We start from the raw sequence: 53,986 nt of genomic DNA on the forward strand, positions 1-53,986 counted from the left end.
GGTCTTTCTTGGACCACCCCCGCGACAACCGGAACAACTGCACCATCACCCGATTTGCCTCAGCGACCGGACTCAGCGTTGTCGTCACTGCTCGCCTCCCTCGTCAACTAAGGCCCTTGAATGCATTCCAGCGCCACCCGAAGCTTCCATCATCCAGGTACTAAATACTAGTATCTAGTTTCTAGTACCTGATCAGCGGGAGGCGCGCCGTGGACGCGAGCGAGGTGAGTGAGCATCTGTTCGGCAGACGCTGCCGCCTACCCGTGTTTGCCTGGGTTGCCCAGAACCCGAAGGATCGCTTCTTCCAAAGCGAAGTCGGGCTCTACGGCAGCGTGTCCCGCAGCAACGCCAACGACGAACTCAAACGCCTCCTTGCCCTCGGCATGCTGCGCGAAGATCGGCCGGACGACAACCGGCGCGTCTACTACGACCGGCTGGACTCACCGCTGTGGGACATCGTCACCTCAGCCTCCGACACGGTTGGACTGCGATGGGCTGACGGCATAGTCGATCTCGGCCATCTCCGCTGACGGCCTGTTGCCCCACGCTCCTTGACGAAAGTGTTCGCCTCGGCCTCCGAGGACGACACCGCAACTGCACCCGCTACAAATGTGCGGCGATCATTATCCGGCGGGCTCGATCAGGCGCGCAGTCCGTTGTCGCCTCCGAGATCCTCTGACTGGTTTCAGCGCAGTCGGTTACGACGACACACATGGTCATGGCGTGCGCGAAGCCTCCGGTACCGCGTCGCACCCGACCGATACCCTGAAGGCGTTCGGGCCGATCCCGGACCGGACGAACGAGGGAGTGTCGCGATGCGTGTGGAGTCAGCCACGGTCAGCAACTTTCGCTGCGTGATCGACAGCGGTCGATTTCAGGTAGAGCCAGACAAGACGATCCTCGTTGGCATCAATGAGGCAGGCAAGACCGCACTACTGAAGGCACTCCAGCACGCGAGCCCCACCGATGACACCGCCGCCATTGATTGGCTGTTCGACGCACCAGCGTCGATGGTTGACGACATCCGCAGAAAGAACTTGGACCCCGCTGCACTTGCTGTGGCTCGTGTGGTTATGCGACCGGAGGAAAAGGACCTAGCTGGTTTGAGCTTGCCCGACGGTTCCGATGACATCCGGTTCGTCATGACTGTGTGGATGAGCAACAAACGGACCTACACGGTGACTGGGCTCCCGGCCGCGCCGACCATTGGCGGGTCCGAGAAGACGATTCTCCGGCTCACCAGCGCGATGGCCAAGCAATCTGACGAGGAGGCCAAGCAGGTCGCCAAGGCCATTTTGGACTGGAAGGACGCACAATCGTCAGACTCAGTGATCAGTGGCGATGTCGCGGCCGAACTCAAAAAGCACCTTGACGCCGCTCTGCCGTTATTTGCTGAGGGTTCCGCAGCCGAAACTCATTGGGATTCTCTGAGCGAAACTCTCAAGAAAGCGCTTGCACTCGACAAGATCGGCAAACACCTGCTGACCCAGGTACCACCTTTCGTCTACTACTCCTCCTACTTCGCTGTCCGTCCGCGTATCCACCTCAACCGCCTTGCAGAACGCGAGGCCTCCGGCGAGCTAGACATTGAGTACGACTTCGGCAACCTCCAACTCCTGAAGTTCCTAGGATTCACCGCCCGAGAGCTCTCGGACATGGCCTCGGAGGCGCCGGAGAAGGGCCACAACTACGAAAATGACGTCAACGTCCAGAATCAGTACAGGGATGAACTGGCCGCTCACGAACGCCGCGTCACAGAACGCAAGAGAGCGCTTCAAACAGCCGGAGCCCGGCTGACTGAAGAGATTCGGCGAGTGTGGAACGACGACTCGCTGACTATCCGTCTGGATGTTGATGGTCAATATCTCCAAACCTTGGTCGAAGACGAGCTCGGCATCCCAGTCGAACTGGACCAACGGAGCGAAGGATTCCGATGGCTCGTTTCCTTTTTTGTCGTGTTCCACGCACAGGCGAGAGATGATCTGCGAGACGCGATTCTTCTGCTGGATGAGCCCGGGTTGAGTCTCCATGCGTTGAAACAGCAGGAGTTCCGCAAGACGGTCTCTCGACTCGCCGAGGGCAATCAAATCATCTACACGACCCACTCCCCGTTCATGGTTGGGTCGGATGAACTCGATCTGGTACGAATCGTCGAAATGACCGAGCGAAAGACTGGAACGAAGGTTCACACTCGTCTCGCCGTCGATGATCCCAAGTCAATCTACCCACTCCAGGCGGCATTGGGCTACGACCTCGCGCAGAGCATGTTCACACATCGGAAGAACCTTGTTGTAGAAGGCGTGACAGACCTGCTCTATATCGAAGCGATGAACTCGGCACTAAAAGGACAGGAAGGAGCGACACTGGACGATGGAGTGGCGGTAGTGCCAGCAAGGTCGTGTACTACAGTACGATCCTGACCAGCCAGAACTTGACAGTGGCTGCCTTGTTGGACTCGGACGCCGCCGGCGATCGCGCAGCACAACAGGAAGCGCTCTGGCAGTTGCTGACCACCAAGCGAATCTTGCGAACCGGCGACCACGTCTCCGGCGTTCAGCGAGCCGAGATTGAAGACCTGTTTCGTGCAAGCCTAGGAGTCGTATCCAGAGACGAGTGCGGATGGGACAGCGTCTCCACCATTTCTAAACAATCACAGCGTCCGATCATGGAAATCCTGGCCGACGAACACACCGGTGTCTCGAAGTGGAAGCTTGCACGCGCCTTCGTCCGGTGGCTTGCGCTGAACGGCGTGGACGCGTTGACCGAGGGCGAACACCGAGCGTGGACCTCACTCGTTGCCGCCGCGAACAAGGCGCTCAATGTAGAACCACTTTAATCGTCGAACCCTGAGCACTGAAGGAGTGGAGACTAGGGGATTCGAACCCCTGACCCTCGCCTTGCAAAGGCGATGCTCTACCACTAAAACAGACTGGCGATCATGCAGTCGCGGATTTGACGCCTCCGCGCTGGCGTTGACACAGGCCCGGTCTCCGAAAACCGGGCCTCGCTAGGTCTCCCAGTCGCGGATTTGACGCCTCCGCGCTGGCGTTGACACCTCGCATCGTGTGGGCTTCTCAGTCAAGACCAGAGAGTCGCGGATTTGACGCCTCCGCGCTGGCGTTGACACGTCCGGTCCACCTCCGAAGAGCGCAGGGTACCAAAGCGTCGCGGATTTGACGCCTCCGCGCTGGCGTTGACACTCCACCAGCAAATCGAGTCGAGTCGAATCAGACATGTGTCGCGGATTTGACGCCTCCGCGCTGGCGTTGACACCTGTGACACCGACAGTGTGTCACCACTCGGCGCCAGCCTGTCGCGGATTTGACGCCTCCGCGCTGGCGTTGACACGGCTTGCTGGATCCGTGGGTGTTGACCTGCGTGTTTGTGGGCTTGTGCGAGCGGTGGTGTGTGTGGAGTTGTCAATGTTCGCGGCGCAGTTGAGTGTACGCCGAAAGATGGCTGTGACCTGGGTGCGAGCGGTGTCTAGGGTTCAGTTGCTGGTTGCAGCGCTCGCACGTTGCAGCATCAGGATGGTGGCCGACAGGTCGGTGTCGTAGGTGCGGCCACAGCCATCACACAACACCGGCTGCATCAGGTAGCGGTCGTCGGCGGGGTTTTCGTGACCGCACGCGGCGTGAACACGGCTCAGCCCGGTGTGCGACACGGTGGTGGTGGGTACCTCGTCGCGGGTGGCGGCGGCGACGATTGCTGCGCGAAGCATGCCGGGCGCGGCGATCGCACGCCGTCGGGCGATCTGCCGGTCGACGTCGGTGAGGAGTTCGGAATGCTTGGCGGTGCCTGCTATCTGTGCGATGTCGGAGTCGTCGACGACGATGCGGCCGGCGACGCCCGCAAAGTAGGCGGCGACCTGGCGGTGAAGGTCGGTGCGATGCCGGAGTGCCCGACCCCGGCCGTGCTCACTTTCGAGCCACAGTTTTTTGTCGGCTCGTCGCCACGCCTCAAGTGTTTCGGCGATGTCGGCACCTTCCGGTGGTGGGGTATCTCGCCACTGCAGGGCCAGCCAGGCGAATCGGCGGGGCGCTTTCCACCGTTGCACGCTGGCCGCGGTGATGGGGTCACCGTCGTAGGGGTGTGGTTGTGGGCCGTGTTCGGTGAGCCAGGCGACGAGGGTGTCGCGGATGGAGTCGACGGCAAGGTCGCGGTGTGATGCGACGGTCGCGTGATGGTGGACGCGTTGCTCGATGCGGTGGGGCACAACGATGGACCCGACGGTGCGTTCAGCAGACTGTGTGGTGATCACCCCACGGAGTGTTTCGGGGATGTCGAGTGGTTCTGTCGACCGCCAGGTAGCGACGACGGTGCCGTGGTCGCTGCTACGCCACCCGAGGTGCACGGCAATGGTGGGTCCTTCATCGACCTCACCTTGGTCGGGGATTTTCGCTGTAATGCCGATGGTGGCGCGCAGGTCGGCGCCTTCGCGGCGCACCGTCAGTTGGGCGGCGGTGATGTCGGCGTCAGCGGGAAGCATCCGATGTTGCTGCACTGGAACGTCAATCCACTCAGACGTTTTGGTGCCGTCAGGGTTTCGGGACGAACCGCAGCGCATACGGATCACTACCCGCCCGGCCTTGCGGCGGCTCGCCCGATCCATCGTGTCCCACACATCTGGGTTCACCCACGGCACGATGAGACTGCTCCGCCATTTGCCGGTGTCGGCGTCAGCGATGATCGCTGGTGTGCGGGCAGGGTCGGTTGCTTGGCGCTGCAGTTGGACACTGATTGTGCCGGTGCCATCCCACCGGTGATGTCGAAGCTGCGCTGCACGGCCTTGTTTGCGGTGTGCAGCAATACGCTTCACCGCTGTTTTGTGATGGTCCAGCACGGCGTTGAAGGTGGCCCAATACAGCAGGCCGTCGGTGCAGTAGTCGCGGTACAGCTGTTTCTGCGCGGCGTAACGCTCATCGGAAATGGTGCGCAGACGTTCGGTAGCCTCATCTCGCACGCTGGCGATCGCCTCCCGACGGGAGGCCTTGGCTGCCTTGAGTTGGGCGCGTGTTTCCGCGAGTTGCGCCACTGCAGGATGTGAGGGCCGTTTGGTGCGCTGCCGCGACTTCTCTTCCTTCACGGTTGAGGCGAGCTCGGATGCACGCTCGTCAAGCTCGGCAACCTGCGCCTCGAGTGCGGCGACAGCCGGATACGACGACCACACCGCCTTCACCGCATCCTCGTACTCGTACTCCAAGGTGACCAGATCTTCACGGAGATCGTGGGCGAGGCGCAATTGCTGGGTCAGCTGGTCAGGCATCTGCCACTTGTAGTGCACTCCCGCGGTTTGCACAGTCACTCGCGTCACGGTTCTACTCCCTCGCTGATTGCGTTGAAAGCAGATTAACTTGCACGTTGACCGTGCTGCGGCATCACGAATCCGGGGGTGAACATTGCTGCCGTGCAGCAGACATAGACCCGAACAGTCGGTGCTGGTGAAACCGGCTTTGTAGGGTGCTTTCATCAATGTTCGCGACAGAGTTTCGAGGTCACCGATGTCTGCTCCCGGCCCAACCCGCTGCGAGACCGCGGCTGTACATGATGCGCTCGTCGGCCGCCGATACAGGCCGGTCAACGAAGCATGCGTGCAGCGCGACGTCGCGTCCGCGTTGGATGCTGCGGGACTATCGGCGCAAGCCGAGTATCGGTTGACCAGACACGACCGCCCCGACTTCCTCGTGTGTGGTCAGATCGCGGTGGAAGTGAAGATTCGCGGGAGTAGGAACGACACGTTGCGGCAGCTCGCCCGCTACGCCCACCATCCTGACGTGGTGGCGGTGGTGTTGGCGACGACATCGCGGCGGCTCGCTACGCAGATGCCGACAAGCCTGTCCGGCAAACCGCTGCAGGTGACAGTGTTGCCGGGGGTGCTGCTATGACAGGTGGTCACACGTTCGGTGATCTGCGGCTCGACAGTGTCGGCGGAGTGAAGGTGTGGGTGCTCGATGTCGAACCCGACGCCGCTATCGACGCGAAACGCAATCTGCGGCAGGCCAAGCAAACAGCAGCCGGCCCGATCTGTGTGGATGCGACCGACGACGCCGCCCGCACCATCGACTGGCTGATGATGCGGTGGCCGTTGCAGATGACGGCGCAGGATCGGCGACAGTTGCGGAAACAGGTGCGTGCGCACAAGGCTCGCGAACAACGAATCCTCGACTTGTTGGCGACCAGCACCAGCTCACAGGTGGCGGCCGTCGATGAGGGGCAGCTGCTGGCGTTGGGTGACGATATCGAGCTACGCGGCTACCAGCAGTTGGCGCGCGATCTGATCTTCACATCCGGCCGAATTTTGCTCGCAGATGAACTTGGGCTTGGGAAGACGATTGAATGCCTGGCCGTCCTGGCGGATTCGCGTCGCAGACCAGCGTTGGCGGTGACGCTGACAAATCTGCCGCCACAGTGGGCGCGAGAGGCACGTAAAGTGTTCCCGGACCTGCGAATACATATCGCCAAAAAGGGCTCGCCGTACGATCTGCGTGACGAGAGCGGCAACGAACCCGACCTCATCATCATGAACTATGCGAAACTGGCCGGCTGGCAGCATCACTTGGCAGGCAAGGTGCGCACAGTGTTCTTCGACGAAGTGCAGGAACTGAGACGACCGGGCACCGATAAATACACTGCTGCGCAACACATATCGGCGAAAGCTGGCACTGTTGTGGGGGCGTCAGCGACACCGATCATGAACTACAGCGGCGGCGAGTGTTTCGCAATCATGGATGCAATCGCGCCTGGCTGCTTGGGGTCCGATGTCGAGTTCGGAAGAGAGTGGTGCTCCAACGCCACGTACGGCGTCGGCAGGCATTCGACAATCAACGATCATGCCGCACTGCGGTCCAGACTCATCCGCCGCGGCCTGTGGCTGCGGCGCACCCGCCAAGAAGTCGGAATCGAACTACCGCCCATACGTGCTGTCGAACAGTACGTGCCCGCCGACCCGAACATCATCCGCGACGCCGAAAACGCAGTCGCAGAAGTGGCTCGAATCATTCTGTCCGACACCGCGAGCCGCCAAGACCGATGGGTGGCTGCCGGCGATCTCGAATGGCAGATGAGGCAAGCAACCGGAATCGCAAAGGCGCCCTTCGTGGCCGCGTTCGTAGAACTGCTGATGGAAAGCGAAGAACGTGTCGTCGTGTTCGCGTGGCATCGACAAGTCCACGAGATCCTGATGGCGGCCCTCGCCAAGTTCAATCCCATGCTGTACACGGGCACCGAATCAGTGACGCAGAAGGAACGCGCTGTCGCCGCATTCACCTCCGGCAACTCCCGAATCCTGATCATGTCTCTGCGCTCCGGTGCGGGCCTCGACGGACTACAAGCCGTCGCCAACGTGTGCGTCTTCGCCGAACTGGACTGGTCTGCTGGCATCCACAAGCAGTGCATCGGACGGCTGGGGCGACCAGGTCAAACACAGTCGACGCTAGCGTATTTCGCCGTCACCGACTCCGGCTCCGATCCCATCGTCCTTGACGTCAACAACGTCAAAGCGCTCGACGCGGAACTACTCGTCAACCCTTCCGAAGACGCACCCGATGACGCACCCGAGGTCGACGCCGACCGTATCGCCGCACTCGCCCGCACCGTACTTAACTCGGGCCGCACACTAGTTCAGAAGGCCAGTTAGATGGGCGTTCGAACGGGATCGCGGTGTCGCGGAGCTGGTGATGCAGTGACGGTTACGCAGCATTCACAACCACTTACCTGGCGCGAGTTTGTTACAGGCGCGCGACGGATGGTGGACAACGCGCAACCATCGCAGCGCGACACAGCTGAGTCGTCCACACACGAGTCGTACATGCGGTGGCGGACGATGGTCAACTCTCTTGGTGACCTCGCACATTGCAACGATCCGACACCGCAGGACGCTCGCGACATTGCGGCGGCTGTAAGCGCCGCACTGAGTTACGCGGCGTTCGACCGGCGCTCGCGGAGCGCACTCGTCGATCGACGTATCGTCGCGACCCGCGATCGGACGACCTGGCTGGCCGGCCCGATTAGCGTCGAAAGCGCTCCCACCTACTTGTCCGCTGTGATCCCGCTGCCGTTGTCGCCTCTCAGGTACGTTCCGCTCTCGCTCTATGGGGTGAGCGCGGGAACCGCTGGCATGTTCGCCACAGCAGCGGCTGAACTTGCTGCCACGCCGTTCGTTGCAATCAATGGCGGTATGGCAACCCTCGCCCCGTTCGCCGCCTTTGCGGTCGGCGTCCTCGCGGGTAACTGCAGGTCAGAGCGCAAGAGCCGGCGGATCCCGGAAGTTGATTGGGAGGCATTTGAATTGGCTGTCCGCCGGACCTGCGACGCCGAAGACGTTAGTGATGCGCGGGCCGCGTTCGAGATGATCGAACAGGCGTGGCTGGACTACATCACCGATCCCGAAGCGTACTTTCTGCGGCGCCCCCTGCTGCATGTCGACTCTCACCCGGCGACCGCCAACTATCAGCGGGCCCGCTACACGGCCAAAGAACTACTCGACAGCCACCCCGGTGATGTGGACTCAGATACTGCGGCCACAATTGATGCCGCTGTCGCAGCCGCTGTCGCAGCATGGGATCTCGCAAACAGTGAAGCACTCGCAGCGGGCACGGACCCGTTCTCGAGTAGCGAGCGGGTGGCGTTGCGTCGAAGCCAACAACTCATTGCACTCATCGCTGACCCGGCACTCGCCGACGCTGCGCGTGACCATCACATTCGCGAGCTCCGCAACTGTCTCGACAAATTGACGTCCTGCCCGGCGTCAGCGACAGCCCTGGCGATGATGCCGCAACTCGCGCAACACATCACTCAACTCGGAATCGCTGCACGGTCATGACGAGTTCCACACCCCCATACGACGCGCAGGTGCCGTGTGTGGAACTGTCCGACGATCACCAGACGATGACCGTCCGCAACGACGGCACAGCAGTGACGTTGCGTTCGTCGCGGGCTGGAGGATTCACCGAAGCCGACATCGCCGCCGCGCAACAGTCGGCAGCCCCCCGAATGATGCGTGGACAGGTGAATCGGGTGTGGCGGTTCACCACAGCACGCCGAGACCTGTTTATGCACGTCAACACGGGGCCACCGACCTGGTGGATTCCACGCGTGGAGATGACCAGCAAACGCGGTGACCGGACGGTGATGGTCGGTTGGCTGCGTGGAATGGTCGCCGTCAGCATCACAACTCGACGGCGCAGAACGAAACGTCGCACCGCACAGTGAGCGTGGCACAACACCAGGAGCAGACTGCCGCACCCAGGCTGGGTCGGCGGTGATGCTGGGGGCACCAACTCACACACGAGGAGAGACTGATGGCCCGCACCATGCACCTGCAGAACCTGTTTGATGAACTCGACGCCCGCCTCACCGGCGGCCGGCTTGTGCATTTCTCCTGTACGTACGGTCCCGGCGGGCCGCGGATCACAGTGCGCAACGCCGATGACACCGACACCGTTGCTGTCATTGTCAGAGGTCGTGGCCCTTACTTCCGGCTGATCGACGACGATGGGGAAGCGTTGGTGCCGGTCACCGACGACGGCATCACCACCATCGTGCAGCGGCTCACACCGGCAGCAGCCTGAACCGCATGTCGACCGCCGATCACACCGGCCGCGACGACGGCAGCCTGCACCACCGCAGTGCCGCCTATGTGCAGGCGAACGAACAACTCCGCGCGGCGATCGAAACGATCGCCGCGCGGCTCGACGTCATCGGACACGACATCGCCGCCGACGACAGCCGCGTCGAGGACATCGCCGTCGGCGTGCGCGCTGACCTGGAAGCGCTGCGCCCTGACGCCGTCACGATCGCCGCCACCCGGCCGTACGTCATCGCAGTGCCGGGTGGGCAGTTCGCCACCGATGAAGCACTCCACGACCTAGATGTCGCCGTCGCCCGCGCCGACGCGGCGATCGCCACCAGAGACCAGCTGAGGGACAGTCGTCGCCGAGCCCAGCAACGCGACGCGGCGCGCGCCGACATCGCAGACACCGCACACCACATCACCACCCTCACAGACGAAGCCAAGCAGCTGCAGCAGCGTTACGAAGCCACCGATGCTGACAGTCGTGACGGCATCGAGGTACGGATCCGTGCCTACAACCTGATGCGTGATCTCGCCGACGCCCGCGACGCGCATAACCGCGCTCGTGTCGCCGCCGGCGATCTAGCACCACACGCTGAACGGTCACGCCGTCAGGCCAACGACGAAGCGCGCGCCGAAGCTGCGGCCGCCATCCCAACGCTGACAACGAAACTCGCCGAGCAGCAACCGTAGTCGCTGCGCGAATCGACACAAGCTGCCGCACTCCGCAAAGGGTGGCGACAGTCTGCGTCGCCATGAACGCTGTCCGCTCACAACCTGCCCGATATGGCGGCACGACACCGGAGTGCCGCACCGCTGTGCACGCGCGAACAACACTGTGATGCAACAGCAGTCGAGCCGGAAGGACAATGCCATGGCAGTTGGCGACTCCCACATGAGTCCCGAAGAGATAGAACAGCGACTCGATCGTATCGACCAGATCATGCACCCCGGAGGTGGAGAGCTGACAGTCAACACACCCGGCGCCGCTGCGATAGTTGACGCTGCTCTCGCTGATCTGGCACCGCTGAACTGGCCGGTCCAGCACGCCAGTTGGGAAGGGCGCCGCGACCTGGAAAGGCGGTACAACAGGGCGTCGCTCGACGCTGAACACATCCGGCTCCTCCTTCGAGGTGTTCAGGCGCGTCGAGAAGCGGAACAGCAACGCGCACAGGATGAATTGGAACTGCGTGACGTCGAATGCGAGTTGCGGGAACTAGCGAACCGCAGAAGCGTGCTACTCGGCGACTACAACCGGGCCGCCGACGTCGCGGTCCGCACCGAGATCCGGTTGCAGGGATTCAACATCATGCGTGAGGTGGCGGAGAAAGAAGCCCGCAAACTCGAGCTCGAGCTACGGCTCGGTGTTGTCTCAGTCGAGACCGGGTGGAACGAAGAGGCCCGCATCGGACGGATGAGCAGACGCGCCGCCAAAGGCATCGCCGAGTGCACACGGCAGTGGCGTGAGGCCAGCTGACACAACTCGGGCAGTCACCTCAATCACCAGCTGCTATCGCAGCACATGCTCTGTGCGACAGACGAATACCCAGTGCCGCACCCAACATGCCGTGCCCGCTGTACTGACAACATCAATCAGATAGACCCACAGATTGGAGAACGCCATGGCTCTCGCCGACGACATCGCAGCAAAGTTTGCAAGGAAGACGACAGCGCAACTGATCCGGAAGATGGAGCGGGCCAGCGCCTCCGCTAACCTCGACGACGAAACCTACGAGCTGGCTCGGCGGCTTGATGCCGAAGGTAAGCGGTTTCGGTGGACGCGTGATCTGTTCCATCCCAAGATCATTGTCGAATCGAAGCCGTAGGTGCGGTGTCTGCCGGTCACTCGCCGCACTTGGCGGCGGGTGTGGCCGCGCGAATCCCGTCCGCGATTCCCGTCGCATACTTGTCGAGGTCGGTGTGCGCGACCGCGTTAGCGCCACCAGCCCCCGACGCCGGACCGAACTCGTTGTACACCCACGGCACCTTCTGCGAGATCAGCGAAATGATCGGAATGTTTCCCGACCATAGCGGTGCGCGACCGTTGAAACTGTTGTCGCGGATCGTGATCGAGTGCCCTTCGGCTGCCTGCCGGGCCGCAGAGAACTTCGTGCTGTACAGCTGGGATCGGGTTGCCAGCTCTGCGTCGGTGAACGTGACACGTTTCGTTGCGCCGTCAGCGCCCGGCCCCTCCCGGAACAGGCCGTCACGCTGCGGGAAGATCGCGTTGTCGCCGGGCGAAGTGTGAATGGACACTCCGATGGCAGCGCCTGCCTGCTCGGCGCGAGCGATGCGCTCACGGTAGTTGACTTGCTCGTCGGCGCGGGTCTTGAGCAACACCACTTTGTAGCCGCGCGACCGCTCGAGCGCAGTCTTGACAGCGTTCGCCACATACAGGTTGTCGTCGCCTTCGGCGCCATTGGGGTCGTCGACCATCTTCGCGCCGGTCACCGGATCAAACGGTTCCACATGGGTCGGGGAATGGCCAGGATCAAGTGCAACCACCGTCGGTCGACACACCTGCTGCGGCGCCACCAGCTGTGGCGCGGCAGCAGAGGACGGAGTCGGCGCGGCCGACGCCGGGGCGGGTGCCGACGTGGTGGCCGGCGCCGGTGTCGGTTCCTGTGGTTGCGGTGCCGGAGACGAACTGGTGCTTGACGTGGTGGCCGGTGAACTTGCCTCCGCACCTACCGCGCCGGCCTCCGGCAGCGCGGTAGGTGAGTCTGCGGCATCCTGTCCGTCAGCAGCGGACGCAGCAGAAGATGCACTCGATTCAGCTGACCCGCCTGCTTGTGCTGTCGACGTCGACGCCGGGGCCGCAGCGCCAGCAGCAGCTTTCGCGTCGGCAGCATCACAGAATCCAGCTGGGGCGTGCGTCAGATGCTCCTGCAGCCAGCCCGCAACCTTGTCAACGAGACCGGTCGCCGCGGTCTGGCCGGGTTCGGTGGGGGATGCGGCGACGGCGATCGACGACAGACCACGCGCGGTCTGCACCAACGCCATCTGGCGGGCCGCATAGCGGCCGTCGGCTGCGGGACCCCAACCACCGTGCGCCGCAACATGCTGCACACTGCCGCCCGATAGACGTTGCAGACCCCACTGTGCTGTGGTCGACGAACCGGGTTGAGCGCTGGTCGCCGCGGACGCGGTGGTGGCGGCGGGATCGGCGGTTGTGCTGTTGCGTGCGTCCGATTCGGAAGACGTCGCCGTCACGGCTCCTGCCGATGCCGACGAATCAGAGGCGGCAGTAGCCGAATCGGCTGCCGTTGCGGATGTTTCGGCAGGGTCGGATCGTGTCAGCATCGGAGTGGTGACAGGTGAGCGGTCCTGGCTGCACAGCAGGCGGGCACCGAACAGCGACTGGTCGCCAACTGCCCACGGGGTGCGTGCCAGCGCCGCATAGTCGGTGGCCGATGCCACCCGGGTATGTCGGTCACCGAGGTTAGCCATCGCCGACTGCACACTGCGGGCCGCACCTGAACCGAGGGACCGGATGAGAGCGTTGGATGATGTTGCGTCACTCGACCCGATCGCTGTGCTCACCTCTGTGGCGGTTGACGAATCGTTGCGTGAGGCGCGGATCGCGGCCAGGCCTAGCGGCACCCGGATCGTTCCCCACGCCGGCGGCGACGCCGAACCCGCGTCGGAGGTGCCCGCCGATTCGGTGGCATCTGAACCGGCTGGCGTGATCGACATGTGCACCGCCCCGGGCAGCGACTTCACGAACGCATTGAACTGATCGCGCCACTGAGTACTGCTGTCCGTTGCCGATGCGGAGGAAGTAGGCGACTGCGAGGCGGACGGATCTGCGGCGGCCGGCGCAGCAACCAGCAGAGATGCCGCCGCAGCGGCGACGGTTGCAGAGCAGGCCAAACGGTAGCGATTGTGCATGCGAGCACTCCCACGAGAAGACGGCTTCGATGTATGGGCTGACCATACCGCCGCTGACCTGCAGCGCCGACTATCCCGACGCCACGCACCGGCCTCGAACTCGCTAACACGTCCCAAATGTGCCCCTGCGGGGACCAGACGCGGGTTATCCGCTCACCGACGGAGCGAAGGGTTAGTCGGGCAGCACACCGACGTCGAACGACAGTGCCAGCTGAAACAGCAGCCCACCGCTGTCGCCTGCAACAGTGGTCCACGCCTGCTCAAGCTCGTACGTCCACACTCGGCCCTGATGTTCGACGTCCACAAACATGACGTCCTCCACGATGCGGCGACGAAACCGTTGCGACGCAACAGCCCAGTGTGAGAACGCGGCCACCACAGGTACCGTCTCGGCCTGCTCGTCAGGAAAAACGCTGAACTCGCCGAACTCGCAGCGGTAGCGCCCCGCCTCCTGGTCCAGCACCTCGACATACATGTCTCATCCTCTGCTCGACTGAACGGAGAGAACAGTGTGACAGCCCCGGTTCAGCGCACCCGCCTGCTATGCGGTGCGGGCTCGACTGCGGCGGCGTTGCGCGAGCTCGTCGACACCGCCAGCGGAGGTGGCGTCCTCGCTGGGCATGTTGGCGACTTGCCCGGCAAGCTCAGTCAAGGTGGGGCCAACAGCAATTCCGAACACACCCTGCCCGCCGCGCAACAGATCGAAAACCTCGGCCTCCGACGTGCATTCGTAGACGGTGGTGCCATCCGAGAACAAGTGAGTTGATGCGAGCTCCCGGGTACCTCGATCACGAAGATGATCGATCGCCACCCTGATCTGCTGCAACGAAATACCGGTGTCGAGAAGCCGTTTCACAATCTTGAGTACCAACAAATCCCTGAACGAGTAGATTCGTTGGCTGCCTGAACCTGTTGCTGCCCGCACCGACGGCTCGACAAGCCCTGTCCGGGCCCAATGGTCGAGTTGCCGGTAGGTGACGCCCACGATCTGCACGACCGCCGGCACCCGATAACCGGTGTCGGTGTTGTCCACGCTGTGCACATGGAACAACTCGGGGGCGTAGGCGTCCAACGATTCCTGCATGCGACCAGAATAAACGCTGCCTCCACCATCCGACAGCGCACGACTGGTCGCGACCCGAACCAGTGCGCCCGCCGAAAGCGGACCGATACGCTCACCAGGTGTGCAAGGCAGAGAACGAGCCCGGCGGCCCCAAACGCTGCTCGGCAGACGTACGGCAACGACTACACACCGTCAGTGAGGCTGCCGACGAGCAGACCAACCACAACGCGGCACTGACCATCGAAGATGAGTCGTTGGCGCGACGCATTGAACTGCTTGAGCTGGTCAAAGCCTCCGTCGAGGGTGGGTTGACCGCCGAACAGCAGCAACGTCACGCCGAGATCGTCGCCGACTACGACACCGACCAGCATGAGGATCAGCATGAAGGCGGCTGGGAGTTGCAGGTGATCGCTGCGCGCGCCGACGTCGACCAGGCGTGGGCCGACGCCGAAAGCCTCGGCGCCGAGAAGTTCGTGCGACTACCGGAGTACGCGACTACGGAAGAACAGATCGCTGACTGGATGGCTGCGCGAGAGCAGGCATTCTCACGCTACGAGCAGGCTGTCCTTCGGGTGGGCGCGATTCTGGGTGAGGAAGCTGACCGACGCGCTGCCGAACGCATCAACGACGTCGAACCCGACAACTTTTTGAAACAGTCCGACCTCAATAAGCTGCACCGCGCCGCATTGGAGGCACGTAGGGAGCAACGGCGTGGCGGATCGGCCGCCGCCGCGCAGGAAGCCGTCAACGCCTACAACGCAGCCGCGGACCGCTACAACAGTCAGCCACGACAGGTCACTGCGGTTGGCCGGATGCGGGCGCGGGTATATCGCGAGGTGATCGGCGGAGTACGTGAGCTCGGCGGCGCGCGGCCTGCGATCGGTGGTAGACCCGGCAAAGAAGTCCTCGATGAAATCAACACGGTCGCCGACGACATGCCCGCCGAGTGGGTGCAGGCCACCAACAGGAACGCCACCCCGATGACACTGTCCCGCCGCAAGAACATTCGCGGTAGCTACGACCTTTTCGCCAACAAGATCACCACCGGCGGAGGCTTGCCCACCGCCTACCACGAGTACGCCCACGCCCTCGAAATTGACAATCCCGCAATCCATGTCGCAGCCAACGAGTTCCTACGCCGACGCACCACCAACGCTGACGGCACTCGCGAGCAGGAACGTCCGTACGGCAAACGCGGATCGGGGGAGAAAATCCGTGCCGACGGATTCGTAGACGGCTACATCGGCAAAAGCTATTCGGGCGCCTCAACCGAGGTTTTCTCAGTGGGCACAGAGGCAGTCTTCACCGGCAAATACGGTGGACTCGTCGGCGACGGCAACCACAAAGCCGACCTCGAGCACCGCAACCTGATCCTGGGGCTCTACGCGACGGCCCCAGGCCGCGCCGACTGAAAGTAGACACTAGCAATGACATCACCACCCGCCCAGCCGCAGTCGATCCGACTGTCCGCCAACGACTACGACGGCGCGGCAACCATATCATGGACGCGGTCGGATGCCGCCGACCCCTCCGATCCCGGCACGTGGGAAGGGGACGCGATCTGGGTGGCGCGCGCCCAGGACGCGTTGGCGACGCGTGCACCGATCACAGTTCTCGCCCCTGACGTCACCTACGAGTTCCCGCCGTTCACCGGTGACGTCGACGTCGCCGACATCGCGGCCGCGATCATCGCTGCCGTCGCCGGCCGCGGCGAGGTCAGCGACCTGCTCGACCATCTCCCGGCGTATCTGTTCGACGGCTCCGACGACCCGAACGTCATCTACTGAGCAGCCCCGACAGCTGCTGTGCCCCACCCGATGTGAGGCACAGCAGCTAGTTGGCGGTGGGCTTGCCGTTCTCAAGGTTGCGGCCACCCCACACACCCCACTGGTGGGTGTCGCGGCCGAACGCCTGGCACTCGAGGGCCAGCGGGCAGCCCGCGCACACCTGGCGTGCGTGATCCCACTTCTGCTTGCCGACGGGATGCCATTGCTCAGCATCCTCGCCGGGCCGCGCACAATGAGCCTGCGCCCAGTCGACGTCGGTCGACGGGGCCAGCATCGTGGCCAGCGGCAGCAGCAGCGAACCGGCAGTACGGCTCATGACAGACTCCTTCCCTGATGAGCGGGGATCGGTAGTGATGGTGTTGGCGTCAGTCGGTGACAGCGCCGAGATCGAACAGCTGGTAGACGGCTTTCTGATCTTCGGCCCACGGGTCGTAGACGAACGGCGCATGACGCAGCTGCATGCCAGCCTCCCGGGGCGTTCGGCTGGCCTTGAACTGGTTGCACGTCATGCACGAAGCGACCTGGTTGCCGAACGTGCTCAGCCCTGAACGGCTCTGCGGCACAATGTGGTCGACCGTGTCGGCTGGACCGTCACAGTACGCGCAAATCCACTGGTCGCGACGCATGATCGTGTCAGTCGACGCGTACGAGTCGATCGTCTTGTTGGCGAACGGACGGTAGGCGGCACGCCGGATCGCTACCACCTTGTGAATGGGCAGTGTCAGCGACGGCGATTGCACGGTACGCACCAGCGGGGTGCCTTCCATGTTGCGGGCAACACCGGAGGCGAGGAGTGTGGCAGCGCGCTGCCAACTGACACGCGCAAGAATTTGCAGGCCAGCATTGGTGACGAAAATGGTCATGACCGGAGTCCTCCTCTTCGGAAATGGGTTGGTGAACAACAACGTGCGGTGCACCAACCGGGAGAGGACACCTAGTGTCGGATGAGGTTGGCGCAGAGCATGACACGTTCGGATCCGAACAACGACTGCCTGTCGCGTTCCGATGCTGGTGACGAAATGTGCTGCCACGTCGAATACGTGACGCATGTCAGGTGCTTCGGCATCTGCGCCCACCTCCTTTTCAGTAGTCGATCATTCTGTGTTGCAACGACAATACAACCACACCCCGACACGGTGGCGCGGCACAATAATTCACCCGCCAGGCACGCACCCAGGCCGTAGGGGGAGTGCGCGGGTGACGGCAGCTGGCGGATGAAACCTCACCCGTACGGTAATCGAACCTGACCACGACACCGGGCAGCACCCCCAACCCGAGCTGTCCGCCAACCCGGAAGGCGAACCACGGTGACCACACACCCCACACCGCCCCCGCCGCACACGTCGACCACCACAGCCGAGCCGCTATCGGTGCGGACCGTCGGATGGGGTGGCGACGTCGACCGCATCGAAGTGGCGATGCCGGCCGGATGGAGCGCTACCCGCAACCTCAACAGCCCTGCCGGAGTGCGGGCGCTCGGCGTTGCGCTCATCAACCGCGCCGACCTCATGCCCGACGACGAACACGACGTCGACGAACCAGTGTCGGCCGCGGACCTTCTGCGACTGCAGCTCTGCGAAGCCGCCGACCGCGAGAGTATGACGAACGCCTACATTCAGAACCTGGTGCACAGCATCCACAAGGTGCTCGCCCCGGCACTCGCCGAGCTCGTCGACCCCGCCGCCAGCACCGCAGATCTCCTCACCCAGTTCCAGGAGACCGTCGACAACATCATCGAACTCATCGAACCGGGTGCCGATGACATCTGACATCAGCACCGGCTGGCGGTTCGAAGTGTCCTGCCGCACACCGCCCCTACCAGCCCGGCCTGGCGTCGCCCTCCGCGACGACTGCCTCGAGGCCACCAGGGGACGATACGACGACTTCCTGACTCTCGACGCCAACACGTGCGCGTGGACAGCTGAGCGCACCGTGCTGGCCGGCACCATCGACGATCTCGGCTACCACGACTCCGCCGACGCACTCGCCAGCTTCACATTCCGCCTGCTGCGGTGGGCGTTGACGTGCGGGTTCGGCATCCCCGAAGACGTGTACCTGCCACTCGACGACGTCAGCCTGTCCATCCACAAAATGACCTGACGTGCCCGGAGTGGCCGCCACCGCACCACCTGCCCGGCGTCAGATGAGGTGGCGCCACATCAGGACGGGAACCCGTCCCAGATGATGCCGTCGAGCTCGCGGCCGGCAGCACGCTTGCCGACACGCCTCATCACCGCGCCCCGAGGATCGTTGGCTGTCGCGGCGGCCACCTCAACACTTCCGGACCCGTCAGCGAAGACGATCCGGTCAGCCGGTGACGGATCATCAGCGGGTGCTGGCACCCATTGACCCCACTGTTTGAAACAGAACGCGACGGAGGAGCCGTCGTAGCGGGCGGCAGGCTGGCATTCGTCACGCAAACGTCGCACCCACGCCGGATGCATGGGCCGCGCGTTCGGGCCTGATTCGCCTCCAACAATCACCCAATCAAGTTGGGCGTCTTCTCGGTCGATGCGGGTGTTGTCGTACAGGCTGATCGGACCCAGGCACGGCTCGATCGACACAAACCGAGAGGCGGCAGGCGTGTCCAGCAACACGGGTAGGCGGACGTTCACCCAATGCTGAGTTTCCGCGCTCACCCCCACAACCACATTCGGCAACGGCCAGTCCAGTCCGGAAGCCCCGTACCGCGACGCCGCCTCCTGCAGCACGGCACGCCGAAACTGTTTGTCCGACAGCAGTGCACGCATCCTTCCCGCCCGCTTCGTCAGGATGAGGTAGGTGTGTCGTGGTGTTGCTGCGGTCACCGCGAACGTAGCGGCAATGAACTCGTCAGGTACCTGCTTGTGGAACAAATCTGACTGGGCGGCAACGAAAATGCGGCGCGGCTTCGCCCACCCGAACACCTGCGCCAGACGTTCGGGAACCAAGTTGACGCGGCCAGTCCATTCCCCGTCAGCCTCGGTCCCCGCGTACGGTGCAACCACCGCCGGGTTGGGGTTCGCCTGCATGCGGTGGGCTGTGCGGCGGGCGTAGCAGTGGTCACAACCGGATGACACTGGGGTGCAGCCGATTACATTGTTGAGTGTTGCGTCCGCCCACTCGATCTTCGTCCGATCACTCACCTCGCGCCCCTACCAACGCTCTCGACTCCCCGTCACGCTCGAGGCCTTCACGGCCGTCGGCATAGACGGCGATCCCCAACCGCGAGCACTGAGCGTGCACACGACGAACCCAGCCACCGTCGGCCGGTCGCGGCGCCGCGCCGTCGGCAACGACCACGAAATCCAGAGGCGCCAGCCGCCCATGACGGCACCCGGTTTCGGCGCCTGCGACAGCAGCACTCACATCGATCGGCCCACGCACTTCAAGGAACCGTGCAACAACAGGCGTGTCCTGCAGCGACGCCAGCCGGGTGGAAACCTGGTGCTGCGTGCTCGCAGGAACACCCAACACCAAATTGGACAGAATCCGCTCCCCCCGGTCGGTGACGACACCACAGCCATCCGTTGGTTCGGTGAACCGATCGACATACGACCAGAATCGTCGAGTGCGCAGCAGGTTCGCTGCCCGACCGGGATGTGTTGTCGTCACCCGAAATACGAGGTCAGGATGCGCACTGATCGTAGCGAACGTGCGCGCCACGTCGGTGAGCGGGCGGTCGCTGGCGAACACATCGCAGTGGCCGGCGTCGATGACGACAGTCCTGTCACGGTGTCGGCCACCGAACGTGGCTTGCACCAGATCCCTCAATCGACCAGTCATTCCGTTGTGCTGCCACATAGTTCACCGCCGCTGCAGGAAGTTTCATTGCTGACAACGTGATCGTTGCACGCCGGTTTCAGCCGCGCGTCATACCAACACCGAGACCCCATGCACCACCACCACGGTAGTAACTATCTGGCCGACCATGCCCATTCGGGGAACTCGGTTTCGAGGCGGCGGATACGGTCAGCGTCGAGACGGCCAGCCTTGTATTCGCTACGGCGGTGGCTCACCCATGACCCGATCTGGTAGCCGTCGATCTCTGCGCCCCTGGGTGCGCGGCTGGTGCCGTGCTCAGCAACATACCTGTGCAGGTAGGCAACACCTTCCTCGAACATATTGATTGACCATGCCCAGTCGGGGAACTCGGTTTCGAGGCGGCGGATACGGTCGGAGGCGAGACGGCCCGCGGCGTGGTCGAGGCGTCGATACTGCACCCACCGTCCGATCCGGAAACCGTCGATAACTGCTCTCTGGGGTGCGCGGCTGGTGCCGTGCTCAGCAACGTACAGCCGTAGGTAGGCAACACCTTCCTCGAACGCCGCGTCCTTGACAGACCAGACCCAGTCGGGGAACTCGGTTTCGAGGCGGCGGATACGGTCGGAGGCGAGACGGCCCGCAGCATACTCGGTGCGGCGGGACCGTACCCATTCCCCGATCCCGAAGCCGTCGATAACTGCTCTCTGGGGTGCGCGGCTGGTGCCGTGCTCAGCAACGTACAGCCGTAGGTAGGCAACACCTTCCTCGAACGCCGCGTCCTTGACAGACCATACCCAGTCGGGGAACTCGGTTTCGAGGAGGTGGATACGGTCGGCGGTGAGACGGCCCGCGGCATACTGCGTACGCTGGCGGGATACCCATTCCCCGATCCCGAAGTCGTCGATCTCTGCACCCTTGGGTGCGCGGCTGGTGCCGTGCGTAGCAACGTACCTGTGCAGGTATGCAACACCTTCCTCGAAGGGGTCGGACACCACCTGGATGAGACGGACGGTGAGGGCGTCGGCGATGGAGTCCACAACCCCGGGATCTGCCAACACGGTCACATTGTCGGGGAGGCGTTCGTGGTTTCCTGGCGTGGCGAGTGAGCGGCGGGCTTCGGCGATATCGAACTCAAGTTGCTGGTCGTGGTCTTGGAGCGCTCGCAGGGTTTGCGCGGCCGCACGGAAATTGGTGTCGGCTACCGCCATTTCTGGGTCGTCGTCAGGGGTGAGGTAGACGGGCAACACAATCACAGACGGATGGTTGCGTCGCGGGTGTTTCCGGATGGCGCGGCCCACCGCTTGGGTGACGTCGATCTGTGAACTGCGCGGCTGGGCGAACATGATGCCGTCGAGTGCGGGGACGTTGATGCCTTCGGTGAGCACTTTGGAGTTGGTGACCACCATGTGCGCGTCGTCGCCTGTTCCGTCTAACTGGGTGAGGCAGGTGCGGCGTTCGTCCGCCGTCGCCGATCCGTCAAGATGCCGGACCGTAGTGCCATGCGTGAAGGCGGAGGAGAGGATGGGGCCTGCGATGTCGGAGTAGGCGGAAGCGAACCGTTTGGAGGCGCTAATCGTGTTGTGGAACACGATGATCCGGTGCAACCCGAACTGTTCGGAAGCGCGGGCGAGTGCGATCTGACCGGCGATCTCCTGGACCGACAACTCGCCGCCGTCAGCCAAAGTGGTGCCGTAGCTTGGATTGGCGATGAGCCGGGCCACATCGTCGTCGGTGACGACGACGATCGCGACCTGGTAGGGCGACAGCAAGTCTTGGGCGATCGCTTGGCCAAACGTCAACTCGTACAAGCGTGGCCCGTACAAGGAGGTGTCGTCCATCGAGGCGACGGTGGTTGCGTCGCCGCCACCGTCAACGGTCACGGAGCTGCTCGTGTGGACACGTGGAGTGGCGGTCATGAACAGTCGCCGCTGTGCGGGGATCAGGTGATCGTGCAGGATTGTGCCGAACGGTTTGGTTATCTCGCCGGCGGTGCGGTGCGCTTCATCAACGACCACCACATCCCACTCGTGGGCCCGATCGTGGTGAATGTCGGCCAGCCGCACCGTGGATTGGTAGGTGCAGAACACCACCACCAGGCGGTCGTTGCTGCGGCCGTCAAGCCAGTCGGCGAGCACCTGCGGAGTTGTAGTTGAAGGGATCGGCAACTGGTCGGCGGCAATGTCTTCGGCCGCTGCGCGTTTGTCTGAACAGAACGCGAACGCATCGAACGTGTCGGCGGTGTCGGCCCGCCACGCGCGCACCGTCTGGTCGATCAATCCGAGAGTCGGCACCAACACGAGGACACGGCCCCCGGCAACACGCTGGTGAACGGCTTCGGCTGTGCGCAACCCGACGAGCGTCTTGCCGGTCCCGCACGCCATCGTGATTTGTGCGCGCCCACCGTCGCCGATCGCAGCCATCACCGCATCAAAGGCTTTGCGCTGGTGCGGTCTTAGCGCTTTCGGTGTACTGCGTTCGGTCATGCCACCTCCATCCGAGAGTGTCGTGCGGGCACGGGTCAGCGAAGCTGTGTCTCGATGCTATGAAGCAGTACGTCGCGGAGCACGGGGTTGGCGGCGTCGTCACCGTCCGCGAAACCCACCGTGACGTCAGGTGGGGCTGCCAGACGCAGATCGGTGGTGCTGCCGTCGGGTGCGGTGAGCGTCCACTGCCATCGGAAGCTGCGCGTCGGGGGCTGCAGCACATACGCTCGCCCGGGGTTTGCGGTGACAATCGGTGCCACATGCCCGATCAGCCACAACGGCAGCGTGTCCGGCAGTGTTGGGTCTCCGTCGAGGGTCACCACCACACGCAGCCGAGGAAGGTCGGCAGGTACAGACTCGGGGTCAGGTTGCGGCCAGTCAACGGTCTGCAGGGGACTGTATCCCCATAGTGGTTCGCTGCGGACGCACGTGTAGAACACGGTCGCCGATCGCATCCACTGCTCCATCGTGGGCGTCGGGAAGCCGGGCAGGACGCGCTCAGCGAGCTGCGCAGCCAGCAGCGACTGCACAGCGTCGCGCCGCGGGTCGTCGAGGCCGATATCAACCAGCAGCGACGCATCTGCCGGTAAAAGCACGGGGGTGCTGCTGGCGTCATGGCCCAGCAGAATAGCGGGCCGGTACGGATTGGGGAGGGTGGCTTGCGGGCGGTCGGGGTCGCGCGTTCCGCGTGGCGCGAGCCCCAGAATGCTGTGGACGTGGTCGCGGTCGTCAGCTGTGTAGCTTGATCGCACACCCGACGCCGACATGCCTGTCGCGGCAGCGATTTTCCCCAGCGAGATCGGTGGATCACCCCATTCGCGGAGGAGGCATATGAGTAGGCGGATGCTTTCGTTGATTCCGTCGCGATATTCGATGAGGCGGACGAGTTCAGCCAGCTGCGGGTCGAGGGTGGTTCGACCTTCGGCGGCGTTCCGATAGTCTCGTGCGGCCTGCGAGACTGATTCCTCGAGCAGCACATCGGATGGGATGTTGTCGCGCATCTCATCTTCGGCGGCTATGTCTTCTTGGGCTGTTTTCAGGTCTGTGCGGTCGAGGACCGCGCGAACCCACACCGGCGGAACGGATGGATCGGTATCTGCCATGTCGCTTTCACCTCTGCACGTAGGTTGTTCGGCGCCGCTGCCGTAGGGGAGGGCCAGCACAGCGAGTACGTGCAACGGTAGCGTGTGCGACCGTCGCACGCAATGGGTTCGTCTTGTTCGCCGTCGACTCCCTCCGTGATCTCGGCCGACCACTCCACCCCCGGGCAGGACACGCAATGCGCTGTCCACCAACGGATGAGCGCTCCGCTACCTCATGAACGCCGGACTCGCGAGGTTCGAGCCTCGCGGTCCCCGGCTAGTCGGCCAGGTCGGAACGCCGCCGCCGGATCTTGGCTATTGCCGCACACGCGTCGTCGCTCGGTTGATCGACGCCGGCGACACCGTGCTGTGCGGCGGCGCGACCGGACTCGAATAGGGGTGTGGGGGAGACGTAGTCCACGCACTCGGTGAACGTGTCACCGTCGATGTCCCCGGCCATCAGCGCCAGCCGCAACGCCAGCAACTCCTCGCCGTGACATCCCACCCAACCCGAGCACAGGCGTGACTGGTCGCTGGACCCGTCGTTCTGGTGGCACATGAACAATGCCGACGGCTGGTCGGCGGTGTCTCTGTCGTAGGCGGCGAGCTTCTCGTACTCGCTGACCGCCCAGACACCCGACGGCACATCCCGGCGGTACGGGCAGCTGGCGCACGGACGCGGAGTAGGTCCGGCCACCGAATGCTTCTCCGAGGACCCTGGCATAGCTTCATCCCTTCCAACGAATGAGTTCCCGTCAAGCACACCACCCACGATAAGGGGCTGCGGCACAACCTGATTGCCGCGCAAACCGACGCTACTGCGTGACGATGGTACGGACATCAACCGCAACGGAAGGTTCTCCGATCATGAGCACACGATGCATCCTCGGTGTCCGCACCGCTGACCACACCGGCGTCCGCGCCTACGGGCGGCTTGTGCACTGCGACGGCTACCCGGAAGCCGTACTCCCCGAACTACGCACGATCGTTGACCGCGACGGCTGCGCTACAGCCATGGACACGCTGCTGCAAAACGAATGGCATTCACTGCACGCCGACCAGAACGCCTACAGTGCCTTCCCGACAGGTATCGCCGTCGCGGGCTACGGGGTTGCCGTCGATCCCGCCGACGTCGTCGTCTACACCGATGAAGGTGTTGTTCCGTTCGAGTTAAGCGAGTGGACGGCAAGCGACCTCGTCCACGACCGCGTCGACGCCCAGTACGGATACTTCCTTGACCCGTCGACGCTCACCGTCGAGCTCGTGTCCGTCTACCCGACGGTGAAACGGAAACGTCAACCACTGTTCGGGGTACGCCGGTGACACACGGCCTCGGCTCGATGTGGACGCGTGAGCAAGCAGTCGCCGACATGACGGTCGATCAACGACCCCCACGCCCCCGGTTCGCGGCAATCGCCGATCTCGCTGCCGCGCGAGTTGCGGCCGAATCAATTCGGGCGCAACCACCGACAGCGGCGAACCTCTCGGATGAAGCGTTGATCGTGATGTTCGCGGGCTGCAGTGTGCGTCGCAGCGAACTACCACTGGTGCGTGAAGCGTTCCGCCGCAACTATCTCGGATCAGTCGACGTGCTGGGGTCGGCGGTTGCTCCGAAGTGACTGGCGTTGTTGTCGCGCGTATGCGTCGTGGCAGGTGATTCTGCGGGCTTCACACGCCTGCGTCCACAGCCTCGCCTCATCGGCGGGAGTGAGTGTGCCTGCCGCACACCGGGCTGTGTAGTCGGACACCGCTTGCGACATCCGCTTAGCAGCGTCGGCCGCCGCAGCTTCGAGGTGATGTCGGGCTGTCAACGTCACTCGTTGTTCACGGCACCTCAGTAGCAGCAGCGTGAATGCGGTGAGCATCGCTGTCAGCGGCAGTATCCAGCCGAGCGTGTCAGACGGGAGGCGAACGGTGCTCGAGTTCAGCAGCAGCGTGTGCGAGACGGCGGCGCAGCTTCCGAAAACAGCGAGATCCAGCAACGATGCTGCGGCGTCTCGCCGCGACCGGAACGCCAACTTCCATGCGATCTGAACACACGACGGAATGAGCAAGATCAGGAACATGCAGACGAGCAGTAGTCGCGGCGCGAAATTGCCGGCGAGAAGCGTCACCGGTACCGCCGCGGCGAGCGCGCAGTACGCAGCCTGTGTCGACCAAAACCATCGGTCGCTGACATCGGTGGGGGCGCCCTGCGGCGCATACCATCCTGCACGTCTACGCAGACGCTGCGACATCACCAGTGACACTGCTGCGACGGCTGCGCCGCACACCATCATGATGAGCGACGTCGAGGTCACGAGTTCGGAGGCCTCAAGAACGCCGGCGGCACGTAGATGATCAAACTGGTCGATCGACATCGAGTACACCGGCATCCTGATGATCGCCCATACGAACAGCCCGGTCATTATCGACCGGCCAGCGAAAGAGACGAGATCGGCGTACTTCAACAGCTTTCGACTCGCCGGATACTCCCATACGCGCACAGTTGGGCTGGGTTCACTGATCGGGGGGCGTGGTGGCAGCACATCGCTCAGAAACCGTGAGACATGCTGCGCAACGGTCGTCGGTCGAAGGTACACGTACACAACAAATCCGGCGGCGATCGCAACGACCAGGAGTGGGGCAGCGGCGTCGGGCATCAGTCATCTCCATCGGAAGTGGGCCGAACTGTGGCAGGGGTGCGCGGAGCGCGGATGATTGCTGCAGCAATGTCGAAGAGGCTTGCTCCCCGCGAATGCAGCCGCGACACCATCTGGGGGCGAATCCCAAGCTGGTCGGCGACAGCTCGAACGGTGCTGTCCGCCACCGCGTGTGAGACTGCAGCTGCCCGGACGTCGGTGAACATGCGTTGCGTGTGTGCAGCCTGGGCAGCCACTTCGGCGGCGGCGAGGGCTACCGCGGCCGGGTTCGTCAGCCAAGGCCATCGCAGAGTGTCCGTGTCGGGATATGTGAGCAGCGGCGTCGGATCGGCGAGAACCGCTTTAAGGTCGTCGACGCTGATGCCAGCGTTGTCGAACAGCGGCGCTAGGCGGGCGACGTCGTGGGGGCTTCGGTGCGCTCCGAGGAGCTGTCCCCAGCCGCCGGGATGAGAGTGTGGGTGTTCCACGGCAGTTGATCCTGTAGTGAGTGGCTTCGATGTATGCCCTTCACCTAAGCACGCAACGGGGGGGTTGCGCAACAAGTCCGGGGTGCTGGCCCAACCACGTTGCCAACTGCCAACCACGCCGCCCCGGACGCATCGCGAGGCGGCGGGATGACCTTCGTCAGGAGCGTTCGGCCCTCAGCGCGGCGTCGCGCCCGACAGCCTCGATCGCGTACTGAGGGATGCGGAAACCGTTGTCACGCAGCGCCGTGAGTTGGGTGAGGCATTCGTGTGCGCTGTCGACACGCAATTCGGTGCCTGCCTCCGCAGCCTCGATGGGTTCGTAGCTGCCGTGCTCCTGCGCCTCGTAGTGAGCCATCAACTGTTCGGCGAAGTCTGACTGTCCAGCGGTCGGCAATGGCGGCACCGGATGCTGCGGATGGGCCACGAAACGGCTCTCAGCGACATGAATAACCCACTGTCCGTGCACATCGAAATACACGTACACATCGCTGTCGGCTCCGAAACGTACGTAACTCATTCATCGAATCCTTCCAGGATGCGCCGTGACGCGGGACCACTCAACGAACCAGGATCATAGTCTGTGGGACAGCGACTTTCGCTGCACATGCACGACACGCAGGCCGTCCTCGCTAGCATCATCATGCCATCGCCGTCTGACATCAGCGCCGCCACAGCTAACGTCAGCGACCCAGCCGCGCCGGTCCTCGAATAGTGCTGCCGCACAACACCGGCACCGAATGCGACGCTGGGCGACATGACAGACACACCAGCCCTTCTCGCGTGGTCGACGTGGGGCACGGTCATCGCCGTGCTCGCGACATCCCTACAGGCCGGACGCTTCCTGCGACAGTCACCGGCGCTATGGGTCGATCTGTCAGACATGCGCGAGGATCCGCAGATCGTGCCTGCCTCGGCCGGCAGGCACAGACGCACAACACGGACGCACCCTGCTCGCGCTCACCACCGTCACAGCGAAGACTCCGAATGGGCTGAGAGCATCGCCTGGTACCTGCTGACCATCGCCAGCTACATCAGCGTGTGGGTGACCGCGGTCGATGCCGCCCGGGCAGGGCAGCCAGTCGCCTACTGGGTGGCGGCAGGCGGAACCGTTACGGGCGTCTATGCCATGGCTTACGCGTTCTCGGTGAACAGCTACCCCGAGCACGCCACGTGCAGCGCTCGCAGCGTCTACCCAACCGCGACCGTCATCATCAAGGCTGCGCTGCACCCGGCCCGCGCAGCCACGGAAGTGTATGGCCGGATGCGCCGGTTCGTTACGGCAGTGGCACGTAAAAGCGTGTGACACAGTCATAAATCACCAGCCAGGAACGGAGATCGTGATGTGGCAAGTTGCAGCCGCCGTGGTTCTCGCCGCACTGTCAGTGTATTCGATCGCGGCGGCGATCCTCATGGTGTGGACGGCGAAACCGCTCGCGGCTGTCGTGTTCGTCTGCTGCGCAGCCGCTTTGACGACGACCGCACTCTCAGCGCTGCACGAAGGTGCGGCTCATGTCGCGTTCTGGGTGGCCGCAGCGCTGGTATCAGCGGTGCTCACGGTCGGACTGTGGCCGGTCATCGCGGAACACCTGGTGTGCCCCCAGCTCGGACACAAACCGGCACTCGGCGAACGCATCACAATCGGTGACGACCGCTCTGGGAACGTACAAGTTGGCGCGTACTGCACCCGCTGCAAAGAACGCGTCGGCGACTAATCACATCACCACTTGCCGGAGGAAACGTGAACGCCAGACCGATACACACACGGCTGAACATAGAAAAGAATCCCTGTGTGACAGACGAAGTGACCGAGTCATTTCAGCCATCCGCCGAGTGCGTGGTCTGCCGCCACGCACGCGGTCGAGGCCCACTCACTGTCCACCTACTGCCTGTGTCCGATGCGGTCGCCATCGCATATGCCACGCACACGCGCTGCTCCGCCGGGCCGATCGCCGCAGATATGCAGACCACCTACTTCATTGGGCACGGAACGTTGGTGCTAGCGCACAACGGCATACTCGAGCGCACCGCGGGCATCGTCGTCAACCCGGCCGCCGAACTGTTCGCCGTCTGCCGTGTCGGGCCGAACCTGTGGGGAGATCCGCTACGCCGACACCGCGACGCCGGGTACCGCACCGACAACGCCACGAGTAGTCAGTCACCGTCGCGTCTGGTGACCTGGACCGAGAGGGGCGGGGCACTCGTCGTGCACGACCACGTACTCCAAGCGCAGTTCAGCGTCGACGTCCCTGACACCTTCTGGCCGCTCGTGCGGAAACGCGGCGGCTTCGTGTATTCGGTCAGCTTCCGACATTGGGTCGCCGAACTGTTCTCTGACACTCACGCCATCGACGTCTACCTCGACGACGACCCAGACGGATCGGCACACACCTGGGTACCCGCCGCCAACAACTACCTACCTGCGTGGGCAGTGTGAACGTGCCGCTCTTGTCGTAAGCAGGTGCGACACTGTGAGCAATCCGAAAACACCGAGAGGATCGCCATGAACGCGCCCACTCTCGTTTCATCCATCGCCTCGCACTACGCAGCCGAGCGGCCGTCGACGGCAGCACTCGCAACTCCCGACAACATCTGCCGCACCCCCAATATCGCCACAACAACACTGGGCCCCAAGCATTCGTGCCGATGAAAGGACCCCACATGGCGACACCCACGACCACCAACCCGTACTGGGACCGGCTGCTCGCCGAGGCCACACACCTGCGCGAGGTCAACAGTCGCCTGGCCGAAGGGATGCTGCGCCAGCACGCCACACTCGACGACGCGTCGCGCCGACACCTGGTTGATCAGCTGTCGCGCAACCAACATGCGGCCGACCGTATTCAGCAGCAAGTGGATTGGTATCGGCACCAGTCAGGTGAAGTGCTCGCAGTCGTACCAGCTGGGCCCGCCTGGTCCGACTAGCCGACATCCCACTGAACAGCCACAGGAAGGACACCAGCATGGACGACGAACTCCGCGCCCTGATGCGCGTAACCGTCCCCACCGGACAACACGGCACTGCGCGCGTTGAGCGGTTCGTGGTCACCGAAGAGCAGTCCGCGTTGACCGCGCTGACACACGGCGACCGATACTGTGCACCAGGCGAATACACGCGGCTACTCGTCGACAACGAACTATGGATGTCCGACACCCGCGCCGAGGCTGCCGACCACCTGCCGTTTCTACGTGTCGTTCGCGCGGAAAGGGCGCATTCGGTTCTCATCACCGGCCTCGGACTCGGAATGGTGCTCCGCGCCTGCCTGAACCTGCCGCATGTGGATCGCCTCGACGTCATCGAACTGAACACCGACGTCATCGCCCTAGTCGGAGAGCACTACACGCAGATGGCCCACCAGAACGGGGTGCAGCTACGCATCCACCACGCCGACGCCCACGCCGGCATCAGCTGCTTCGACACGACGGTCGATCGATTCGACCTCGCATGGCACGACATCTGGAAGAGCATCGGCGAACACGACGACGCCACAATCGATTCGATCATCGGCCACTACCGGCCCATCGTCACCGGCCGTCAAATGTGTTGGGCAGAAGCTGAAAGCCGCAACTTCCTCGCCTACGTCCTGTAGCCCACCACCCCGCACTTGCAGTGCCGCAGCTCCCTAGTCGGGCAGGCCAGTGTGGACAGTGCCAGATCACACCATCCCCTGCGCGGGGTGTGGGCCCAACCCGGCGGTTCGGCCCACACCCGACAGGCGCGGACGCGGACTGTCCACACCATCACCGCACTACATGCTGCACGGTGGCCGGCCGAGTGCCGCAGACGATCACACCGTCAGTAGATGCTGAACATGCACCACCACAAACGTCGATAGGAAAACACCATGATCGAGACCTGCACTACATCCCCCGTCGCCAACGACGAGTTCGCCTCGTGGATCGATACGTTCCTCGAGGAGAAGGGCATCGACCCGCAACACGTGTTCACCGTCGCCGGCCCCAGCAACCTCGAGAACATCATTCCTGTCGGAGTGGTCATCGAACACGCCAAGATCGCCTCACCCGGCGAACAAGCAACCATCAAGGACACGCTCGTGCAGATCGACTTCCGCGACGGCGACGTCCTGCACTACCTCGAGTTCCTCGCAACGGGCATCGCCCACTAGACGATCACGCCCACCAGCTGGCCGGGACAACCGAAGGGACGTAGCCGATGAATGGGTGGAACCCGCCGAAATCGTTGCAACACACCATCAACAACGCGCTCCACAGCCGCCGCTCCTTTGCTGTCAGCCACGGCAAGGACACCGGCGACCACCCATTCGTCAGCCTGACTGTGAGATGGGACGGCCACGAACTACGCCTGACCTGGCACACCCGGACCACCGGCACCTACCGATTCTTCTCCGGCCTGGCAGCCACCCCCACCACCGGATGGCGCGACGTGACCCTCGCGCAGGCCAACACACTCATCCGCGGTGAAGATGACGTGAACACTGACGCGCGACTCCACCGCACCACAATGAGCGAAACCAGCCAAGCAGCAACCCCAGCCGCCCCCACTGCTGGCGGACACACACCCGCGATCGGCACCGACTGCAACTCCACGCCAGCCACAAACGCGGGAACAGGGGACGAGATACTGCTGCAAACAGCCCGAGTCTGGCAGCTGCGGATGCTGGGCACCAAACGATTTGCGCGCACCATCATCGGCGCCGACATCAGCCGAATCCTCAACACTGCAGATGACAACCACGCGGTGCTGCAACTGTTCGACGACTACACCCACCATGTGCCCGCTGATATCGCCGCCGAAGTCCGCGCCGTCCTCGAGTGGACACCGTGGACGCACCGACCTCCCGTGCATGTGACACGCGACGAGGTGCCTGACGAACTGTTCGTCGCCATCAGCGAAGCCGCGCAACGTCATCGACACGAACGTTGAGTCATCACCAGCACCACATCAGGCCGACACCTGCCGGCGCCTGATGTAGTGACAGCTGTCCGGTGGCCGCCCTGCGCCCGCTGCACACCTTGATCTCGACCTGCTATTGCGGCGTCGGTTCGCGGTGCGCAGCGGGAGAACGTCACCGCCGCAACTCGCACGCCCACGTGACGCGACCGCACACGGTGCACGTGTAGGTGGATGCGGGGCCATGGTCACACTGCTCGGTTGGGCCAACCTCTGCCTTGTCATTACCGCAGTAGCAGTCGAGATCGATCAACATCGCTGTAGCTCCTTCGAGCCGTTCCCGGCGGCTTTCCACCGAGGGGCGATCAACATACAGGATCAGTACGCACAGAACCAAACCGTGCTGTACCTGGCGAATTGGCGCATGCTCAGATCTCATTCCACGTCTCATCAAAGATGGCGGTGAGGCGTCCACCAGCGGTGTCGGCCAGGAGTTGCGCTAGTTGGCGCGCGTGGTCGTCGTCGTCCGCCTGCACGTCGAAGCGCAACTCAATCGTGTACGACGCACCACCCGATTTGGGTGTGCGAGGCTGGCCCGACTGCGCGATGCTGACCGCTTCGCCGAGCGTGCAGCCGTCGAGGGCTCGCCGCCAGTAGCGTGGCCAAACGGGCAGTGGCTGCGGGGGCGGACCGGCAGGTTTACCTGCAGCGCAGTCAGAGTGCTCGTCGATCGACCAACCGCCGGCATCGGAGTACCCGTATTCGGTGTGACAACCGGTGCATTCAACGGACACGGAGAAGGGTCCGTCGTGGTCGGCAACCTCGACTGGCACACGTGCATCGCTCATGGTGACGAGCGAGTCGAGAGCTTCGCCGTTACGCGAGGCGGCATCAGCTTCGTCGGCCGTGATGAACCAGGCCGTCGAACCGAGGGCACCGCCGAGGTCAACCGCATAGTCGTTGATCCAGTGCTGCAGCGAGACGTGCACGCGCCACTGCGGCTCAGCTGGGGGAGTGGATGTCATCGTCGGTCCTTTCTGTTGGTGGATGGCGACAACGCTAGATTTCGTGCTCGCAGCTGCGCGGCAATCGCCTGGGCGACAGCAGCGGCAGCCAGGGGGACCGGATTGAAGGACTCGAATAAACGGACAACACGGTGGGGTGTGGGTTCTGGTTGGCAAGGAGAGGGAGTCTCCGAGTCGGCCCTAACCGCCCTCCACACCAAGCGTCGTCTGGCATCTGTTTGCCCGGCCTGACCTGTCCTCGTCGACATGAACGCCGCGTTCGGTTGGGGCCGGTTGAGTGGCTGGGCGGGAACCGACGCCACTTCGTGTACGGGCCGCTGGATTCACCTACTCGTCGCGCCAGTCCGCAGCGCAGCAGGCGTGGGTACGGTTTTGCGTCGCCGAATGGGTGGCCATTGTCGATGTCGCTCTGTCCACAGCCAGCAAGCGGCACGTAGAAATGATGGGGCTATGGCTGCCAGCACAAGCGATCGTCGGCGTCGACCGACTGTGACTGCCGCGCAGCCGATTGGGCAACAGCAACACTGGATGCATCGTCCAATCGTGAAGGAGCCGAACATGACCGAGCAGGCAAAGACGGCGCAGCTGATGGAAATCTCCGTGCGCACTGCTGTCGCCGACTGGGTTGAGGCGTCCATGTGGATGCTGTCAGAACCGCACATGGAGGACGGGACGCATGTCGAGTTCGTGGCGTCACTGACGAGCGGTCGACTGCGCGACCTTGTGGCGGCAACTCGCGACGGAGACTTGATCTATACCCAGGACGGGGAGCTGCTGATGCTCGCCATGACCGGAATCGACGCCCACGGGAATCAGGAATCATATTCGGTGGATGAACAGTTCGAGCGTATCGGCTACACAACCACCAGGTAGGCCAGTGGTCGTCCGCCACCACAGACCACCCGCACCGGGAAGGCGACGATCGGGGGTGACGCTGTCCGGCCCCTGGCGGCAGCGGAGCATCACACTGGCCGCCGGTGTCGAGACTGTCCGGCATGCTGTTCCTAGCGCCGATCTGAGTAACGTGGCGGCCCTTCGGGAGCCACGCAGTCTCGGGGAAATTGTAGAGGCGGGCGAGCGGAGCGCTCGAACCGTGTTGCCGCACAGCCGCATCGGGCGGTGATTGCCTCAGTGGGTACCACTGCGCGGGTCGTGCTCACCGGCGAGGCCCCGAGAAACAAGGAGAGTGACCATGCCGAACTGGGCGACAAACACGATTGAGTTCACCGCAACACCCGAGCGTCTGGGGCGGGTGCGAGACGCTGTTCGCACCGATACGTCTGGGGGAGAGTTCGACTTCGACGTCCTGTGTCCGATGCCAGATGAGCTGCGGGGCAGCATCTCTCCGATGAGGGTGCTTCCTGATCTCTCGGCCCTGACCGAGTTCGCGAGCGCCCACCATTACGAGGTGGACTCGGCGGCAGGCACAGCATTGATGGTCGCAGGCCGCGAGCGTGGGACGGTGGCGATGACCTCCGCGACGGCGGATCGCCTGATCGCAATGTATGGCGCAACCAACTGGTATGACTGGCGGCGAGCGAACTGGGGAACGAAGTGGACAGGGCATGCCCCGGAAGTGCTTCTCGACGAACCGAGGCGTCTGGTCGTTCGCTTCGGCACTGCGTGGACAGCGCCGCACGGATTGTTGGCGCACCTTGCCAGCCAGGGCATCGCCAGCATTGGTGTCACCATCCACGAGGATGGATGCGAAGTGGAGTTCTTGGGCGACGAGTCCACCATTGCTGAGGTGTTCGTGGTTGAGGAAGAGTCCGTGACGTTCGGCGATGATTCCGAGGACACCTACACGATTCGGCAGGTGGCACTTCTCCACTGATGCATCGAGCTCACGCGGATGCGCTCTCCGCTGCTGGCAGCCCGCCTAACGCTGGTCACTCGGCGCGAAACCACTGCCGCGCCGAGTGGTTGGTGATCCATACGGTGATGGGACCGACCGGAACAACAAGGAGGAATACATGGCTGACTCAGCCGCACGTAGGGCCGCTATCGATGATGCCGTCGAGGCGACGAACCGGGCGAACGCCGCCGCCGCCGTCGAGATGCGCGACATCATGCGCGAACACGGGTGGAAGGCCGCAGAGATCGACGTGGAGGAAATGTCGCGGGTACTGCGCGTACAGGACGCCGCGACAGGCGACTGGCTGGAACTCGATGAGGAGCTGGCCGACGACGTCTCCGATGCCGCCGGTTGGCTGGCGAAGCCGCTGATGAAGTGGGTGGGCGGAGACTTCGACTACGTGGTCACCCTCGAGACCTTGGAGACGTCCACGCAGCCTCACACCGCCACCTGATCGGCAGTGCCTTCCGCCCCTGGCCGACAGTGAGGCCGGGTGCGGAAGTGCATCACCGCCATCGGTGGCACTGTCCGCTCACCGTCATCCTGCGGTGACAGCAGCATCGCTCAGCCACAAGGGATCAACAGCTGAAACAGGTCTGCCGCACAGCCGGAGTGGCTGCTGGTTACGTCAACGGTGACCGCAGGCCAAGGTATAGGCCCAGGTCATCAACAGTTGAAAGGACGCCCATGTCAGACCGCACATGCTTCCAGATCGTCATCTACGCCGCGCCCGACAACGAGGTCACCGCCATCGAGCACATCTTCGAGCAGTACGACATCGGCTACCGCGAGACGAGCGACAGTGAGAGCCTTTACAAGGTTGTGCTCGGCGCACACGCTCACAGTTACGAAATCCGCTGCGGCTCAGCCACCGACATCTCCCAAGAACTCATCCGCCACGCGCCGGGATCAAGCTGGGAGTTATGGGAGGATCCGGCGTACGAGTGGCTTGGCGATGTGCATCGCTACACACCCGAGCTGGGACTGTTCGCCGCGGAGTGCACCAGCGAGGGATGCCCAGTGTTCACCGTTGCCGAGGTGCTGCAGATGGTAACCCAAACCGAGCAGAGTCGACTGCGGGCACTCGGAGAAGCTCACCGGAAAGCGCTGACCACGCTAGGCGAAGCCATCGCCGACGTGTAGCGACCCGCAACCGCAGCGCAGGCCATCGCAAAGGGTGCGATGGCCTGCTCTGCATCACTCCTGAACCGAAAGAGCTGTCCGGTTGCGATGGCGAAGGTGTCACCCCGCCGACCGGGCGGAGGTGATCCTTCACCGCGCTAGTGCACGGAGCTGGGGTCGATTGGCGACCAGCCCGCCTCCGATGCGGCCTCGACACGGCACACGAAGTCCTCGATTTCCCCAACCTCATCGCAGGGGCACTCAAATCCTCCCGCTGGTGTGGTGCTCACCGTCACAGAGTCGAGGAACATTTCATGCCAACCATGATCGACATCAGCGATAGGAAAGCTCGACCACGCACCGTATCCGTGATGTGTGAGTTCGAGCTGCTCGGGGCAGTAGTAAACCTTGTCGTCCAAGGCGGCACGCAGCCGCGTGATCTGCGCATCGGTCACCTCGCCGACAGCGACTATCGCCGACGACCGTTTGCAGTTGCTTCCATCGCGGTACATGACCGGAATGATCGTAATTGTCTCGCTCACAACAGTTCCTTTCACTAGCCTGGGTTCCTTGTTCTCGCAGTGTCGCAACCGATTGCCGGCCGCTGCGTCACTCGCACGCACGTAGGAAGGGGCCTGGGCTGATCGAGGCGATTGACGAAGACAGACAGGGGCGAACGCTGTCCGCGCGAGACGCAGCGCGATCGGCCGCGTGTGCCCGCCGCTGGTGCCGCCGCGTGTCGGCTGTGCTCGATAGCGTGCTGCTACACCGAACAAGGGAGCAGAAGACATGGCAGCGCTGACCGACACGCCGCTGGTGTTCATCGACACCGAAACAACCGGCCTCAACACGTTCAGCGACGACATCTGGGAAGTCGCCGGTATTCGTCGAGACACGGACGGGGAACACGCCTTCCAGATGTTCGTCCACCACGACCCACGCAAGGCCGAACACCTTCCCGAGCGCTACTTCAACGACTACCAACGGCGCTTCGACCGATCCGCCGCGGTCAGCGCAACCGAAGCCGTGAACCGCATCATCGACGTGTGCGCCGGGCGTGCAGTCATGGTCGGCGCGAACATCAGCTTCGACATGCACCTCATCGAGCGGATGCTCCGCGACGCGGGGCACACCATCATGCCGTGGGACTACCACCTCCTCGACATCGAGGCATACGCCCTCGGCCATCTCGCGGGACGGATTCGAGGCCCGTGGAAGTCAGACGAGCTCGCCCGCCAGTGCGGTGTGCAGATGGGTACCGTCACCGATCCCGAATACCGCAGGCATACAGCAGCCGACGACGCCCGCTGGGTCCGAGACTGGTACGACACCATCAACAGGCCGGTCGGGGCTACATATCAAGCGGGCCGCAGCACAGCGATTCCTGAACCCCGACTGGTAGCGATACGGCAAGCCGCGAAAGAAGCTGCAGCACAGTCACAGTTCGTCGACCCGCACCAGTGCTTTCGAGCAAGCCGTGTCATCAGAACACGTGGAGAAAGATGGGCTGCTGCCATCCTCGGACGCGACCTCAGTCGACGCAGCATGAGTGATCCGTCGCTGCCTCACCTCACCGCAGGCGAACTTGAGGTTATCGTCGCCGCCGACACCGAAGAGGACCGCCACGCCGTCGCCCACCTCGACACGCCATAAGGCCAAGCACCTATCGAGCGACAGCGATCCTCACCAGCGCGATGCACCCAATGGCCTGCAGTACAGGAGTGACGCCGGGCGCTGTCTGCGCCTCCGACAAAGACTCAAACAGCCACCCAACTTCGGGTGCTCTAACAGTGAGGGCCGCCAGAATTGGGCTGACCGCGACCGTAATAACAACGGCCAGCGTGACGTAGGCGAACCGGGGGGACGGGGGTCGCAATAGTGCGTTCATAAAGCGGAGCGTAGCCCGTGCGACGCCGGATGCACGTGTTCGCTGCAGCCAACCGCACTCCCACACCGCAGTCCTGGCCCGCTTGGTGCCTCCGCCGAAGCCCGACCGCGCGCCCCGCCTGTCCGGTGGCGAGCACGGTTGCCGCACACTCCCACCGACGTCACGAACACTTCACCACGGAGGTCGGCAACAGTAGCCGGCCCGCACCATGATGGGAGACCGTTCGTGACCACACCCTTTCTTCGTCCACCAGAATGGCCGCAGGGCCGCATCGCTGACGACGTCCGCGAATGCCCGGCTTGTGGGAGCTTCGTCGACGTCGAGGTCCAAGCCCGCACCTACGTAGTGATCTCCGCTGACGAGCACACCAACATCGACGGTGTCTACGACTATGACCAGACATCGCCAGCCCGCTGCGGATCCTGCTGCTACCGAGACGACCTGGCCGCATTCACGGCGATCCCCACCGATCTGTCAACGCCAGGCCCGCTGGTCTTCGACTGGCAGAACAGCGAAGGAGAGCCCGCGGGATCGGCGTCGTGGGAGAGGGTGCCGGCAGATCAACTCAACGAAACGCTACAGCGAATGAAACAGTACTGGCCGGGAATCATGGTCACCGTCGAAGGCGGCCCGGACGGGGTCACCATGAGCACAGATCCACTGTGGGCCCCCAGCGTGCCAGCACTGGCCGACCAGGTTGCCGCTACGCTCGTCGACGCCCTCGGAGAACCCGACACGGTGACGGGACTAGGGGGAACGCGAAATGCAGTGCCGCACAGTATCGATGCAGCAGCGCAGTGTGGTGGAAACGGAACTCTTTCCGGGGCGGTGAGACACAGACTCCGCCGCCTCGGAAAGCACCACCCATAAGTCGCCGACCCCCAGCCGATAGCCAGCGGCGACGCCCAGTAAGACCGATGGTGACAGCGGGCGCGCCCGGACGGTTGACGCACACCAACTGCTGCCCCGCAGAACACCGTAAGAGCCCGGAGGCAACGCACATCGTCACACCTCGGCAACACTGTCCAGACGCCGTATACAAATCCCTGAGCTGATCGGATCCACCGACCAACGGGCCGTATTAACTGCCGCACAACATAATTCATCACAGTTATGGTCGGCCGGACGAACCAATCAACCCAGAAGGGACGTGCGCTGTGGGATCGACCAACTTTAGCCTCGAGGTGGTGACCGACCAGAACCTCAAAGCGGCCTATCGAAAGGCATGCGAGCAGGCACGCTACGAGGAAGGCTCCGACCCGTACAACGGGACTATTTCGACCACCAGTGGTGTGCGGCATCATCCCGAGCAAACTCAGCCGGTATCGGCCTCGGTTGCGGCGCAACTCGGCCACCAGCGGCTTGACTTCCTCAACAAGTGGGGCGAGGCCGAGGGGTTGCCACTAGCCCACAGTGGCGACGTCCGCGCACGAGTCGTCAAAGTGAAGGTGACCGTGCCAGAAGGCCAACACCGCCTCTACCATGCCGTTTCCGAGGCGATATGGCTGGCCGCCCAGAAGCGCTGCAAGCCTGGCGAACATGTCGCATCTTGGACGAAGCCGCAGTGGGACGTCAAACTTGCTAGGTCGGTTGCGGTCACGCCAGGCGCGGCCAGTCTGAGGTACTACGTGACGACAGGTGAGCGCTGGGGCGACGCTGGTTTGCGTGTTCTCGGTGTCGACAGGAGCGGGTACGCCACGAAGGCTGAGGCGCGTGCAGCGGCGGTCGCGGCGGCACGACAGTCGACGGACGCTCTCACTCTCCATGTGACGGCACGTCGAGAAGTTGGCGGCAACCCCACTCTTCTGACGGTGGTAGCAGCCGCGCAGTCGGCCAGCGCAACAGTCGACGTTACCCTGCACCGCACACAACCAGGCGCGGAGCGGGCCGGGTGGTTGCTCTACGGATGGGCCGCCTGCTAGGCCTCCCATGCCGCCCCCCCCCAGGAGCAGTCTCACCTGGGGGGCACTGCAGTTTGCGCGGTCGCGCTGTCCGTAGCGCTCTGTCGGTAGACAGGTGAGCATCGGTGCTCGCGGCTGGACTGCCGCACCCGATCGATGTGGCTGGACACAGGCCATCCACTTCGAACGGTGGTGGGCCGACATGACCGGCGCGACCGCCGAACTACAGCTGTTCTGATCTAGCGAGTCACTGCGACACCGGCACGAAGGGACAAGATACGCGCGAGGCCAACAAGATTGTGGTGCTCCTGCGATCTCGAGGACATAGCCGACTTCGTTGGGAACATACATCCCGCCTGGCCGCCGCACGTCGATCTAGCGCCCCAAACGGCCTTGTCCATAGCCTGCGGAGGTGGTAGCCACTGATGACCGCAACTGCCTGAGTCGAGGCATGCGGTGCTTCGCGTCACCGTCACCGTCGCCTGTGAAAGGTTCGGAGGGTTTGCGGTTGACGCCGTCGACGGGTCAGCAGGCCCGCTGATCGTGCGGCGACCACCACGTCCACCCTGGAATGGTGTTCTGCAGCAAAGTCGCCTGTTCTGAGGTGAGCTGTCCGCGGTGGTAGTTGATGCGTTGCTCGAGCAGCCACAGGCCGACAGCAAACCCGCGGTGACGTTGTCCAGGCTGTGGATCGCATACGCCAACCTTCGTCACGTAGTCAGCTGCTAGACGCGCGGCGTCCTCGAACCGGAGTGGCGGCGCGCCGCGTCGATAGCAGCGCTCCCACAACCATCCGGGCGCTGCTGCCTCCACTGCCGCGATCCGGTGCGCGGCCAGGCGTCCACGGCGGCGGCGCAGGCGTATCGATCGTGCCCACACGCCCAAGTTGAAGCCGTCGAACACCGTGCTGAAAGGTACGTCAGAGGTTCCGGTTTCGGTGACGTATCGGCGCAGCACCTCGACGCCGCGCTCAAACTCGGCATCACGATTGCCCTGCCGATGCGTGGCACTCCACTCCCAACCGGGAAGTGTTTCGAGCGCAACGATCTGCTCGGGATCGAGTGTGTCGGCACGATAGGCGCTACGGCAGCGGCTGACCCACTGGCCTAGACGGAAGCCGTTGACGACCGTCGTGGTCGGGACCGTGGCGTGCCCGTGGGCGGCAACGAAATCCGTCAGATGCTCCCAGCCTGCGCGGAAACTGTCGGCATGCAATCGCCGGACTGTCGTCACTGCCGTGGTCATCGGTGTCGTACTCCTCGCGCCGTTGTGTCTCAATGCGTACTCATTCAAGCAGGCCCGTTTCGGCTTGGGGTGCAGTCGATTCCACGCCGCGACAGGGATCGCGCAGGACTGTCCAGGCGGGGAGCCAGGCAACGCCGCAACGCTGACGCGCGCCCATACTGCCTGCATGAGGGGAGTGGATGCTGCCGCACCCGGTCATGGCCGGCACCAACAATGGAGCGCACACCACCACAGTCACATATCACGAGGAGACAAGATGGCGCACAACAGATTCACGCTCGCAGAAGGACTCACAGCACAGACGTCGTTGACCGGTCACCGCGACGGCCCCTACGCCGACGTGGTGCTGGCACACAACGGCTCCGCCTGGCACGGCACCTTCACGATGGTCGTCGCCGCGCTCGTGCACGACGTCACCGCCGACGGCGATTACGGCCCGGTGCGCGTCGACCTCCCCGACGGCCAGGGCCAGTTCACTGGTGTGATGGGTGACGCCGACGAATCCGGGTTCAGCGTCGGCGAACGACGTATCCAGTACGGCGATGTCGAAGCGATCGCCCTCTGAGTGCGATACCGGCACCGACAAACCCAACCGGATAGGACCACACATGCACTTGCCTGAGAACGGCGACACCCGCGACGCGGACTGCATCATCGTGAGCGCCACAGTCGGCGCGTTCCCCAAAGATCTGGTCGACGTTGCCATGCCCAACGTCACGGTCACCTACAGCGACGGCAACACCGAGATGCTGTTCACCTTCTATCCCGATGAAATCAGCTTCACCGCAGACGAGTTCGTTGGGCTCACCCGACAACAAGCACTGAGCATGCGTCGACACCGCGACACCGAATACCTGCAAACACCAACCGAAAGGCACCACCGATGACCCCGCAGCTTTGGCTCGACACCTCGACCGGCGACCTGTATGTGCACTACATCAGCGACTGCGACAAGGCACATCGGTTCGCAGTCGCCTCGGTTACCGGTGAAGGCCTCCCAGAAGTCGTCGACACGATCGTCGATCCGCCCATCACACTGGTGCCACTCGTTCCCGCCTGGACCGGTGAACCGGCAGTCGGCTCTCGGCACACGCTGATGTTTCGTGACGACTTCGCAGAGGAGGAACCGGTCCGCCAGTACACCGGCGTCCTCACCGACGATGGACGATGGCACATCGACGGTATCCAGCGGTGGCGATACGCCACCGACGAACTCATCGTCGGCCCGCCGGCCACCGGGCCGACCACAGTAGCCACTCCCGCGCACATTCACTCTCTTCGATCAACGACGCGCTAGCAAAACCCGCGCTACCAGAAAACGCACCAGCACGCGCAACCGCTTCTGGGCACATGCTGTCCGGAAGGCGGTGGCGCGTCAGCACAGGTCACGCGACGGCGCAGCGGAACACAGTGCCGCGCAGCGTCTTCCGGACAACATACTTTGGCGATATGACTAACAGAGAGCAGATCCCAGTTCGCCACGCACGCATCGGCGACACCGTGTGGGCGATCGACGTCAGTGACATGCCCGACTTTCCGCTCGTGTGTGGCGAGCACTACGGCGTCCGAGTTCTTGAGCAGCCGCTCGTTGTCGGGCTCGACCTCGACTCCGCTGGCGCGGTCGTCTACACCAGCGAAGCCGTCGCTCGGGAAGCGCACAAGAAGTGCCCGGCAGGATCGTTGGGTGCGGGGGGTGTGGTGCGCAAGCTGGTCTACCGGCCAGCCGGATACACCAAGTTCGTCTACGCATAGCCACGCTCACATGCCGCCGCAGACCCAACCCTGCGGCGGCGTTGTTTACACCACTCTGTCCGCAGCGTGCAACTCGACCCAGGGCGGGGCGGCGGTCGGCCTGTTTGGTGCTGCCGCACCACGACAGCAGCATCCGCAAACATGATGGGGCACAAAGCGATACCTGCGTAAGGAGTTCCATGTGACTACTGATCCCCGTTTCCCGTTCCCGCTGGGAGCCACCCTCGAATCAGCTGGGCGACGCTACACGCTGCGTAGCTACACGCGCGCCGAGCCCGGCGGGTTCAACATGGTCGTCGGCCGCGTCAACCCCGACCGCCCCGAACAGCAGTTCCCGGTCGGAGAGACGATCCCGAGCAACCAATTCGACCAGTTCACACTCATCGACAGCAACGGCCAGTAGGAGAGCATCCGTGACACTACGATTCGACGGCGAAGCAGTCACCGCCATGCTCGACGAAGCACGCCGCGATAACAAACAAGTCGCTCTCGCCAAGGACCAGGGCGTGTACCTCATGGTTAGGCACGGCCAGCGCAACCCCGATGGCACCCTCGAATCCATCGTCTATGCGAACGGCTGCAACCCGTCCATCGACGCATTCGGCGACTGGTGGGTGCTCGCGCGCCACGAGCTCGGCGGAGACGACAGCGTCGACGAGCTCGACGTCTCCGACTTCGACGGTCTGCACCTCGACCGTAACGATCTACTCGTCGAAGCCCGCCCCGACGAGCTCGTACTCGAGGCTGCGCGACGGGCCACCTGACGATCCGTCACACGACGTGCTGCGCGCCGAATGGTTGGTGCGCAGCACGCGCATGTGTGCGGATAGCGGCGCGGCCCGCAACCGCTTTGAGCGGGTCACCTCGGTTTGCGCGGCCGTGCCGCCCAACTGTCGGCCAGCGGGCCACCTGCACACAGCCCACGCTCAATCCACCGGCAGTAGCAGCGATACCGACCAGCGATACGGTGGGTCACCAAAGCTGCACCCCTCCCGCACATCGGGCAGCGGTTCCTGTCCGCGGCTCGTCGTAACCCCTCACCGATCGCCCGACGCTGGTCGTTACCCATTGCACCCATCGTTGCTCCTCGTGATCTCGCACCAGCCCGGTTCCTGCTGACCGGCTCACTACGTACGTGCACAGCTCTGACAGTCCCGGCGGCTGTCCACCGACTCGTGCGGCGCGCACAGCGATACACCCCACACTGCTGACGGTGTGGGGTGTATCGCCTCGATCCTCGGAACGTGCGCTCAGATCGCCTTCACTGTGCCCGCGTCAGCGAACTGGGCGAGCACGCATTCGTGCGGGTCCTTGTCTGCGCGAAGCGCATCCAGACGTGGCTGTGTTAACCGGGGACGCTCAGGATCGGTGACGTAAAGAAAAAGCACCCGCCACACCTGGCCAACGGCCACACCACCCGAACCGCTGAGACGGTCTTTGCCGATCGTGGATGCCGACCCGACCACCACCAGGTTGCCGTCGGCGTCATACACCGAAAGCTCCGCAGACTGCTTGCTCGACGACAACGCGGACACAACCACGTCAGCATCCTTGATGAACTTCACCTTCACCAGCTGCTCGGATCGGCGACCCTGCTCGTAGGTGCCTGCCCGGTGACGCAGGATGATGCCTTCCCGACGCTCGGAGACCGCCGCATCCAGCATTTCCTGCTTGGCGGCGTCATCGTGAGCAACCGGAGCGACAACAACGGGGGCGTGGGGCGCGGCGTTCTCGACGGCGGGCAACCCCAGCACCGATGCGAGATGCACGAGCACCGCGTGCCGCGCACTGAACCCGGTGCCCGCGCCAACCCAGGTGCAGGTGCCGTCGGAGGCGACCGCCACATCGAACAGCACGAGGGTGCGGCCCACAACCTCACCGTCGAACACCCAACGACCCGAATGCAGCGCCGTGAACGGTTGCAGATGATGGTGGGAAACGTTGCGCACCTTCGCCACCCCCTGGCGGTTGAGGACACGGATTGCGCCGTCAGCAACCTCTACGACAACACGGTCGCCGTCGTACTTGAACTGCGTCACCCAGTACTGCGACGACATCGCATTACGCACTGTCGTGTCGGGCTGAACCGACGCCAGCATCGGACGCATCGGCAGCTTCGGATCCAAGTCGTCCGCGCGGGCCGTGACACTGCTGATTCCACTGTCAGACAGCACGGTACGGACTGTTGCGGTGACGTCGGGCAGCGGGTCGCCGTCGAGAGAGGTTGCCGTAGCGGTGGGCAGGAGCGGCGCGTCACCGTGGGGGACCGGATCACCATTTGTCGGCAACCGGTCGGCGAGCCGGTCGAGGACAGTCACATCCGTTACCTCCCCCTCAAAGCTCACCCGCCCCGATCGTGACGGCGTGTACCCCTTGCGCACCTTGCCCGCCAGCTTCGCGGTCGCTGCCTTCGTCGCAGCCTGCTCGTCGGCGGCTTCGGCCACCTTCGTGAACGTGCCCAGTGTCTCGTTGCGTCCGTACTGGGCAACCCAGGAACGTCCGAACGTGTAGACGCGATAGAACTTGTCGTGCCCGGCCCGAGGATCGACGTAGGTCGCCTCGCTGATGAAGATGTCGATTGCCATTGCAGTTCCTTTCGTTGGTGGCACCGTCAACACTTCACGGCGCCCCAGACCCGGTGCGGCACAACCAGTACGGGCGCATCGAAACCCACTGAGGGTGGCCTGTAAGCGGCTCCCGGCTGTCCGCGACGTCCGGTGTTCGCAGGTAGCTCACCTGCACACCGCCCTGCCAGCGGGTGATGTGCCGCTGTGCCGCACCGCGACCGCATCACCGAGCAAGGTCACCGCATAGACCGCCGCCCGGCATCCACCGCCGGACGCCTCCGACACAGAAGGGTTGACCATGGACGCCACCACCGAGCGACATCGCATTGCCACCGCACTTCACCGGCACGGCTACCAACTTGCTGGGCAGCTACGCGACGACATGACCGACGAGTTCACGCGGGACACCACCACAGTAAAAGTCACCTACATTCGCAACGCAGGCCTCACACACGCCGAGGCGGCAACCATCACCTACGGCGACTACACCCTCCACGTGTTCCGCAGCCCACGCCACAACCTCGACGACCACTCCCGCCGCCTGGCCTACCAAGCGGCAGACGTCGACCCGACGGATGAATCATCGACTGCACTCGTGTACGCGATCGCCGCCGCAGCAGCCCAACCAGCACAGCTGGCGAATCTGTTTCAGCAACAGCTCGCCGAGCATGTGACAGCGACGCGCTCCCGCCGACCAGTGCGCGACGAAGAGGTCTTCGCCGCCGCCTCACACCAACTGGGAAGGCTGGCAGCAGAAATCGACTACACCTACGACCGGGACACGCTCGAGCAGAGCATTGCTGAGGCGACCGAGCTGCTGGCAACCATGGCGGAGTCTCTTCACCCGCCAACCTGCGACGGCTGCCGATCACAGCATCGCCCGCCGATGCGAATGATCAACTGGGACCGCGCCGCATCCGGTTGCCACGACTGACCGAGAACCACGTCGATTCACGCCCGTCGACGCTGCCTGCGCACCACAGTGTGCGTGGCGGCGACGTCGGCGGGCTTCTCCGCGAGGGCTGTCCGCCACAACAACTACCCCGAACACCTGTCCGCCGGCACCGAGACCAACCGCCAGGCCCGCACCCCGACAATCCGCTCAGTGCGTACGAAACAGAGTGCCGCACACCCGAACAACGGTTTGCGACCTTGGATGCAACGCACCCGAGCGAAGGACACATCATGGCGCATCCCAGCAAGCTCATCCACTCGCGCGGCCTCGCAGCCGTCTCCGCCGAATCGCTGCGCATCGAAGCCAACCCCGACGGTACCCGCTACATCGTTGCCAGCGGAGCCCAACACGACACCATCCTCGTCTCCGACCGCCGCACCTTGCGCGCCCACCTTGAACGACTGCTCGGCGCGAATGCGCCGAGCACCGCCGAGAAACAAGTGATGAGCGGCGAACTGTTCCACACCTGCCTCGACATTCTCATAGCACGAGCGACCAGCGACGGCGACCACTTCGACCGTGCACAGGTCACCGGGTTCGACCTCGTATGCGACGGCCGCGACGAACGCGGCTGGTACCCGCAAACGGTGACAGCGTTCAACGCCGACAACCAGGCGATCGACGGGTTCGCGGGCGACGAATACTTCGGCGACGACCAGTACAACGACCTCCGCGACGTGGGTGGCGACTTCACGCCCAGCTGGACGCTCACCCTGACCCGACCCGCCTAATCCGCACCCCACTGCCACCACCCCCAACCATCCGACAGGCAGGGACAAACAGCTATGCCCGCAACGCTTTCCGTCGAGACCGAGAACGACAAGCACTGCATCGTGGTGCGTGAACAGGACGGAACGTGCCTCACACGCATCTACGGAACCTACGACGAACTGCACGCAATGGTCCTGGAACTGGACTACACCCTCAAGCCAACCAGCGACGAACTCAACGAGGTCAGACGCCGAGTCTGGGACGCCGTGATGACCGACATCGCAGAAGAGGTCGGGCAGTGGCGCGACGACGACAAGACCGACGACGACGGAACACCACTCATGGCCAAGGTTCACCGCATCGAGTTCGGTGACTGCAACGAATGGGACAACGGATGGTTTCCGAGTAGCAGCGTCCGGCTCTACGAGACTGGCGGAGAGGACCTTTCCCACCTCGCCGAGGACGTCTTCATTGGGGGACTAGATGACTCGTCGCTCTACAGCGACCTGCGACTACTCACCAACATGCACGATGCGCAGGACTTCCCCCGAGACTGGGAGTTCACCCTCACCAAACCCGACGGTGCCTGAACCCTGGCGACAGCCAGCCCCACACACCTTCCCCCAACGCAACAGATGAAAGGCATCACGATGGATATCACGGAACTGCAGGCCGCCGTCGACGCCGCCGACCGCGCGGCAGAAGGCGACTCCAACGACTCCGAAATCGAAGCACTCCAACAGGCGCTGGAAATAGCGTTAGACATGCTGCGGGAGTACGGCGTCACGATCAAGAGTCGACACTAGCGACGACGATGCTGGCGACAGCGCCAGCACGCCCACATTCAACGAAGCGTTACCCGCCACGAGGCCCCGACCTTTGTGGCGGGCAGCACCAGTTGGGCACGTTGTCCGCACCCGCCGGCAACAGCACAGCCCGTGATCTCGACGGGAGCAGTCAACCACCCACGCTGATGAGTCGGTCGCCGCACACTGTCGGTGCCCTCACCGATAGTGGACGTATGAGCACAGCAATCGACACCACCAACGACGAGGCCACCGCGTTCGCCAAGGATGCGGCGCGCGGCCTGATCAGCAGCGTAGAACGCGAGCAACTCAGCCCCAGCCGGAGCGTGCACGCAGTTCGAGGTTGCGGCTCTTCCGACTTCTACGTGCGTCAGCTCAGAGCAGTCATGGTCATGCGGTGCGAGACAGTACACGACCTTCCGGACCGTCCCGGGGCGTCGACCGATGCGTGGATTGACTACGCCAAACAGATTCTCTCCGAACGCCCCTGATCACAACACCGCTTTGGCAGCCGAAACCCGTGACGGCTGCCAAACGTCGGCCCGCAGTACCTGTCCGGGGATCGATGGCACACAACCCCAACAGTGACCGCGCATCGGTCAGAGCATTCACACCGAAGCGTCGACAGTCTCCGAAGTCTCCCGCAGCTGACGTCGAATCATCGAATAGTCACTCGGTGCAAGGAACTTGACGACACCCTCACGGACACGCTGCGCCGTCTCCCACGCAGCGCGTCCCTCGCTGTAGCTTCGGGACCCACACCACGGAGCCTTCGGGTCTGTCTCATAGTGGTGGGCTTGCGCCCAACTCGAGTAGTCCGCATCGTAGGACTCTGCCATCGACACAGCATGATTGAGCGCCTGCGCGACACTCGGCCCGCCACGCTCATCACCGCTCGACAACTCCACCGGAATCGTGAGCGACAGACGATCACCGCTGGGCGTGGTGCGCACCAACTCCATCCGCGAGCACCGCAGCCGCGCGTCACCGTCCGGCACGCTGTCCGGCGTCGCCTGCGCATCAGGATCGGGCCGAAAGGTGTTCGTGTAGCTCCCCGACATGCATCGGCCAGCGGCTACCAGGGCGGCAGCATTACCTTGCTCACCAGCATCCCCGACACCAAGGCGTGCGCCGCGAACCTGTGGGCGTTGCCGAAGACCCCACCGCTGCTCGATGCGCCTCTGCTCATTGAGCATGGCTTGCTCACTGTCGGCCAGCTTCCGCATCGTTGAGCGCAACTCGACGGCGAGCTCGCTGCGTTTGTCGGTATCAGTCTCTTGCGCATGCAGCAGTGCAAGACGATCCATGTCAGCCGCGAGCACTCCTACCCCTTCCCGGGTAGTGAAGTACTCGTCGCGCGCCTTGTCGGCGGCAGCTTCCCGCCGATGCAACGTCGCCCCGGCCGCAGCAACTTTCGACGCGACCTCTTCTCGTAGCGTTTCGGCTTGCTGCACACGGTGCCGCTGCTCATCTGACAGGCCGGCGAAACGCTCGTCGGAGCCGGTGATCTCGTGAAACGGGTTGCGGGTCACGCCCGCTTCCCGGTAGACGTCATCGACCTGACGCGACGCATCCTCAAGTTTCGAGGTCAGCGCCGTAACCCGCCGCTGAGCGGCATCACAATGCGCTGCAGTGTCATCGCGACGTTTCCGCGCATGATAGGAGCATCGCCTTGGCCCACCGGGCTCGTAAGATCCAATGCACATGAGGTGACCACCACCTGTGGTTTTGTTCGGCTTCGATTCATTGTGTGCCGGCAACGCTACCTGCGGTGTTTGTCAGCGAAGACCATTAACGACGACAACCGAAGCCAGACTGTCCACCCCGACGCCGACAACCCCCGCCGCCGGTTGGCGCTGCAGGTTGCCGCCGCGACGGCCGCGGTGATGAAACTCGATTCCTAGTGTTGGCAGCTATGAACGAGCTGCGTGTGTACGGCCACTACCTTCCGAAGCCGGGAACCAGGATCGCGCAAGTATGCCGTCGCTACGACGTCGACCCCACCGAGCCGGTGCTCCTGGTTATGGCAACCCGGCGCGGGCCCGACCCGCTGGCCACCGCGCTGGCGTCAGCCGGTGAGCGGCCCGTGTCGGTGGACAAGCACGGCAAGTTCGAGCGCATCGTCGAGATACGCACCGACTCGCTCTCCGGGTTCGCGACACAACATCCCGAACGGCTTCTCGGGACGGCGTCGACTGGCAGACCACCAACAGCAGACGCCCGTGGGCTACGTCCTCGAGTGTGGGCTGACCTCGCCGAAACGACCACGCAGCCAGACCATACGCAGACAGGCGCGCGGTCGGCAGCCGCAGGCTGACGGTGACGCCACCATTTCGCCGCGATCACTACCCTCAACCTGCCCGACCAACTCGGGAAACGACTACTCGTCCGATCAGACATGGAGGTGACAGGATGCAGTCGGTATCGCGAGTGCAGCGCGCGTACTTACTGCACGCCGCACGTCTCCTCGTCCGCTCAGGCACGACGTCGCGCGCCCTCAGCAGCGCGATCGACAGATCCGTTGGCGACTGGACCGAACCGTTGCTGCAGCAGGTCATCACCGATGTGCACACCCACCGCCGCGCCGCAGAATCGTGTGGCGTCGATTTCGCCCGTATCCCGCCACCGCCGGCCGCGCCACGCCAGCCGGAGCCGGGCACTGCATCATGGCCGACCGATGATCAAGATGACCGCAGCGACACCATCACGGTTCCCGACGGAACCCAGCTTCGTACGAGTCGCGAAATCCTCAGTGACACAACCGGCCAGCCCATTGTGTTTGACGGAAACCTCGACTCACTTCGTGGTGTGCCCATCGCCGAGCTCGCCGGGACGGTGCCCCCACACACCATCAGCCGCCTCGAGCAAGCCGGAGTGCGTGACCTGTACGAGTTGCTCATGCGAATCCCGCGCACTTACATCGACCGGTCATCGCTGACACCCCTCGCGCGCCTCACCCCCGGCACCGACGCAGCGTTCACAGGGGTTGTCATCGGCATCACCACCGATCGAAGCAAACGCATCGTCCGGATCCGAGTCGCCGATGGACCAGCCCGCATCACCTGCACATTCTTCAACGCCCTGTGGATGGCGAAACGGTTCCGTGATCGTGATCTTGTTGTCGTGCAGGGGAAAGTGTCGGAGTATCAGGGCGTTCCGCAGATGAGAACCCCCATCATCGAGCGACTAGAGGAAGCGTCCTCCATTCTCGTGCCCGTGTATCCGCAATCGACTATCCGCGACGCGGCCACCGGAAAACGGGACAGCGAACTGACCACCACCATGCTACGAACAGCGACCATCGCGGCGTTGCAACGTCTGCCATCCCTCGACGACCCCATCCCCACGGAACTCATCACCCGCCGCAGAGTGATGAGCAGGCTCGATGCGCTGCGCGCCGTCCACATTCCTGACTCCGCTGAGCATGCGGTCGCCGGCCGCGCCCGCCTGGCCTACGACGAACTCCTACGCCTGCAGCTGGCGCTCGGGGTGATCCGCAATAAGCAAGCAGCCAACCCCGGAATCGTGCACCGACCAACCGGCGCGCTCGTCGACCGTTGGATCAGCACCTTGCCGTACACGCTCACCGGCGCCCAGCAACGCGCTATCACCGAGATCCGTGCAGATCTCATGAACACAGCACCCAGTTCGAGGCTCATCCTCGGCGACGTGGGCGCCGGCAAGACGAATTGTCTGATCGCGGCCGCGTTAGACGTCATCGAAGGCAAGCACCAGGTGTGCCTCCTTGCACCCACCGAAATCCTCGCCCGACAGCACTTCGCCGAGATCGCCGACGCCTTCACACAACTCGATCTGCGCGTCGACTTGCTCGTATCAAAGGCACCGCCACGACCACGCCGACACGTTCTGCAAAGCCTCGCCGCCGGCACAACCCATCTCGTCGTCGGCACTCACTCCATCCTGTCGGAACAGGTCGAGTTCGCAAGCCTCGGGTTAGCGATGATCGACGAACAGCACCGCTTCGGCGTCGACCAACGGGCACAACTACTCGCGAAGGGGCCCGACGGCCGCGTCCCAGACATTCTGCAGGCCACCGCCACCCCAATCCCACGCACATCAGCGATCACCACCTACGGCGACATGGCAGTCACCATCCTCGACGAGAAGCCCGCCGGACGCGAAGACATCCACACGGAATGGATCGCAGACGCCGCATTCGACGACCCCGACAGCCCGCCATGGCAAGCAATACGCGCCGACATCGCCGCCGGCAGGCAAGCGTTCGTGGTGTGCTCGCGCGTCGAATCGACAGGAAACCAATCGGAAACCCAAGACGCGGCAGCAGCTACGGAAGCCGCCGACGAACTTGCCGGGGGAGTGCTGCACGGTCTGCGGATCGCTGTCGCGCACGGCAAACAGAAACCCGACGAACGCCAGCACGTGATGGACGAGTTTACCGCTGGACGCATCGACGTCCTCGTCGCCACCACCGTCATCGAAGTGGGTGTGTCAGTTCCTAACGCCACGATCATGGTGGTGTTGAACGCCAACAAGTTTGGGCTTGCGCAACTTCACCAGATCCGCGGTCGAGTCGGTCGCGGCCGTCACCGAGGGTGCTGCTGGCTGGTGTCTGACTCGAGCAACGACGATGCGATAGCCAGAATGACCGCCATGACGTCAACCAACGACGGGTTCGCCCTGGCGGAAATGGACCTCAAGATCCGTGGCGCGGGAGCGTTGACGGGTACCGAACAGTCCGGCCACGATGCCGGACTGCGGGTTGCTGATCTACTCGGCGATGCGCGAATCCATTTGGCGGCCCGCGAGGATGCCCGCCGGATCCTCGCCCACGATCCGCAGCTACTACGCCACCTCACCCTCAAACGGGAGGTCGATCTCGCGCTCGGCGACAACGCCCACTACCTCACGCGCGGCTGACATCACCACGACGCCTTCGGTGGGCGTGCGTCGTGAAACACGCATGCCACGCTGTGCGGGTCCATCGTCGTCCACCGCGAGGATTCCCCGTGACTGCAAGAACTTTCACCACCGTCGCCGCCGTAGTCATGCTGTCCGTGTTGGGGGTGGGTGCGGCGCACGCTGTTACACCCGGGCAGGACGTGAGACTGGCACAGATCGAATGGGGCTGCACCATCGGCTTCACCGCACACGATCCGCGCGGACGGCCGATCGCCATCACTGCGGGCCATTGCGCAGGCGACAGCTATGTTGGCGGCGAGGCCTACACCAGCGCTGCGGCAGCCCCCATAGGCCGCACCATCGCCGCGACCAGCATCCAGGACCTCGACTACGCAGTCATCGCGCTGGCACACGGCCCTGTCGACGACACGCCGATCGGGGCGCCCGGACCAACAGGGCAGACAGTGTGCAAGGTGGGGCGCATGACCGGCCGAACATGCGGGCCTGTTGTGGCGGTGACAGACACCGAAGTGGTCGCAAAGCTGGCGCTGTTTCCTGGCGATTCAGGAAGCCCGCTGATCGATCGACGTGGCCTGGTCATCGGGATACTCAGCCGCACCGACGAGCACGCAACCCCAGCACAAACATGGTCGGCCGCACTGACACGACGACCGCAGCTTGCGACGTTCCCACGAGCCGACCGAATCGTCGACGCCATGCGCGCCCGCCACCTCATCAGGTGAGTGCATCGAGCGATCATCGCGCTGTCCGCATCTGACGCATTCTTTTGCCAGTAGACGTCGTCCTGACGCAGACGGTGAAGGGAACACGCTGCCGCACAGCCACATAAAGGCCGAATAGTCTCGACCTATAGCCGCTGTAGGAGACCGAAGTGCGAGAGATGAGCACCGCGATGATCGAATGCGACTCCGCTGCTGCGAGCCGACGCGCCTACTGCGCGTCCCACGGACATGGCGTCGACAATGACTCGTCCGTATGCACTCGGTGCGGTGCGGTTCCGGTATCGGTCGCCAACCATCAGTGGTCGGTGACACCCCTGATCGACCTGCCCGACGGGAGGTATGTCGAAGGAGCCACCCGAATCGTCACGACCATCGACGTCGCGAAACTTGAAGTCACAGCCACCGACGCTGTCGCCGAAGATGACGGTGACAGCCCGATGGGATACACGTCAGCGGTCTACATCGTCGACGAAGAGGAACTGCGAGTGCAGTATCTGCGGCCCCAGCCGTGACCTCGTCCAGCGGTATCGCATCCCGACGACGGCGGAGGATCGCTGTCCGCGACAGGGTAGCGCGGCACCAAGATCACAACACTCCACCAGCTGTCGCCGGTAACCAGAGAGAGAAGAATCGAAACCATGCCGAACACACGTACGCCAATCGCCATCAGTGATCTGTTCACGGAGATCCCCGACTGGATCGACTTCGCCGAAGTGCCCGACGGCGCGGAGTTCTTCACGCGACGGGGACTGCCCTACAGCAAGAGTGGCCGCGGCTCGGCGGTGCAGTTGTTCGATGACGACGATGTTGACGTCGACGTCGCCGACGATGCAGACGTCTTCGACGACTGGCCGTACTTCGCTGCCCCGCAGCGCGATGAGCGGTCGGCGTGAGCGCTGCAGCAGTGCGAACTCGGTACCGTGTGGACTACCGCC

The 53,986-nt window shown here is 63.6% G+C and carries 69 protein-coding genes, 1 tRNA gene and 1 CRISPR repeat array (1 of these 71 cut by a window edge); of the genes, 50 read left to right on the forward strand and 20 right to left on the reverse strand.

The window, feature by feature from the left end; translation table 11 throughout:
- Positions 1–209 precede the first annotated feature (209 nt).
- From GOOTI_RS19515 to GOOTI_RS24820, 3 genes are all read left to right on the forward strand, one after another.
- Positions 210–530, forward strand: coding sequence for a hypothetical protein (locus tag GOOTI_RS19515; RefSeq protein ID WP_007240329.1), 321 nt, complete (start codon positions 210–212; stop codon positions 528–530).
- A 285-nt stretch (positions 531–815) separates the two neighbouring features.
- A complete protein-coding gene (locus GOOTI_RS19520) occupies positions 816–2,420 on the forward strand; it encodes an AAA family ATPase (RefSeq protein WP_007240330.1) in 1,605 nt (534 codons plus the stop codon).
- Positions 2,399–2,836, forward strand: a complete 438-nt coding sequence (locus tag GOOTI_RS24820; protein WP_007240331.1) for a hypothetical protein — start codon at positions 2,399–2,401, stop codon at positions 2,834–2,836. Before GOOTI_RS19520 ends, GOOTI_RS24820 begins: the two co-directional genes overlap by 22 nt.
- A 26-nt stretch (positions 2,837–2,862) precedes the next feature.
- Here GOOTI_RS24820 and GOOTI_RS26245 read toward each other — a convergent pair.
- Positions 2,863–2,927: transfer RNA gene (locus tag GOOTI_RS26245), tRNA-Ala, on the reverse strand.
- A 16-nt stretch (positions 2,928–2,943) separates the two neighbouring features.
- Positions 2,944–3,348: a CRISPR direct-repeat array (repeat unit 36 nt; unit sequence GTCGCGGATTTGACGCCTCCGCGCTGGCGTTGACAC).
- 142 nt (positions 3,349–3,490) lie between these two features.
- Positions 3,491–5,305 carry a coiled-coil domain-containing protein gene (locus GOOTI_RS19525; RefSeq protein ID WP_138985319.1) on the reverse strand — a complete coding sequence of 605 codons (1,815 nt, stop codon included), beginning with the start codon at positions 5,303–5,305 and terminating at the stop codon, positions 3,491–3,493.
- A 286-nt stretch (positions 5,306–5,591) separates the two neighbouring features.
- On the opposite strand from GOOTI_RS19525, the gene GOOTI_RS19530 reads away from it, so the two are divergent.
- The 8 genes from GOOTI_RS19530 to GOOTI_RS19565 all read left to right on the forward strand — a co-directional run bounded on the left by GOOTI_RS19530 (position 5,592) and on the right by GOOTI_RS19565 (position 11,397).
- Complete coding sequence (locus GOOTI_RS19530; protein WP_083835963.1) at positions 5,592–5,885, forward strand: hypothetical protein; 294 nt, start codon at positions 5,592–5,594, stop codon at positions 5,883–5,885.
- Positions 5,882–7,636, forward strand: a complete 1,755-nt coding sequence (locus GOOTI_RS19535) for an SNF2-related protein (protein ID WP_007240334.1) — start codon at positions 5,882–5,884, stop codon at positions 7,634–7,636. Before GOOTI_RS19530 ends, GOOTI_RS19535 begins: the two co-directional genes overlap by 4 nt.
- 186 nt (positions 7,637–7,822) lie before the next feature.
- Positions 7,823–8,821, forward strand: a complete 999-nt coding sequence (locus GOOTI_RS19540; RefSeq protein WP_138985320.1) for a hypothetical protein — start codon at positions 7,823–7,825, stop codon at positions 8,819–8,821.
- Complete coding sequence (locus tag GOOTI_RS19545; protein ID WP_007240336.1) at positions 8,818–9,210, forward strand: hypothetical protein; 393 nt, start codon at positions 8,818–8,820, stop codon at positions 9,208–9,210. The genes GOOTI_RS19540 and GOOTI_RS19545 overlap by 4 nt, the downstream gene beginning before the upstream one ends.
- Before the next feature lie 89 nt (positions 9,211–9,299).
- Positions 9,300–9,569, forward strand: a complete 270-nt coding sequence (locus tag GOOTI_RS19550; protein WP_007240337.1) for a hypothetical protein — start codon at positions 9,300–9,302, stop codon at positions 9,567–9,569.
- A gap of 5 nt (positions 9,570–9,574) precedes the next feature.
- Positions 9,575–10,264 (forward strand): hypothetical protein, encoded by a 690-nt coding sequence (locus GOOTI_RS19555; RefSeq protein WP_007240338.1) that lies wholly within the window; start codon positions 9,575–9,577, stop codon positions 10,262–10,264.
- 181 nt (positions 10,265–10,445) lie between these two features.
- On the forward strand, positions 10,446–11,048 hold the full coding sequence (locus tag GOOTI_RS19560) for a hypothetical protein (RefSeq protein WP_007240339.1): 603 nt from the start codon (positions 10,446–10,448) through the stop codon (positions 11,046–11,048).
- A gap of 145 nt (positions 11,049–11,193) precedes the next feature.
- Positions 11,194–11,397, forward strand: a complete 204-nt coding sequence (locus tag GOOTI_RS19565) for a hypothetical protein (protein ID WP_007240340.1) — start codon at positions 11,194–11,196, stop codon at positions 11,395–11,397.
- 16 nt (positions 11,398–11,413) lie between these two features.
- Here the strand turns inward: GOOTI_RS19565 and GOOTI_RS26915 are convergent, their stop codons facing one another.
- From GOOTI_RS26915 to GOOTI_RS19580, 3 genes are all read right to left on the reverse strand, one after another.
- Positions 11,414–13,462, reverse strand: a complete 2,049-nt coding sequence (locus tag GOOTI_RS26915) for an N-acetylmuramoyl-L-alanine amidase (protein ID WP_233425546.1) — start codon at positions 13,460–13,462, stop codon at positions 11,414–11,416.
- 172 nt (positions 13,463–13,634) lie between these two features.
- A complete protein-coding gene (locus tag GOOTI_RS19575) occupies positions 13,635–13,937 on the reverse strand; it encodes a hypothetical protein (protein WP_007240343.1) in 303 nt (100 codons plus the stop codon).
- 66 nt (positions 13,938–14,003) lie between these two features.
- Entirely contained in the window at positions 14,004–14,546 is a 543-nt protein-coding gene (locus GOOTI_RS19580) for a MerR family transcriptional regulator (protein WP_007240344.1), read from the reverse strand.
- Positions 14,547–14,644: 98 nt separating this feature from the next.
- On the opposite strand from GOOTI_RS19580, the gene GOOTI_RS19585 reads away from it, so the two are divergent.
- Entirely contained in the window at positions 14,645–15,937 is a 1,293-nt protein-coding gene (locus tag GOOTI_RS19585; protein WP_039994407.1) for a hypothetical protein, read from the forward strand.
- Positions 15,938–15,952: 15 nt separating this feature from the next.
- Entirely contained in the window at positions 15,953–16,312 is a 360-nt protein-coding gene (locus tag GOOTI_RS19590) for a hypothetical protein (RefSeq protein ID WP_007240346.1), read from the forward strand.
- 46 nt (positions 16,313–16,358) lie between these two features.
- Here GOOTI_RS19590 and GOOTI_RS19595 read toward each other — a convergent pair whose 3' ends face one another.
- Positions 16,359–16,628, reverse strand: a complete 270-nt coding sequence (locus tag GOOTI_RS19595; protein ID WP_007240347.1) for a WhiB family transcriptional regulator — start codon at positions 16,626–16,628, stop codon at positions 16,359–16,361.
- A 49-nt stretch (positions 16,629–16,677) separates the two neighbouring features.
- The gene (locus GOOTI_RS19600) at positions 16,678–17,175 is read right to left on the reverse strand and encodes an HNH endonuclease (protein ID WP_007240348.1); all 498 of its coding nucleotides are present in this window, start codon (positions 17,173–17,175) and stop codon (positions 16,678–16,680) included.
- Between the two features lie 444 nt (positions 17,176–17,619).
- On the opposite strand from GOOTI_RS19600, the gene GOOTI_RS19605 reads away from it, so the two are divergent.
- A complete protein-coding gene (locus GOOTI_RS19605; RefSeq protein WP_007240349.1) occupies positions 17,620–18,081 on the forward strand; it encodes a hypothetical protein in 462 nt (153 codons plus the stop codon).
- A complete protein-coding gene (locus GOOTI_RS19610) occupies positions 18,071–18,412 on the forward strand; it encodes a hypothetical protein (RefSeq protein WP_007240350.1) in 342 nt (113 codons plus the stop codon). The genes GOOTI_RS19605 and GOOTI_RS19610 overlap by 11 nt, the downstream gene beginning before the upstream one ends.
- A gap of 59 nt (positions 18,413–18,471) precedes the next feature.
- On the opposite strand, the gene GOOTI_RS19615 is transcribed toward GOOTI_RS19610, so the two are convergent.
- The 5 genes from GOOTI_RS19615 to GOOTI_RS26920 all read right to left on the reverse strand — a co-directional run bounded on the left by GOOTI_RS19615 (position 18,472) and on the right by GOOTI_RS26920 (position 24,345).
- On the reverse strand, positions 18,472–19,323 hold the full coding sequence (locus tag GOOTI_RS19615; protein ID WP_306302703.1) for a DUF5131 family protein: 852 nt from the start codon (positions 19,321–19,323) through the stop codon (positions 18,472–18,474).
- 106 nt (positions 19,324–19,429) lie between these two features.
- Entirely contained in the window at positions 19,430–20,053 is a 624-nt protein-coding gene (locus tag GOOTI_RS19620) for a DUF5131 family protein (protein ID WP_169315832.1), read from the reverse strand.
- A 155-nt stretch (positions 20,054–20,208) separates the two neighbouring features.
- The gene (locus GOOTI_RS19625) at positions 20,209–22,539 is read right to left on the reverse strand and encodes a DEAD/DEAH box helicase (protein WP_007240353.1); all 2,331 of its coding nucleotides are present in this window, start codon (positions 22,537–22,539) and stop codon (positions 20,209–20,211) included.
- Positions 22,540–22,574: 35 nt separating this feature from the next.
- Positions 22,575–23,642, reverse strand: a complete 1,068-nt coding sequence (locus tag GOOTI_RS19630; RefSeq protein WP_007240354.1) for a hypothetical protein — start codon at positions 23,640–23,642, stop codon at positions 22,575–22,577.
- A gap of 256 nt (positions 23,643–23,898) precedes the next feature.
- Positions 23,899–24,345 carry a DUF6283 family protein gene (locus tag GOOTI_RS26920; protein ID WP_007240355.1) on the reverse strand — a complete coding sequence of 149 codons (447 nt, stop codon included), beginning with the start codon at positions 24,343–24,345 and terminating at the stop codon, positions 23,899–23,901.
- A 143-nt stretch (positions 24,346–24,488) separates the two neighbouring features.
- Here GOOTI_RS26920 and GOOTI_RS19640 point away from each other — a divergent pair, with 143 nt between their 5' ends.
- Together GOOTI_RS19640 and GOOTI_RS19645 are read left to right on the forward strand one after the other, a co-directional pair.
- Positions 24,489–24,944: a hypothetical protein gene (locus GOOTI_RS19640; RefSeq protein WP_007240356.1), complete on the forward strand. Its 456-nt coding sequence runs from the start codon at positions 24,489–24,491 to the stop codon at positions 24,942–24,944.
- On the forward strand, positions 24,941–25,240 hold the full coding sequence (locus tag GOOTI_RS19645; protein ID WP_007240357.1) for a hypothetical protein: 300 nt from the start codon (positions 24,941–24,943) through the stop codon (positions 25,238–25,240). The genes GOOTI_RS19640 and GOOTI_RS19645 overlap by 4 nt, the downstream gene beginning before the upstream one ends.
- On the opposite strand, the gene GOOTI_RS19650 is transcribed toward GOOTI_RS19645, so the two are convergent.
- The 3 genes from GOOTI_RS19650 to GOOTI_RS19660 form a co-directional block, all read right to left on the reverse strand.
- Positions 25,202–26,263: a hypothetical protein gene (locus GOOTI_RS19650; RefSeq protein WP_007240358.1), complete on the reverse strand. Its 1,062-nt coding sequence runs from the start codon at positions 26,261–26,263 to the stop codon at positions 25,202–25,204. The genes GOOTI_RS19645 and GOOTI_RS19650 overlap by 39 nt on opposite strands.
- Positions 26,263–26,730, reverse strand: a complete 468-nt coding sequence (locus GOOTI_RS19655; protein WP_007240359.1) for a hypothetical protein — start codon at positions 26,728–26,730, stop codon at positions 26,263–26,265. The genes GOOTI_RS19650 and GOOTI_RS19655 overlap by 1 nt, the downstream gene beginning before the upstream one ends.
- A 157-nt stretch (positions 26,731–26,887) precedes the next feature.
- A complete protein-coding gene (locus GOOTI_RS19660; protein ID WP_007240360.1) occupies positions 26,888–27,247 on the reverse strand; it encodes a hypothetical protein in 360 nt (119 codons plus the stop codon).
- Between the two features lie 237 nt (positions 27,248–27,484).
- Between GOOTI_RS19660 and GOOTI_RS19665 the strand changes: the two genes are divergently transcribed.
- The 8 genes from GOOTI_RS19665 (at position 27,485) to GOOTI_RS19695 (ending at position 31,633) form a co-directional block, all read left to right on the forward strand.
- Positions 27,485–28,033 (forward strand): hypothetical protein, encoded by a 549-nt coding sequence (locus GOOTI_RS19665; RefSeq protein ID WP_007240361.1) that lies wholly within the window; start codon positions 27,485–27,487, stop codon positions 28,031–28,033.
- A gap of 37 nt (positions 28,034–28,070) precedes the next feature.
- Complete coding sequence (locus GOOTI_RS19670; protein ID WP_007240362.1) at positions 28,071–28,442, forward strand: hypothetical protein; 372 nt, start codon at positions 28,071–28,073, stop codon at positions 28,440–28,442.
- Positions 28,443–28,519: 77 nt separating this feature from the next.
- Positions 28,520–29,164 (forward strand): hypothetical protein, encoded by a 645-nt coding sequence (locus GOOTI_RS19675; protein WP_007240363.1) that lies wholly within the window; start codon positions 28,520–28,522, stop codon positions 29,162–29,164.
- A 66-nt stretch (positions 29,165–29,230) separates the two neighbouring features.
- Positions 29,231–29,377, forward strand: a complete 147-nt coding sequence (locus GOOTI_RS26250; RefSeq protein WP_169315833.1) for a hypothetical protein — start codon at positions 29,231–29,233, stop codon at positions 29,375–29,377.
- A gap of 11 nt (positions 29,378–29,388) precedes the next feature.
- Positions 29,389–29,652: a hypothetical protein gene (locus tag GOOTI_RS19680; protein WP_007240364.1), complete on the forward strand. Its 264-nt coding sequence runs from the start codon at positions 29,389–29,391 to the stop codon at positions 29,650–29,652.
- Positions 29,653–29,690: 38 nt separating this feature from the next.
- Positions 29,691–30,317: a spermidine synthase family protein gene (locus GOOTI_RS19685; protein ID WP_007240365.1), complete on the forward strand. Its 627-nt coding sequence runs from the start codon at positions 29,691–29,693 to the stop codon at positions 30,315–30,317.
- A gap of 255 nt (positions 30,318–30,572) precedes the next feature.
- Positions 30,573–30,854 carry a hypothetical protein gene (locus GOOTI_RS19690; RefSeq protein ID WP_007240366.1) on the forward strand — a complete coding sequence of 94 codons (282 nt, stop codon included), beginning with the start codon at positions 30,573–30,575 and terminating at the stop codon, positions 30,852–30,854.
- 47 nt (positions 30,855–30,901) lie between these two features.
- Positions 30,902–31,633 carry a hypothetical protein gene (locus GOOTI_RS19695; RefSeq protein WP_007240367.1) on the forward strand — a complete coding sequence of 244 codons (732 nt, stop codon included), beginning with the start codon at positions 30,902–30,904 and terminating at the stop codon, positions 31,631–31,633.
- A gap of 395 nt (positions 31,634–32,028) precedes the next feature.
- On the opposite strand, the gene GOOTI_RS19700 is transcribed toward GOOTI_RS19695, so the two are convergent.
- Positions 32,029–32,625 carry a hypothetical protein gene (locus GOOTI_RS19700; protein ID WP_007240368.1) on the reverse strand — a complete coding sequence of 199 codons (597 nt, stop codon included), beginning with the start codon at positions 32,623–32,625 and terminating at the stop codon, positions 32,029–32,031.
- Positions 32,626–33,183: 558 nt separating this feature from the next.
- Here GOOTI_RS19700 and GOOTI_RS19705 point away from each other — a divergent pair.
- The 4 genes from GOOTI_RS19705 (at position 33,184) to GOOTI_RS19720 (ending at position 35,623) form a co-directional block, all read left to right on the forward strand.
- Positions 33,184–33,498 carry a hypothetical protein gene (locus GOOTI_RS19705; protein WP_007240369.1) on the forward strand — a complete coding sequence of 105 codons (315 nt, stop codon included), beginning with the start codon at positions 33,184–33,186 and terminating at the stop codon, positions 33,496–33,498.
- 475 nt (positions 33,499–33,973) lie between these two features.
- Positions 33,974–34,459, forward strand: coding sequence for a hypothetical protein (locus tag GOOTI_RS19710; RefSeq protein WP_138985321.1), 486 nt, complete (start codon positions 33,974–33,976; stop codon positions 34,457–34,459).
- A gap of 139 nt (positions 34,460–34,598) precedes the next feature.
- Entirely contained in the window at positions 34,599–34,934 is a 336-nt protein-coding gene (locus GOOTI_RS19715; protein ID WP_007240371.1) for a hypothetical protein, read from the forward strand.
- A 233-nt stretch (positions 34,935–35,167) separates the two neighbouring features.
- The gene (locus GOOTI_RS19720; protein WP_007240372.1) at positions 35,168–35,623 is read left to right on the forward strand and encodes a hypothetical protein; all 456 of its coding nucleotides are present in this window, start codon (positions 35,168–35,170) and stop codon (positions 35,621–35,623) included.
- Between the two features lie 137 nt (positions 35,624–35,760).
- Here GOOTI_RS19720 and GOOTI_RS19725 read toward each other — a convergent pair whose 3' ends face one another.
- Entirely contained in the window at positions 35,761–36,159 is a 399-nt protein-coding gene (locus tag GOOTI_RS19725; RefSeq protein WP_007240373.1) for a hypothetical protein, read from the reverse strand.
- Between the two features lie 232 nt (positions 36,160–36,391).
- Between GOOTI_RS19725 and GOOTI_RS24825 the strand changes: the two genes are divergently transcribed.
- From GOOTI_RS24825 to GOOTI_RS27085, 4 genes are all read left to right on the forward strand, one after another.
- Positions 36,392–37,255 carry a 3'-5' exonuclease gene (locus GOOTI_RS24825; RefSeq protein WP_007240374.1) on the forward strand — a complete coding sequence of 288 codons (864 nt, stop codon included), beginning with the start codon at positions 36,392–36,394 and terminating at the stop codon, positions 37,253–37,255.
- A 460-nt stretch (positions 37,256–37,715) separates the two neighbouring features.
- Positions 37,716–38,360 carry a hypothetical protein gene (locus GOOTI_RS19735; RefSeq protein WP_007240376.1) on the forward strand — a complete coding sequence of 215 codons (645 nt, stop codon included), beginning with the start codon at positions 37,716–37,718 and terminating at the stop codon, positions 38,358–38,360.
- Positions 38,361–38,677: 317 nt separating this feature from the next.
- Entirely contained in the window at positions 38,678–39,412 is a 735-nt protein-coding gene (locus tag GOOTI_RS19740; protein WP_138985322.1) for a hypothetical protein, read from the forward strand.
- Between the two features lie 94 nt (positions 39,413–39,506).
- Complete coding sequence (locus tag GOOTI_RS27085; protein WP_267879820.1) at positions 39,507–39,629, forward strand: hypothetical protein; 123 nt, start codon at positions 39,507–39,509, stop codon at positions 39,627–39,629.
- Between the two features lie 287 nt (positions 39,630–39,916).
- On the opposite strand, the gene GOOTI_RS19745 is transcribed toward GOOTI_RS27085, so the two are convergent.
- Positions 39,917–40,636 carry a helicase associated domain-containing protein gene (locus tag GOOTI_RS19745; RefSeq protein WP_007240378.1) on the reverse strand — a complete coding sequence of 240 codons (720 nt, stop codon included), beginning with the start codon at positions 40,634–40,636 and terminating at the stop codon, positions 39,917–39,919.
- A 256-nt stretch (positions 40,637–40,892) separates the two neighbouring features.
- Between GOOTI_RS19745 and GOOTI_RS19750 the strand changes: the two genes are divergently transcribed.
- The 6 genes from GOOTI_RS19750 (at position 40,893) to GOOTI_RS19775 (ending at position 43,152) form a co-directional block, all read left to right on the forward strand.
- Positions 40,893–41,201, forward strand: a complete 309-nt coding sequence (locus GOOTI_RS19750; RefSeq protein WP_007240379.1) for a hypothetical protein — start codon at positions 40,893–40,895, stop codon at positions 41,199–41,201.
- Positions 41,202–41,244: 43 nt separating this feature from the next.
- A complete protein-coding gene (locus tag GOOTI_RS19755) occupies positions 41,245–41,523 on the forward strand; it encodes a hypothetical protein (protein WP_039994417.1) in 279 nt (92 codons plus the stop codon).
- Positions 41,520–41,933, forward strand: a complete 414-nt coding sequence (locus tag GOOTI_RS19760; RefSeq protein WP_007240381.1) for a hypothetical protein — start codon at positions 41,520–41,522, stop codon at positions 41,931–41,933. Before GOOTI_RS19755 ends, GOOTI_RS19760 begins: the two co-directional genes overlap by 4 nt.
- Before the next feature lie 152 nt (positions 41,934–42,085).
- Complete coding sequence (locus GOOTI_RS19765) at positions 42,086–42,388, forward strand: hypothetical protein (RefSeq protein WP_007240382.1); 303 nt, start codon at positions 42,086–42,088, stop codon at positions 42,386–42,388.
- 181 nt (positions 42,389–42,569) lie between these two features.
- Positions 42,570–42,791, forward strand: a complete 222-nt coding sequence (locus tag GOOTI_RS19770; RefSeq protein WP_007240383.1) for a hypothetical protein — start codon at positions 42,570–42,572, stop codon at positions 42,789–42,791.
- Between the two features lie 10 nt (positions 42,792–42,801).
- Positions 42,802–43,152 carry a DUF3085 domain-containing protein gene (locus GOOTI_RS19775; protein WP_007240384.1) on the forward strand — a complete coding sequence of 117 codons (351 nt, stop codon included), beginning with the start codon at positions 42,802–42,804 and terminating at the stop codon, positions 43,150–43,152.
- Positions 43,153–43,638: 486 nt separating this feature from the next.
- Here GOOTI_RS19775 and GOOTI_RS19780 read toward each other — a convergent pair whose 3' ends face one another.
- Positions 43,639–44,973, reverse strand: coding sequence for an ATP-dependent DNA ligase (locus GOOTI_RS19780; protein WP_007240386.1), 1,335 nt, complete (start codon positions 44,971–44,973; stop codon positions 43,639–43,641).
- Positions 44,974–45,253: 280 nt separating this feature from the next.
- Between GOOTI_RS19780 and GOOTI_RS19785 the strand changes: the two genes are divergently transcribed.
- The 5 genes from GOOTI_RS19785 (at position 45,254) to GOOTI_RS19800 (ending at position 47,918) form a co-directional block, all read left to right on the forward strand.
- Positions 45,254–45,889, forward strand: coding sequence for a hypothetical protein (locus GOOTI_RS19785; protein WP_007240387.1), 636 nt, complete (start codon positions 45,254–45,256; stop codon positions 45,887–45,889).
- Between the two features lie 251 nt (positions 45,890–46,140).
- The gene (locus GOOTI_RS19790) at positions 46,141–46,641 is read left to right on the forward strand and encodes a hypothetical protein (protein ID WP_007240388.1); all 501 of its coding nucleotides are present in this window, start codon (positions 46,141–46,143) and stop codon (positions 46,639–46,641) included.
- A gap of 54 nt (positions 46,642–46,695) precedes the next feature.
- Positions 46,696–47,211, forward strand: a complete 516-nt coding sequence (locus GOOTI_RS19795) for a hypothetical protein (RefSeq protein WP_007240389.1) — start codon at positions 46,696–46,698, stop codon at positions 47,209–47,211.
- 60 nt (positions 47,212–47,271) lie between these two features.
- Complete coding sequence (locus GOOTI_RS26255; RefSeq protein WP_169315834.1) at positions 47,272–47,427, forward strand: hypothetical protein; 156 nt, start codon at positions 47,272–47,274, stop codon at positions 47,425–47,427.
- A gap of 215 nt (positions 47,428–47,642) precedes the next feature.
- On the forward strand, positions 47,643–47,918 hold the full coding sequence (locus tag GOOTI_RS19800; RefSeq protein ID WP_007240391.1) for a hypothetical protein: 276 nt from the start codon (positions 47,643–47,645) through the stop codon (positions 47,916–47,918).
- Between the two features lie 117 nt (positions 47,919–48,035).
- Here the strand turns inward: GOOTI_RS19800 and GOOTI_RS19805 are convergent, their stop codons facing one another.
- Positions 48,036–48,959, reverse strand: a complete 924-nt coding sequence (locus GOOTI_RS19805; RefSeq protein WP_007240392.1) for a hypothetical protein — start codon at positions 48,957–48,959, stop codon at positions 48,036–48,038.
- Positions 48,960–49,342: 383 nt separating this feature from the next.
- On the opposite strand from GOOTI_RS19805, the gene GOOTI_RS19810 reads away from it, so the two are divergent.
- The 6 genes from GOOTI_RS19810 to GOOTI_RS19835 all read left to right on the forward strand — a co-directional run.
- Entirely contained in the window at positions 49,343–49,744 is a 402-nt protein-coding gene (locus GOOTI_RS19810; protein WP_039994419.1) for a hypothetical protein, read from the forward strand.
- Between the two features lie 95 nt (positions 49,745–49,839).
- Positions 49,840–52,326: an ATP-dependent DNA helicase RecG gene (locus tag GOOTI_RS19815; protein WP_007240395.1), complete on the forward strand. Its 2,487-nt coding sequence runs from the start codon at positions 49,840–49,842 to the stop codon at positions 52,324–52,326.
- 89 nt (positions 52,327–52,415) lie between these two features.
- Complete coding sequence (locus tag GOOTI_RS19820) at positions 52,416–53,051, forward strand: trypsin-like peptidase domain-containing protein (protein WP_007240396.1); 636 nt, start codon at positions 52,416–52,418, stop codon at positions 53,049–53,051.
- Positions 53,052–53,209: 158 nt separating this feature from the next.
- On the forward strand, positions 53,210–53,563 hold the full coding sequence (locus GOOTI_RS19825) for a hypothetical protein (protein WP_039994421.1): 354 nt from the start codon (positions 53,210–53,212) through the stop codon (positions 53,561–53,563).
- A gap of 126 nt (positions 53,564–53,689) precedes the next feature.
- Positions 53,690–53,944, forward strand: coding sequence for a hypothetical protein (locus tag GOOTI_RS19830; RefSeq protein ID WP_007240398.1), 255 nt, complete (start codon positions 53,690–53,692; stop codon positions 53,942–53,944).
- Positions 53,941–53,986, forward strand: partial view of a hypothetical protein gene (locus GOOTI_RS19835; RefSeq protein WP_007240399.1) — the start only. It continues 137 nt past the right edge of the window; only the first 46 of its 183 coding nucleotides appear in the window; it begins with the start codon at positions 53,941–53,943; its stop codon lies off the right edge, out of view. The genes GOOTI_RS19830 and GOOTI_RS19835 overlap by 4 nt, the downstream gene beginning before the upstream one ends.

Source organism: Gordonia otitidis NBRC 100426, from assembly GCF_000248075.1.
Lineage (GTDB): Bacteria > Actinomycetota > Actinomycetes > Mycobacteriales > Mycobacteriaceae > Gordonia > Gordonia otitidis.

Bases quoted from the DNA above. Each gene is read 5' to 3' on its own strand.
- GOOTI_RS19520 (WP_007240330.1), top strand. From the start codon at position 816: ATGCGTGTGGAGTCAGCCACGGTCAGCAACTTTCGCTGCGTGATCGAC.
- GOOTI_RS19535 (WP_007240334.1), top strand. From the start codon at position 5,882: ATGACAGGTGGTCACACGTTCGGTGATCTGCGGCTCGACAGTGTCGGC.
- GOOTI_RS19540 (WP_138985320.1), top strand. From the start codon at position 7,823: ATGGTCAACTCTCTTGGTGACCTCGCACATTGCAACGATCCGACACCG.
- GOOTI_RS19545 (WP_007240336.1), top strand. From the start codon at position 8,818: ATGACGAGTTCCACACCCCCATACGACGCGCAGGTGCCGTGTGTGGAA.
- GOOTI_RS19550 (WP_007240337.1), top strand. From the start codon at position 9,300: ATGGCCCGCACCATGCACCTGCAGAACCTGTTTGATGAACTCGACGCC.
- GOOTI_RS19555 (WP_007240338.1), top strand. From the start codon at position 9,575: ATGTCGACCGCCGATCACACCGGCCGCGACGACGGCAGCCTGCACCAC.
- GOOTI_RS19560 (WP_007240339.1), top strand. From the start codon at position 10,446: ATGGCAGTTGGCGACTCCCACATGAGTCCCGAAGAGATAGAACAGCGA.
- GOOTI_RS19565 (WP_007240340.1), top strand. From the start codon at position 11,194: ATGGCTCTCGCCGACGACATCGCAGCAAAGTTTGCAAGGAAGACGACA.
- GOOTI_RS26915 (WP_233425546.1), bottom strand. From the start codon at position 13,462: ATGCACAATCGCTACCGTTTGGCCTGCTCTGCAACCGTCGCCGCTGCG.
- GOOTI_RS19575 (WP_007240343.1), bottom strand. From the start codon at position 13,937: ATGTATGTCGAGGTGCTGGACCAGGAGGCGGGGCGCTACCGCTGCGAG.
- GOOTI_RS19580 (WP_007240344.1), bottom strand. From the start codon at position 14,546: ATGCAGGAATCGTTGGACGCCTACGCCCCCGAGTTGTTCCATGTGCAC.
- GOOTI_RS19590 (WP_007240346.1), top strand. From the start codon at position 15,953: ATGACATCACCACCCGCCCAGCCGCAGTCGATCCGACTGTCCGCCAAC.
- GOOTI_RS19595 (WP_007240347.1), bottom strand. From the start codon at position 16,628: ATGAGCCGTACTGCCGGTTCGCTGCTGCTGCCGCTGGCCACGATGCTG.
- GOOTI_RS19600 (WP_007240348.1), bottom strand. From the start codon at position 17,175: ATGACCATTTTCGTCACCAATGCTGGCCTGCAAATTCTTGCGCGTGTC.
- GOOTI_RS19610 (WP_007240350.1), top strand. From the start codon at position 18,071: ATGACATCTGACATCAGCACCGGCTGGCGGTTCGAAGTGTCCTGCCGC.
- GOOTI_RS19615 (WP_306302703.1), bottom strand. From the start codon at position 19,323: ATGCAGGCGAACCCCAACCCGGCGGTGGTTGCACCGTACGCGGGGACC.
- GOOTI_RS19625 (WP_007240353.1), bottom strand. From the start codon at position 22,539: ATGACCGAACGCAGTACACCGAAAGCGCTAAGACCGCACCAGCGCAAA.
- GOOTI_RS19630 (WP_007240354.1), bottom strand. From the start codon at position 23,642: ATGGCAGATACCGATCCATCCGTTCCGCCGGTGTGGGTTCGCGCGGTC.
- GOOTI_RS26920 (WP_007240355.1), bottom strand. From the start codon at position 24,345: ATGCCAGGGTCCTCGGAGAAGCATTCGGTGGCCGGACCTACTCCGCGT.
- GOOTI_RS19640 (WP_007240356.1), top strand. From the start codon at position 24,489: ATGAGCACACGATGCATCCTCGGTGTCCGCACCGCTGACCACACCGGC.
- GOOTI_RS19650 (WP_007240358.1), bottom strand. From the start codon at position 26,263: ATGCCCGACGCCGCTGCCCCACTCCTGGTCGTTGCGATCGCCGCCGGA.
- GOOTI_RS19660 (WP_007240360.1), bottom strand. From the start codon at position 27,247: ATGAGTTACGTACGTTTCGGAGCCGACAGCGATGTGTACGTGTATTTC.
- GOOTI_RS19665 (WP_007240361.1), top strand. From the start codon at position 27,485: ATGACAGACACACCAGCCCTTCTCGCGTGGTCGACGTGGGGCACGGTC.
- GOOTI_RS19670 (WP_007240362.1), top strand. From the start codon at position 28,071: ATGTGGCAAGTTGCAGCCGCCGTGGTTCTCGCCGCACTGTCAGTGTAT.
- GOOTI_RS26250 (WP_169315833.1), top strand. From the start codon at position 29,231: ATGAACGCGCCCACTCTCGTTTCATCCATCGCCTCGCACTACGCAGCC.
- GOOTI_RS19680 (WP_007240364.1), top strand. From the start codon at position 29,389: ATGGCGACACCCACGACCACCAACCCGTACTGGGACCGGCTGCTCGCC.
- GOOTI_RS19685 (WP_007240365.1), top strand. From the start codon at position 29,691: ATGGACGACGAACTCCGCGCCCTGATGCGCGTAACCGTCCCCACCGGA.
- GOOTI_RS19690 (WP_007240366.1), top strand. From the start codon at position 30,573: ATGATCGAGACCTGCACTACATCCCCCGTCGCCAACGACGAGTTCGCC.
- GOOTI_RS19695 (WP_007240367.1), top strand. From the start codon at position 30,902: ATGAATGGGTGGAACCCGCCGAAATCGTTGCAACACACCATCAACAAC.
- GOOTI_RS19700 (WP_007240368.1), bottom strand. From the start codon at position 32,625: ATGACATCCACTCCCCCAGCTGAGCCGCAGTGGCGCGTGCACGTCTCG.
- GOOTI_RS19705 (WP_007240369.1), top strand. From the start codon at position 33,184: ATGACCGAGCAGGCAAAGACGGCGCAGCTGATGGAAATCTCCGTGCGC.
- GOOTI_RS19710 (WP_138985321.1), top strand. From the start codon at position 33,974: ATGAGGGTGCTTCCTGATCTCTCGGCCCTGACCGAGTTCGCGAGCGCC.
- GOOTI_RS19715 (WP_007240371.1), top strand. From the start codon at position 34,599: ATGGCTGACTCAGCCGCACGTAGGGCCGCTATCGATGATGCCGTCGAG.
- GOOTI_RS19720 (WP_007240372.1), top strand. From the start codon at position 35,168: ATGTCAGACCGCACATGCTTCCAGATCGTCATCTACGCCGCGCCCGAC.
- GOOTI_RS24825 (WP_007240374.1), top strand. From the start codon at position 36,392: ATGGCAGCGCTGACCGACACGCCGCTGGTGTTCATCGACACCGAAACA.
- GOOTI_RS19745 (WP_007240378.1), bottom strand. From the start codon at position 40,636: ATGACCACGGCAGTGACGACAGTCCGGCGATTGCATGCCGACAGTTTC.
- GOOTI_RS19750 (WP_007240379.1), top strand. From the start codon at position 40,893: ATGGCGCACAACAGATTCACGCTCGCAGAAGGACTCACAGCACAGACG.
- GOOTI_RS19755 (WP_039994417.1), top strand. From the start codon at position 41,245: ATGCACTTGCCTGAGAACGGCGACACCCGCGACGCGGACTGCATCATC.
- GOOTI_RS19760 (WP_007240381.1), top strand. From the start codon at position 41,520: ATGACCCCGCAGCTTTGGCTCGACACCTCGACCGGCGACCTGTATGTG.
- GOOTI_RS19765 (WP_007240382.1), top strand. From the start codon at position 42,086: ATGACTAACAGAGAGCAGATCCCAGTTCGCCACGCACGCATCGGCGAC.
- GOOTI_RS19780 (WP_007240386.1), bottom strand. From the start codon at position 44,973: ATGGCAATCGACATCTTCATCAGCGAGGCGACCTACGTCGATCCTCGG.
- GOOTI_RS19785 (WP_007240387.1), top strand. From the start codon at position 45,254: ATGGACGCCACCACCGAGCGACATCGCATTGCCACCGCACTTCACCGG.
- GOOTI_RS19790 (WP_007240388.1), top strand. From the start codon at position 46,141: ATGGCGCATCCCAGCAAGCTCATCCACTCGCGCGGCCTCGCAGCCGTC.
- GOOTI_RS19795 (WP_007240389.1), top strand. From the start codon at position 46,696: ATGCCCGCAACGCTTTCCGTCGAGACCGAGAACGACAAGCACTGCATC.
- GOOTI_RS26255 (WP_169315834.1), top strand. From the start codon at position 47,272: ATGGATATCACGGAACTGCAGGCCGCCGTCGACGCCGCCGACCGCGCG.
- GOOTI_RS19800 (WP_007240391.1), top strand. From the start codon at position 47,643: ATGAGCACAGCAATCGACACCACCAACGACGAGGCCACCGCGTTCGCC.
- GOOTI_RS19810 (WP_039994419.1), top strand. From the start codon at position 49,343: ATGAACGAGCTGCGTGTGTACGGCCACTACCTTCCGAAGCCGGGAACC.
- GOOTI_RS19815 (WP_007240395.1), top strand. From the start codon at position 49,840: ATGCAGTCGGTATCGCGAGTGCAGCGCGCGTACTTACTGCACGCCGCA.
- GOOTI_RS19825 (WP_039994421.1), top strand. From the start codon at position 53,210: ATGAGCACCGCGATGATCGAATGCGACTCCGCTGCTGCGAGCCGACGC.
- GOOTI_RS19830 (WP_007240398.1), top strand. From the start codon at position 53,690: ATGCCGAACACACGTACGCCAATCGCCATCAGTGATCTGTTCACGGAG.